This window comes from Microbacterium sp. ER1, from assembly GCF_023383675.1.
GTDB lineage: Bacteria > Actinomycetota > Actinomycetes > Actinomycetales > Microbacteriaceae > Microbacterium.
Genome location: NZ_QCXO01000133.1, coordinates 111,751 through 167,733 on the forward strand (window position 1 = coordinate 111,751; position 55,983 = coordinate 167,733).

Consider the following 55,983-nt stretch of genomic DNA (forward strand, 5'->3'; position numbering starts at 1 on the left):
ATCGTCGGGCGCCGCCTCGCCGAGTACAGCAACTTCGTCGACCGCGAGCGGCCGGACGCGGTGTCCGGGATGTACGACGGCGACGGCTACGCGCGTCTGCGGGCGGTGAAGGCGCAGTGGGACCCGCAGAACGTGTTCCGCCGCAACCACAACATCCTCGTCTGACGCACGAAGGGCCGGGCACCCTGCGGTGCCCGGCCCTTCGTAGACCCGAGGTCAGTGCGTGTCTTCGGCCTCGATCTCAGAGCGATCGCCGGACCACAGCGTGTGGAAGGTGCCCTCCTTGTCGATGCGCTTGTAGGTGTGCGCACCGAAGAAGTCGCGCTGACCCTGCACCAGAGCGGCCGGGAGGCGGTCGGCGCGGATGCCGTCGTAGTACGACAGCGACGACGAGAAGGCGGGAGCCGGGATGCCGGACTGCGCCGCCGTGACCACCACGCGGCGCCATGCCGCCTGGCCGCGGGTGAGCGCCTCGGCGAAGTACGGAGCCGTCATCAGCACCGGCAGGTCGGGGGTCTCGGCGTACGCGTCCGCGATCCGGTTCAGGAACTGTGCACGGATGATGCAGCCGCCGCGCCAGATCTTGGAGATCGCACCGAGATCGATGTTCCAGCCGTACTCGGCGGCACCGGCGCGGATCTCGTCGAAGCCCTGCGAGTAGGCGACGATCTTGGAGGCGTAGAGCGCCAGGCGGACGTCCTCGACGAAGGCGTCGACCTCGTCGGCCGGGACCGTGAACTCCTCGTCCGGGCCGGGAAGCGCCGCGGCGACCGCGCGCTGCTCGGGGTGCGAGGAGAGGGAGCGGGCGAACGTCGCCTCGGCGATACCCGAGACCGGCACGCCCAGGGAGAGCGCGGTCTGCACGGTCCAGGCGCCGGTGCCCTTCGCGCCGGCCTGGTCCAGGATGACGTCGACCAGCGGCTTGCCGGTGGACGCGTCGACCTGCCGCAGCACCTCGGCGGTGATCTCGATGAGGTACGACTCCAGCTCGCCGCGGTTCCACTCGGCGAAGATCTCGGCGATCTCCGCGGGCGTCTTGCCGGTGCCGCGCCGGATGAGGTCGTACGCCTCGGCGATGAGCTGCATGTCGGCGTACTCGATGCCGTTGTGCACCATCTTGACGAAGTGGCCGGCGCCGTCGTGGCCGACGTGCGTCACGCAGGGCTCGCCCTCGGCGACCGCGGCGATGGACTTCAGGATGGGCCCGAGCGTGACCCAGGACTCGTCGGAGCCGCCCGGCATGATCGAGGGGCCGGTGAGGGCCCCCTCCTCGCCGCCGGAGATGCCGGCGCCGACGAAGTTGATGCCGGTCTCGCGGACGGCCTTCTCGCGGCGGATGGTGTCCGGGAAGTAGGCGTTGCCGCCGTCGACGATGATGTCGCCCGGCTCGAAGACCTCGACGAGAGAGTCGATCACGGCGTCGGTCGGAGCTCCGGCCTTGACCATGATGATGGCGGTACGCGGCTTCTGCAGCGAATCGGCGAACTCCTGGTAGGTCTTCGCCGGGATGAAGCCCGCCTCGGGATGCTCGTCGAGGAGGGTCTGCGTCTTCTCGTAGCTGCGGTTGAAGATCGCCACGGTGTTGCCCTCGCGGCTCGCGAGGTTGCGGGCGAGGTTCGACCCCATGACGGCGAGTCCGACGACTCCGATGTTCGCTGATGCTTCGGGCACGGAAGGCTCCTCGATCGTGAAGAAGGGTTGAGTTCAGCGTATCGCTGTAGGGCGGATCGAGGCGCACCCGTGACGCGACCCGGTCATCGTCCGCGGTGCCGGGCGGCCGGGACGCTCGGGACCTCTACGCTGAGGAGAGCACAGGAGCTGGAGGGAGTCGGTCGTGACGGAGTCCGAGAAGAAGGTCCGCGCCGTCGTCGCGGTGCCGTTGGCGGAGGAGCTGTGCGGGCTCATCGAAGAGCTCGAGCCGCGTCTCGAGGTCGTCCACGATGCGGCGCTCGTGCCTCCTATGCGCGGCCCTGCCGACTGGTCGGGAGACCCGGAGTTCAGCCGGACCCCGGAACAGCAGCGCGCGTTCGACGATCTCGTCGACTCCGCGGACGTGCTCTTCGGCATCCCCGATGTCGACCCGCAGGCGCTGGCGCGGACGGTATCCGCCAATCCGGGACTGCGCTGGGTCATGACCACGGCGGCCGGGGGCGGCAGCACCGTCAAGGCGGCGGGACTCGACCGCGCCGACCTCGACCGCATCGTCTTCACCACCAGCGCGGGCGTCCACGGCGGAACGCTGGCCGAGTTCGCGCTCTTCGCGGTGCTCGCCGGGGCGAAGGACCTCCCGCGGCTGCTCGACGACCAGCGGAAGCGCACCTGGCCCGACCGCTGGGAGATGCGTCAGGTCGACGAGATGACCGTGCTCGTCGTCGGAATCGGCGGCATCGGCGCGGAGTGCGCCCGCCGTTTCCACGCGCTCGGCGCCCGGGTGTGGGGAACCAGCCGCTCCGGCCGCGCGGTCGAGGGTGTCGACCGTCTCATCGCGCCCGACGAGCTCGTGGACGCGGTGGGCGAAGTCGACGCGATCGTCGTCACCCTGCCGGGCACGGAGCAGACCAGGCACCTCATCGGGGAGGAGGTCCTCCGGGCCGTGAAGCCCGGGGTCATCCTCACCAACGTCGGACGCGGCAGCGTCGTCGACGAGACGGCGCTTCTCGCCGCGCTCGACGATGGCCGCGTCGGCTTCGCCGGGCTGGACGTCTTCGAGCAGGAGCCGCTGCCCGCCGACTCGCCGCTCTGGACACACCCCCGCGTCCTCGTCAGCCCGCACACGGCGGCTCTGAGCTCGAAGGAGGAGGAGCGCATCGCACGGAGGTTCGCCGAGAACGCCACCCGGCTGCTCGACGGCCGGGAGCTGCGTGCCGTGGTCGACACGGTCGAGTTCTACTGAGCCGGGAGGCGACGGGCATGAGCGTGCGCATCGTCGTGATGGGGCCCAGCGGCTCCGGGAAGTCGACGGTGGGCGCGGCGCTGGCCGAGGAGCTCGGGGCGCGCTTCGTGGACGGGGACGACCTGCATCCGCTCACCAACGTCGAGAAGATGGCGGCGGGCATCCCTCTCGACGACGACGACCGGATGCCGTGGCTCCGCGTGGTCGGACGGACGCTCGCCGCCGAGACGCGCATCGTCGTCGCCTGTTCGGCGCTGCGCCGGCACTACCGGGATGCCATCAGGGCGGAGGCACCGGACGCCGTCTTCGTCGAGCTCGGCGTGGCACGGGAGACGCTCGCACGACGGCTGGGCGATCGGCCCGATCACTTCATGCCGGCCTCGCTGCTCGGTTCCCAGCTCGACGAGTGGGAACCGCTGCGGGACGACGAGGTCGGGCTCCGCGTCGATGCCGCGCTTCCGCTGAGGCGCGAGGTGGCGGCGATCCGGAAGGCGCTCATCGCGATCACGAGAGCGCCGGGGGACGCTCAGTCCTTGCGGTAGCCCGAGCGGCCGAGGGAGAACAGGGCGGCGCCGGTCGCGACGGCGGCGCACAGCGACATGGCGCCGATCACCCAGAGGAGGACGTGAGAGAGGAACGCGGCGTCGAGCATGGAGGTACTCCGAATTTCTGCAGAGGGGACCGGTGTCCTCAGCCTATCGGGTCATCCGGTACCATGGAGTCGTACCTCGGCGAGGGACGCTTCTGCGCGTGCGCGGACGTCCGTGATCGACGCGGCGAAGCAAGCCCGGTGGCTTTCCTCACGCGTCCGCGTTCGAGTCCACAATTCCAAGACCACCGCGCGGCGCCTTCGCTGCGTGCCCGAAGGAGAACCTCATGTCTGAAGACACCACGGTCCACGCCGAGCTGCGCAGCAGCTTCGGCAAGGGCTTCGCCCGTCGTCTGCGCGCCGCCGGCAAGATCCCCGCGGTCATCTACGGCCACGGCACCGAGCCCGTGCACGTCGCGCTGCCGGGTCACCAGGTCTCCCTGATCATCCGCCGCGCCAACGCGCTGCTCGACCTCGACATCGAGGGCACCTCGCAGCTCGCCCTCGTCAAGGACGTGCAGAAGGACCCGGTGCACCAGATCATCGAGCACATCGACCTCCTGGTCGTGAAGAAGGGCGAGAAGGTCGCCATCGACGTCCCCGTCGTCGTGACCGGCGAGCCGGCCCCCGGCACCATCGTCAACCTCGACGCCACGACCATCCAGGTCGAGGCCGAGGCCACGCACATCCCCGAGAACATCGAGGTCTCGGTCGAGGGTCTCGAGGAGGGCGCGCACATCACCGCCGCCGACGTCACCCTCCCGAAGGGCTCGACGCTCCTCACCGACGCCGAGGTCCTCGTGGTCGCCATCTCCGTCCCGGCCGCTCCGGTCGAGGACGAGGAGACCGAGGGCGAGTCCGCCGAGGGTGCCGCCGAGGCGTCCGAGGAGGCCGCCGCGGAGTGATCTCCGCCTGCTTCATCACGGAGGGGACGCGATCGGATCGCGTCCCCTCCGTCGTATCCTGACCGGGGCGACGGCTCCGGCGAGAGAGGACGAGGAATGGCAGCGACCTGGCTCGTGGTCGGTCTCGGCAACCCCGGACCCCGCTATGAGGCGACCCGCCACAACATCGGCCAGATGGTCGTCGACGAGCTCGCAGCCCGCCGCGGCGAGAGCTTCCGGGAGCACAAGGGGGGCGCGCGGGTCGTGGAGACCTGGCTCCGCCCCGGCGCCGACAAGCTCGTGCTCGCGAAGCCGAACACGTTCATGAACGTCTCGGGCACGCCCGTCGCGGCGCTCGCCCGGTTCTACTCCGTCCCCCTCGATCACGTGGTCGTCGTGCACGACGAGCTGGACATCCCGTTCGACACGGTCAAGCTCAAGACCGGGGGAGGCCACGGCGGGCACAACGGCGTCCGCGACATCGCGCGAGCGCTCACGAGCCCGGACTTCCCCCGGGTGCGCGTGGGCATCGGTCGCCCGGTGGGGCGTCAGGACCCGGCCGACTGGGTGCTCTCCCCGTTCGGCAAGGACGAGCGCGCGAACCTGCCCCTGCTCGTGGGCGACGCGGCCGACGCCGTCGAGCTCCTCGTCGACGAAGGACTGCTCGCCGCACAGCAGAAGCACCACGCCCCCCGCTGAGGTTCCGGCGCGCGCGGCGCGTCAGGTGGTGAAGGTGGCGTACTCCGCCGCCCCGCCGACGGCGAAAGCGGTGAAGACGGCGACGAAGAAGATGATCGCGCCGAGGACGGCGACGATGAGCGCGGCGATGCCCGCTCCGCGCCCCCGCTTCCGGCGGATCGCGATGATGCCGAGTACGATCGCGGCGATGCCGAACACCGTGCCGGCCCAGAAGGACAGCTCCGTCCACAGCACCTGGTCCCGCGCGGGGGACAGGAACCCGAGATCGCTCGTGGAGCCGCTGACGCCCTGCGGGATGCGGCGGCCGACCTCGAAGGCGCTGACGCCGCCGATGATCGGCATGACGACGGCCGCGAGGATCGAGAGGCCGAGAGCGATCAGGCCGAGGAACCCCGAGGGCTTCGGCGCGGCATCCGGTGCGGTGTACGAGCCGGACGGTGCCGCGTAGCCGCCCACAGGCACCTGATACGCGCCGGGAGGCGCGGCAGGGGGTGCCGGCGGATACGCGGGCGGGTACGGTGCCGGAGCGGCCGGCGGTGTCGACGGATACGCGGGCGGCGGGACCGCACCGGATACCGGCTCCTGCGGGACCGAGGGAAGGGGCGGCACGGCGCCGGGCGGAAGGGGAAGCTGCGGGTCGGTCACGATGTCATCCTAGGCTCGGCCGCGGCTCACACCCGGCGCAGCAGTCCGACGCGGTCGTACACGTCGGACAGCGTGCGATCGGCCACGGCGTCGGCGCGGGCGGCGTTCTCGGCGAGGATCCGGTCCAGCTCCGCCGGGTCGTCGAGGAGCTCGAGGGCACGGCTGCGCACCGGAGCGAACTCCTCCACGACGACCTCGGCGAGGCCCTTCTTGAAGTCGCCGTATCCGCGGCCCGCGTACTCGTCCTCGATCGCGGGGATCTGGCGTCCGGTCAGCGCGGCGTAGATGGTGAGCAGGTTCGAGACGCCCGGCTTGGCCTCGCGATCGAACCGCACGGTGCCCTCGTTGTCGGTCACCGCGCGCATGATCTTCTTCGCCGACTTCGCCGGGTCGTCGAGCATCCACAGCACACCGGCGTCGCTCTCGGCCGACTTCGACATCTTGGCCGTCGGGTTCTGCAGGTCGTAGATGCGCGCCGTCTCCTTCTGGATGACCGGGACGGGCACCGTGAAGGTCTCGCCGAACCGCGAGTTGAAGCGCTCCGCGAGGTCGCGGGTGAGCTCGACGTGCTGCTTCTGGTCGTCTCCGACCGGCACGACATCGGTCTGGTACAGCAGGATGTCGGCGGCCATGAGTACCGGGTAGGTGAAGAGGCCGACGCTGGTCGCATCAGCGCCGTAGCGGGCCGACTTGTCCTTGAACTGGGTCATGCGTCCGGCCTCGCCGAAGCCGGTGATCGTGCTGAGGATCCAGGCGAGCTCGGCGTGCGCACGGACGTGCGACTGCACGTACAGCGTCGACTGCGACGGCTCGATGCCCGCGGCGATGTACTGCGCGGCGGTCCGGCGGGTCTTCTCGCGCAGCTCGGCCGGGTTCTGGGCGACCGTGAGGGCGTGCAGGTCGACGACGGAGAAGAACGCGTCATACGAGGTCTGGAGCTCCCGCCACTGCAGGAGCGCGCCGATGTAGTTGCCGATCTGGAGGGAGTCGGCGGAGGGCTGCATTCCGGAGTAGAGGCGAGGCTTGTTCACCCGTCAATCCTATGCGCCCGCGCCGCGGTGCCCGGCGCCGTCGGATCCCCTACGCTGACGTCATGACGGACGGCATGCCCCTGAGACGCGGACAGGTGTTCCTCGACGCCCTGGGCACGGAGGCGGAGCGCCTCCACCCGGAGATCCTCGCGCAGTACCGTGCTCCCGTCTCGGCGGGGCACGCGGAGGGCGTGTTCGCGGTCGCGGGGAGCCGGTTCGGCCGCTGGGCGGCCCTCGCTCGTCCGATCGTGGGACCGGGGCTGCTGGTGCCGACGTCGGGGCGGGACGTGCCGTTCGTGCTGCGCACGACGACCGGGCGCGCGGCGACGGGCCGCGCGACGCTCGACTCCACCCGCGAGTTCCTCTTCCCCGGTCGGACGGCACGGATCGTGGACCGGCTGACGGTGAGCGTGCGGCCGGGGCTGGTGCGGAATCTCCTCGGCGCCCGTGGCCGCGTGGAGCTCATCGAGGAGTGCAGTGTGACGGCGGAGGGCTTCCTGCGGATGCGTACCGTCCGGGTCGCCTTGCGGCTGTTCGGGCGGCGGTTCGCTCTGCCCGGACCGCTCGGCGTGCGCGTGGACCTCGTCGACGGCTGGGACGCCGAGCACCGCCGGCGCACGATCGACATGCGCGCCGTGAACCCCGTGCTCGGCACCGTGCTGGAGTACCGCGGATGGTACCGGGAGTCGGATCCGTCGCCCTCCGAGCGGCCGGAACCGGGTCAGTAGGTGTAGTCGACGACGACCGGCGCGTGGTCGCTCCAGCGCTGGTCGTACGCGGCCGCACGGGCCACGTGGTACGCCTGCACGCGCTCGGCGAGAGCGGGCGTGGCCAGGTGGTAGTCGATGCGCCATCCCGAGTCGTTGTCGAAGGCCTTCCCGCGCATGGACCACCAGGTGTACGGCCCGTCCACCTCGCCGTGGAAGCGACGTCCGACGTCGACCCAGCCCAGGCCCGTGCCGACCGAGCCGTCGACGCCGGTGACCGATGTCCCGGCCTCACCGAGGAAGCGATCGAAGTAGGCGCGCTCGCGCGGCAGGAAGCCGGCCTTGGTGCGGTTGCCGCGCCAGTTCTTGATGTCGAGCTCGCGGTGCCCCACGTTGAGGTCGCCGGTGACGAGGGCGAGGGCGCCGTCGGTGTTCAGGCTCGCCAGTCGAGCCTCGAACGCGTCGAGGAACTTCCACTTCTCGTCCTGCTTGGGGGTGTCGGCCTCGCCGGAGTGCACGTAGGCGCTGACGACGGTGAGCGGACGGTCGCCGATCAGGAAGTCGGCCTCGATCCAGCGCCCCTTGGAGTCGAAGTCCTCCGGGCCGAAGTCCGCCCGGGAGGCGAGCGCGGGGAGGCGGCTGGCGATCGCGACGCCCGCGCGCCCCTTGGCCGTGGCCTCGTCGTGCACGAAGGTCCAGCCGGGGAGGGCGGCCTCGATGTGCTCGTCCTGCCCGCGCACCTCCTGAAGGGTGAGGATGTCGATGTCTGCGGCGTCCAGCCACGTGCTCATCCCGTTGCGGGCGGCCGCCCGGATCCCGTTGACATTGACCGAGGCGATACGCAGGTGAGGCATTCCTCCAGCCTAACGAGCACCGCCGACATCGCGGTTCTGACGGTGATCGAGCTCGGAGAGCAGGCGCTGCGCGAGAGGGGAGGTCGGAGGCGCGGGCGGGGGAGCGGAGGCCTCCAGTCGCGCGACCTCGTCCTCCGCCGCGCGGACGGCGTGTCCGGCCGCCCAGCTCCGGTACCACGGGGCCCCGTCGCGCGCGGCGCGGGCGTCGCGCAGTCGGATCCGTGCCGCGGAGAGCAGCGTGGCGTGCTCCGCCACCCGCCGCTCGGCCTCCGTCGGCAGCAGGAGCGGGAGGTCGCGGTCCTGGGCGGCGACGGCGATCCACGAGGCGGCGACGAGCATGACCACCCCGTTCACCCGGAACCACAGCAGCAGTCCGACGAAGATCGCGAAGGTCGCCAGCAGCGGGTTCGACGGCGTGTAGCTCAGCAGGAACCCGACCCCGAACTGCAGCACCGTCATGGCCGCGCCGCCGAGGAGGGCTCCCGGCCAGATCGTGCCCCAGTGCAGCGAGGTGCCGGTGAGGAAGCGCACCATCGCCGCCAGCGCTCCCGTCAGCAGGACGAACGACACCAGGACGGTGCCGATCCGGATGCTGATGTTGACTCCGTCGGAGCCGGCATCCCAGCCCAGCAGCGACAGCACCCAGCTGAGGACCGCGGCGCTGGCGGAGCTGAGGGCAGAGCCGACGATGAGCGCGACGCCGAAGATTAGGGCGGCGAGCAGGTCGCGCGCCTTGAGGAGGAGGTAGCTGCGGCGGTCGGGCTCGAGGCCGAAGATGTCGCGCACGGCCCGCCGCGAGAAGGTCACCCACCCGATCGCGGTCCAGATCACCGTGCCGAGGGCGATGAGACCGGTGATGCCGAGGAATCCGCTGGTGTTCGAGGCGATCTCCTGCACCTGCGCGGGAGTGAAGACGCCGCCCTCGTCGAGGATGAGGTTCGGGATGTAGTTGTTGATGATGTCGATGAGGCCGTTCACCGCCTCCTCACTGCCGCCGAGCCAGAGGCCCGCGATGGCGAACGCGAGGTAGATCGCGGCGAAGATGGCGAACAGCGCCTGATAGCTCACCCCGGCGGCGAGCAGGAAGCCGTTGTGCTGCAGGAAGTGCCGCCACACCCGCACCGGGAAGAGGCCGAGGGTGCGCCGGGTCAGCGCGGTCGCGCGCTCGACCGCGGCATCGAGGCGACCGTCGGTCGCCGAACCGGGCTCGGACACGCCCCCACCCTACCCAAGCGCGGGACCCGCCTTCGCGCGCCCGGCCTGCCTCAGCGAGAACAGGCGCAGACGCGAGAACAGGCGGCCCCGTCCGGGACCGCCTGTTCTCGCGTGGTTGCCTGTGCCGGCGCGTCAGGGACGCCCGCGGAGGACTGCCTGCTTGACCTCGGCGATGGCCTTGGTGACCTCGATGCCGCGGGGGCACGCCTCGGAGCAGTTGAAGGTCGTGCGGCAGCGCCAGACGCCCTCCTTGTCGTTGAGGATGTCGAGACGCACCGCGGCGTTGTCGTCGCGCGAGTCGAAGATGAAGCGGTGCGCGTTGACGATCGCGGCCGGACCGAAGTACTGGCCGTCGGTCCAGAACACGGGGCACGACGAGGTGCACGCGGCGCAGAGGATGCACTTGGTGGTGTCGTCGAAGATCTCGCGGTCGGCGATGGACTGGGTGCGCTCCTTGCCCTTCTCCGGCACGGAGTTCGCGACGAGGAACGGCTGCACCTCGCGGTACGACGCGAAGAACGGCTCCATGTCGACGACGAGGTCCTTCTCCAGCGGCAGGCCCTTGATGGCCTCGACGTAGATCGGCTTCGAGATGTCGAGGTCCTTGATCAGCGTCTTGCAGGCCAGGCGGTTGCGGCCGTTGATGCGCATGGCGTCGGAACCGCAGATGCCGTGGGCGCAGGAGCGGCGGAAGGTCAGCGAGCCGTCGACCTCCCACTTGATCTTGTGCAGGGCGTCGAGCACGCGGTCGGTGGAGTAGAGCTCCACGTCGTAGTCGACCCAGTGCGGCTCGGCGTCGACCTCGGGGTCGAACCGGCGGATGTTGAAGGTGACGATGAAGGACTGGATCCCGGTGTCTTCGGTCGTCTCGGCCGGCGCTTCGGCGATGGCGTTCGACATGCTCAGTACTTCCTCTCCATCGGCGGGTAGTTCAACTCGCCCTTGTCGTTCTTGGTGAAGACGACCGGCTTCCAGTCGAGCTTGATGTGGTCGCTCGGGTCGGAGGAGTGCGGGTCGCCCGTGAGGTACGCCATGGTGTGCTTCATGTAGTTCTCGTCGTCACGCTTCGGGAAGTCGTCGCGCATGTGTCCGCCGCGGCTCTCCTCGCGGTTCTGTGCGGCGTAGACGACGACCTCGGCGATGTCGAGCAGGAAGCCCAGTTCGACGGCCTCGAGCAGGTCGGTGTTGAACCGGTGGCCCTTGTCGTCGACGTGCACGTTCTTGTAGCGCTCACGGAGCTCCGCGATCACGCCGAGGACGTGCTGCAGCGACTCGTGCGTGCGGAACACCTGCGCGCCCTTGTCCATCTCGTCCTGCAGCGTCTTGCGGAGGACCGCGATCCGCTCGGTGCCCTGGTTGTTGCGCAGGCCCTCGAGCATGTCGGAGACGAACCCGGCGGGGTTCTCCGGCAGCGGGACGAACTCGGCCGTCTTGACGTACTCGACGGCGTTGCGGCCGGACCGCTTGCCGAACACGTTGATGTCGAGCAGCGAGTTCGTGCCGAGGCGGTTGGCGCCGTGCACCGAGACGCAGGCGCACTCGCCGGCCGCATACAGGCCGGGGACGACGGTGTCGTTGTCCGCGAGCACCTCGCCGTTGTTGTTGGTGGGGATGCCGCCCATGGCGTAGTGCGCGGTCGGCATGACGGGGACCGGCTCGACGACCGGGTCGACGCCCAGGTAGGTGCGGGCGAACTCGGTGATGTCGGGGAGCTTGGTCTCCAGCACCTCGGCGCCCAGGTGCGTGCAGTCCAGCAGTACGTAGTCTTTGTGAGGACCGGCGCCGCGTCCCTCCGCGACCTCCTGGACCATGCAGCGCGCGACGATGTCTCGGGGCGCCAGGTCCTTGATCGTCGGGGCGTACCGCTCCATGAAGCGCTCACCCGAGGCGTTGCGCAGGATCGCACCCTCGCCGCGGGCGCCCTCGGTGAGGAGGATGCCGAGGCCGGCGAGGCCGGTCGGGTGGAACTGGAAGAACTCGAGGTCCTCGAGAGGCAGGCCCTTGCGCCACACGATGCCGACGCCGTCGCCCGTGAGGGTGTGCGCGTTGGAGGTCGTCTTGAAGATCTTGCCGAAGCCGCCGGTCGCGAAGATCACGGCCTTGGACTGGAAGACGTGCAGCTCGCCCGTGGCGAGGTCGTAGGCCACCACGCCGGCGATCTGCGTCGCGCCCGCCGCGTCCTTCACGGTGATGAGGTCGAGCACGTAGAACTCGTTGAAGAAGTTGATGCCGAGCTTGACGCAGTTCTGGAACAGCGTCTGCAGGATCATGTGGCCGGTGCGGTCGGCGGCGTAGCAGGCGCGGCGGACCGGGGTCTTGCCGTGCTCGGCCGTGTGGCCGCCGAAGCGGCGCTGGTCGATCTTGCCCTCGGGGGTGCGGTTGAAGGGGAGGCCCATGTTCTCGAGGTCGATGACCGCGTCGATGGCCTCCTTCGCGAGGATCTCCGCCGCGTCCTGGTCGACGAGGTAGTCGCCGCCCTTCACGGTGTCGAAGGTGTGCCACTCCCAGGAGTCCTCCTCGACGTTCGCGAGGGCCGCCGCCATACCGCCCTGCGCGGCACCGGTGTGCGAGCGCGTCGGGTACAGCTTGGAGATCACGGCCGTCTTCGCGCCGGGGCCGGCCTCGATGGCCGCCCGCATGCCGGCGCCGCCGGCGCCCACGATGACGATGTCGAACTGGTGGTAGTGCACGCCGTCACGGACGACGGAATCCTGCGTCTGGGTAGTCACTTCTCGTTTGCCTCTTCTTCTAGCCCTGCGCCTGGCAGGTCTCCCACAGCGTGCTCGACTCGGTCACACCCAGGCACGGGTCGAACGTGAAGACGACCAGGGTGCCGAGGAGGATGAGCAGGCCCGCGGCCAGGCCGAGGGCCCAGACGAGCGCCTTGCGCGCGGTGGGGTTGGTCACGTAGTCGTTCACGATCGTCCGCATGCCGTTGGCACCGTGGATGAGTGCGAGCCAGAGCATCAGCACGTCCCACCACTGCCAGAACGGGGTGGCGAACTTGCCGGCGATGAAGGCGAAGTCGAGGGCGTGGATGCCCTCGCCGACCATGAGGTTGACGAAGAGGTGGCCGAAGATCAGCACGACGAGCACGACGCCCGAGACGCGCATGAAGACCCAGCCCCACTTCTCGAGGTTGATCCCGCGCTGGCGACGGGCGGGGGCGGCGACGGTCTGGGCGCTCATCAGTGTCCTCCTCCGAAGCCGGCGAACGCGAGCATCAGGTGGCGCGGGACGAAGCCGGCCATGATGATGCCCCACACGAGCAGCACGCCCCAGAAGAGCTGGCGCTGATACTTGGCGCCCTTCGACCAGAAGTCGACGGCGATGATGCGCAGGCCGTTCATGGCGTGGAAGACGATGCCCGCCACGAGGACGACCTCGCCGATCGCCATGACCGGGTTCTTGTATGTGCCGATGACCGCGTCGTACGCCTCCGGCGACACCCTGATCAGCGCCGTGTCGAGCACGTGCACCAACAGGAAGAAGAAGATGGCGACTCCGGTGATGCGGTGAAGCACCCACGACCACATGCCTTCGCGACCCCGGTAGAGGGTGCCGCGGGGGGTCTTGGACGTGGTTTCCGAAATCGACGGTGTCAAGCGAGCGCTTGTGGACACGGTCGTCCTCCCTGGATCGATGTGTTTCGGTCGCGTGCGCTGCTTCGTCCACATCTGGCCTGGAGGAGGGTCAGGCACGCCCGATCGGTGTCCATCCTATTCCCGCGCGGACGCCCCGGGCGACGAAGGGGAGCCTAAGTCGGGCCCGCCGCTACGCTGGCCTGCATGAGCGAGCCGATCGAAGACTTCTACGCGGTCATCCCTGCCGGCGGCATCGGCAGTCGGCTGTGGCCGCTGTCCCGGGCGGACGCCCCGAAGTTCCTGCACGATCTCACCGGGTCCGGGCATTCGCTGCTGCGCGACACGTGGGACCGTCTGGAGCCGCTCGCCGGTCCGGACCGGATCGCGGTGGTCACCGGGCGCGCGCACCGGGCGGCGGTCGAGGCGGAGCTGCCGGGGATCGCCGACCTCAACGTCTTCCTGGAGTCCGAGCCCCGCGAGTCCGCGGCGGCGATCGGGCTGGCGGCGGCCGTGCTGCACCGGCGCAACCCGGACGTCATCATCGGCTCGTTCAGCGCCGACCACGTCATCCGGGGCACGCGGGTCTTCGAGTTCGCCGTCCGCGACGCCGTCGAGGTCGCGAGGGAGGGCTACATCTGCACGATCGGCATCGCGCCGACCGAGCCGGCGGTCGGCTTCGGCTACATCAAGAAGGGGCCGGAGCTGGTCGTCGAGCGCGCCAGGGAGGCGGCCCTCGTCGAGAGCTTCGTCGAGAAGCCGGATCTGGAGACTGCCAAGGCCTACCTCGCCGAGCGCACCTACCTGTGGAACGCGGGCATGTTCATCGCGAAGGCGAGCGTCCTGCTGGACGAGCTCGCGGCCAACGAGCCCGCTCTGCACGCCGGTCTGCTCGAGCTCGCCGAGGCCTGGGACGACCGGGAGCTCCGCGGGCCCGCCGTCGACCGCATCTGGCCGCGGCTGAAGAAGATCGCGATCGACTACGCCGTCGCGGAGCCGGCGGCGCGGCGCGGGCGCCTCGCCGTGGTCCCCGGGCACTTCGACTGGGATGACGTGGGGGACTTCGCGTCACTGACGAAGCTCATCACGAACGGCCGCAAGAACGACCTCGCCGTCCTCGGACCCCGCGCCCGGGTGCTCACCGACGCGGCCAGCGGCATCCTCGTCAGCCAGACCAGCCGCGTGATCAGCCTCGTCGGCGTGCAGGACATCGTCGTGGTCGACACCCCCGACGCGCTCCTGGTCACGACGGTCGAGAACGCGCAGCGGGTGAAGGGCGTGGTGGAGTCGTTGAAACTCAACGGACAGGGCGACGTGCTCTGATGAGCATCGGTCCGTGCTCATCGGCAGGGTTGATTTCAGCTTTGTAACCATTGGCCCGGCCGCCCGGGGCCGACGTGCACGAACGTCGAAACACTAGGTAACTTTGATCGATCCGCGATGGCCGCGGGTTCGTTGAGGGAGGCATCCGTGACCATCTCCACCACCAAGAAGCTGCTCGGCGCGACGGTCGCCGCCGGTGTCGTCTTCGCTCTTGCCGGCTGCGGTCAGGCGCCGACCGACGAGTCCGAGGGCGGATCCGCCCCCGTCGACTCCGACTTCAAGCCCTGCCTCATCTCCGACGCCGGCGGCTGGAACGACAAGTCGTTCAACCAGTCGGCCAAGGAGGGCATGGACAGCGCCGCCGACGAGCTCGGCATCAAGCCGCTGGAGTTCGAGTCCGCGAACGACAACGACTACGCGCCGAACCTCGAGACCGCCGTCTCCGAGGGCTGCTCGCTCATCGTCTCGGTCGGCTTCAAGCTGTCCGCCGCCACGGTCGAGTCCGCGCTCGCGAACCCCGACATCGACTACGCGATCATCGACGACTGGGCCGACAACGACTTCGACGGCACCACCGACGCGCCGAACATCAAGCCCCTCGTCTTCGACACCGCCCAGGCCGCCTACCTCGGTGGCTACGCGGCGGCCGCCTGGTCCGCGGAGGCCGGCGTGAACAAGGTCGGCACCTTCGGCGGCATGCAGATCCCGTCGGTCGCGGTCTTCATGGACGGCTACCAGCTCGGCGTCGAGAAGTACAACGAGGACAAGTCGGCCGACGTCCAGGTCTTCGGCTGGGACGCCGAGACCCAGAAGGGCTCCTTCACGGGTGGCTTCGACGCCAACGACACGGCCAAGCAGACCGCCCAGGGCGTGCTCGACCAGGGTGTCGACGTCATCCTCCCCGTCGGCGGCCCGGTCTACCAGAGCGCCGCAGCGGCGATCAACGACAGCGGCAAGGACACGCTGATGCTCGGTGTCGACAGCGACCTCGCCGTCGCTGACCCCAGCGTCGCCGACATCACGCTCGTCTCGATCATGAAGGCCATCGACGTGGCCGTCCGCGACGCGACGCTCGCGGCCGCCGCCGGCGAGTTCGACCCGGAGCCCTACATCGGCACGCTCGAGAACGAGGGCGTCAAGCTCTCCGGCTTCGGCGACTTCGAGGCAGACCTGCCCGAGGGCCTGACGGACGAGCTGTCCGCTCTGCAGGAGCAGATCATCTCCGGTGACATCACGGTGGAGTCCGAGAACTCTCCCACCCGCTGAGTCGGAGCCGTACCCAGCACGGGGCGAGTGGCGCAGGCTGCCACTCGCCCCGCACTGTGGGCGGCGACGATTCTCCTCGGTGACTCTTCTGGATAAGGTGCAGATATGAAGCTCGAACTTCGCGGCATCACCAAGCGATTCGGCAGCCTCGTGGCGAACGACCACATCGATCTCGTGGTCGAACCCGGTCAGATCCACGCTCTCCTCGGCGAGAACGGCGCAGGCAAGTCGACGCTGATGAACGTGCTCTACGGCCTGTATCAGGCCGACGAGGGCGAGATCCTCCTCGACGACGTCGTGCAGCACTTCCGCGGCCCTGGCGACGCGATGGCCGCCGGCATCGGCATGGTGCACCAGCACTTCATGCTCGTGCCGGTGTTCACGGTGGCCGAGAACGTCATGCTCGGGCACGAGCAGACCAAGGGCCTCGGCACGCTGGACATCGCGAAGGCCCGCGAGCACGTGCGCGCGGTCGCCGCGCGGTTCGGGTTCGACATCGATCCGGACGCCGTCGTCGGCGACCTGCCGGTGGGTGTGCAGCAGCGCGTCGAGATCATCAAGGCGCTGTCCCGCGACGCCAAGGTCCTCGTCTTCGACGAGCCGACCGCGGTGCTGACGCCGCAGGAGACCGACGAGCTCATGGCCATCATGCGCCAGCTCCGAGACGAGGGCACCGCGATCGTCTTCATCACGCACAAGCTGCGCGAGGTGCGCGAGGTCGCCGACCGCATCACGATCGTCCGGCTGGGTCGGGTGGTGGGGGAGGCCTCGCCGACCGCCACCAACGCCGAACTGGCCTCGCTGATGGTCGGCCGCGCGGTCGAGCTGACCGTGCACAAGGAGGCTCCGCGGCTGGGCGAGGGCGGCCTGGAGGTCCGCAACCTCCGCGTGCTCACCGCCACTGGAGCCATCGTCGTCGACGACGTCGACTTCACCGTGCGACCCGGCGAGGTCCTCGCCGTCGCCGGTGTGCAGGGCAACGGCCAGACCGAGCTCGTCGAGGCCATCGTGGGCCTCGCCGCACGCGTCGAGGGGAACATCATCCTCGACGGCACCGAGCTCGTGGGCAAGAGCGTCCGCGGCATCCTCGACGCCGGCGTCGGGTTCGTGCCGGAGGACCGCACCGAGGACGGCCTCGTCGCCGGGTTCTCGGTCGCCGAGAACCTCATCCTCGACCGCTCAGACGATCCCGCGTTCAGCCGGGCCGGGACGCTGCGCCGCGGGGCCCTGGAGGACTTCGCGAAGGAGCGCATCGCGGAGTACGACATCCGCACGCAGGGCCCGGACACCCCCGCGGGCACCCTCTCCGGAGGCAACCAGCAGAAGGTCGTGATCGCCCGCGAGATGAGCCGCGAACTGCGGCTCTTCGTCGCGGCGCAGCCGACCCGCGGGGTGGACGTGGGCTCGATCGAGTTCATCCACAAGCGCATCATCGAGACGCGGGACGCGGGCATCCCCGTGATCGTCGTCTCTACCGAGCTCGACGAGGTCGCCGCCCTCGCCGACCGGATCGCGGTCATGTACCGCGGCACCATCGTCGGCATCGTCCCCGGTGACACGCCCCGGGAGACACTCGGACTCATGATGGCCGGAGCGGCCGATGCGGAGGTGACCGCGTGAGCGGCGCGACACCCGGTGCAGGAGACGTCACGAAGGGGCTGCCTCCGGAGCAGCTCCCGCCCAGCACGGGCCTCGCGGACGAGGTACCCCCGCCTCCGCGCGGCAACGTCGTCCTCAAGGAGATCCTCCGCGGCAGCGCCGTCACGACGATCCTGGCGATCGTCCTCGCGCTCATCGTCGGCGGCATCCTCATCGCCGTCACCAACGAAGACGTGCAGAAGGCCTCCGGGTACTTCTTCGCCAAGCCGAGCGACACGTTCGTCGCGGCCTGGAACGCGGTCTACAACGGCTACGAGGCGCTGTTCCGGGGAGCGATCTTCAACGCCCGCGGCGCCGACTTCGCCGCCCAGATCCGTCCGTTGACGAACACGCTGGGCTTCGCGGCTCCGCTGATCGCCGCCGGTCTGGGCGTCGCGCTCGCCTTCCGCGTCGGTCTGTTCAACATCGGCGCCCGCGGTCAGATGCTCGTCGGCGTCGCGGTCGCGGCCCTGCTGACCTTCAACCTCGACCTGCCGATCTGGTTCCACCTCCCCGTCACGCTGCTGGCCGGTATCGCCGGCGGGGCGCTCTGGGGCGGCATCGCCGGTCTCATCAAGGCACGCACGGGCGCGCACGAGGTGATCCTCACGATCATGCTCAACTACATCGCGTACTACCTGCTGCTGTGGATGATCCGCACGCCCGGGCTCCTGCAGAAGCCGGGGACCAACCAGGCGCTCGGCTCGGCCACGCCGGAGAGCGCGCAGTTCCCGACCCTGCTCGGCCCGCAGTTCCCGCTGCTCGACCTCGGCTTCGTCATCGTGGTCATCGCGACGGTGTTCGTGTGGTGGCTCATCGAGCGCTCCTCGCTGGGCATGCGCATGCGCGCGGTAGGGGAGAACCCGCACGCCGCTCGCGCCGCGGGCATCAGCGTCAAGCGCGTCTACGTCTACGCGATGCTCTTCGCGGGTGCCCTCGCCGGCCTCGCCGGGATGAACCAGCTCCAGGGCGCCGTCACCACCGGCGTCACCGAGACCATCGACGCCGGCATCGGCTTCGACGCCATCACGGTCGCCCTCCTCGGGCGCAGCCGCGCCTGGGGGACCTTCGCGGCCGGAATCCTGTTCGGTGCCCTCAAAGCGGGCTCGTTCTCGATGCAGGCGCAGGACATCCCCGTCGACATCGTGCTCGTCGTGCAGTCGCTCGTCGTGCTGTTCATCGCCGCGCCGCCGCTGCTGCGCACGGTGTTCTTCCTCCCCAAGTCCGACGCAGAGAAGGCGGCCAAGGCGAGAGCCAAGGCCGCGAAGAAGGCGGTGACGGCATGATGTCGCTCGTGCAGACCGAAGCCGCCGACGGCACGGTGCAGCTCGCCACCGTCCGGGAGCGCCACCTCAAGGCGCCGATCAGCCTCGCGGTCGTCACCGCGCTGCTGGCGGTGCTCTTCCTCGCCGTGCCGCGCAGCGGCACCAGCACCTTCCGCCTCGGGGACCGCACGTCGGCCTTCGAGCTCCCCGACGTGGGGCTGCCCACCGCGCCGACCTTCTGGGTGGTCTTCGCCGTGCTCGTCGTCCTCACGGTCGGGGCCTTCCTCCGGGCATGGACGTACCGTGCGCCGTCGATCTGGCTCATCGTCGCCTATGGCGTGCTCGCCGTCTTCGCGTTCCTCGTCTGGGCCGCGGCCGGGGGCCTGGTCCCCGTCACGAGCCTCCTCTTCGGTGCGGTGTCGCTGTCGGTGCCGCTCGTGTTCGGCGCGCTCGGCGGTGTCATCGGCGAGCGGGCCGGTGTCGTCAACGTGGCCATCGAGGGGCAGCTGCTCCTCGGCGCGTTCTCGGCGGCGCTCCTGTCCAGCATCACCGGCAACGCCTTCGTGGGCCTCATCGGCGCCATGATCGGCGGCGTTCTCGTCGCGAGCGTGCTGGCGGCGTTCGCGATCAAGTACCTCGTCGAGCAGGTCATCGTCGGTGTCGTCCTCAACGTCCTCGTCACCGGCCTCACGGGCTTCCTCTACGGCGCGCTCCTCGCCCCGAACGAGGCCGAACTGAACACCCCGGTGCGCTTCTCCCGCATCGAGATCCCGGTGCTGAGCGACATCCCGATCATCGGTCCGGTGCTCTTCAACCAGACCTTCATCGTGTACCTCATGTTCATCACCGTGGCCGTCGTCGCGTGGGGCCTGTACCGCACCAAGTGGGGCCTGCGCCTCCGCGCCGTGGGCGAGCACCCGCAGGCGGCCGACACGGTCGGCATCCGGGTCAACCCGACGCGGTTCTGGAACGTGCTGCTCGCGGGCGCGATCGCCGGCATCGGCGGCGCGTACTTCACCCTCGTCTCGGTCCCGCAGTTCGGCAAGGAGATGACGGCCGGGCTCGGCTTCATCGCCCTCGCCGCGGTGATCTTCGGACGCTGGGACCCGATCCGCGCGACGCTCGCCGCCCTGCTCTTCGGATTCGCGACGAACCTGCAGAACCTGCTCTCGATCCTGAAGACGCCGATCCCCGGCGAGTTCATGCTCATGCTGCCGTACGTGGTCACGCTGCTCGCGGTCGCCGGGTTCGCCGGACAGATCCGGGGTCCTGCCGCCAGCGGCAAGCCGTACATCAAGTCGTAGAACCCGCAGGGAAGAAGGAACCATCACCATGACGGACATCGACTGGGACGAGCTGCGCCAGGTCGCCGCTGAGGCCATGACCAAGGCGTACGCGCCGTACTCGCGCTACCGCGTGGGGGCGGCGGCGCTCGTCAGCGACGGGCGGATCGTGGCCGGCTGCAACGTCGAGAACGCCTCGTACGGCGTCACGCTGTGCGCCGAGTGCGCGCTCGTGGGCGACCTGTTCATGTCCGGCGGCGGCCAGCTCGTCGCCTTCGTGTGCGTGAACAACGACGGCGAGACCATCATGCCCTGCGGCCGATGCCGGCAGCTGCTGTTCGAGCACGCCGTACCCGGCATGCTGCTGGAGACGGTCTCCGGCATCCGCACGATCGACGAGGTGCTGCCCGATGCGTTCGGGCCGCGCGACCTGGAGGAAGCACGATGACCGCTGGACAGGCTCAGGGAGCCATCGAGCCGTTCGACGCGGTCGATGTGATCCGGGCCAAGCGCGACGGGGGCGTCGTGCCCGAGCCCGCTCTGCGGTGGATGGTCGACGCCTACACGCGCGGCTATGTGTCCGACGCGCAGATGGCCTCCTTCGCGATGGCGATCTTCCAGCGCGGCATGGAGCGCGACGAGATCCGCGTGCTCACCGATGCGATGATCGCGTCCGGCGAGCGGATGAGCTTCGCGACCCTCGGCAAGAAGACCGTGGACAAGCACTCCACGGGCGGCGTCGGCGACAAGATCACCCTGCCGCTCGCGCCGCTTGTCGCCTCGTTCGGCGTGGCGGTCCCGCAGCTCAGCGGCCGCGGTCTCGGCCACACCGGCGGGACGCTCGACAAGCTGGAGTCGATCCCCGGCTGGCGCGCGGCGCTCAGCAACGAGGAGATGTTCGCGCAGATGCAGGGTGACGTCGGGGCCGTGATCTGCGCCGCGGGCTCTGGTCTCGCTCCCGCCGACAAGAAGCTCTACGCGCTCCGCGACGTGACCGGCACCGTGGAGGCCATCCCGCTGATCGCCTCCAGCATCATGTCGAAGAAGATCGCCGAGGGGACCGACGCCCTCGTCCTGGACGTGAAGTTCGGCTCCGGCGCCTTCATGCAGGACATCGACCGCGCCCGCGAGCTCGCCCGCACGATGGTCGCGCTCGGCACCGACTCCGGCGTCGCCACCACGGCGCTGCTGACCGACATGAACGTCCCGCTGGGCCGCGCGATCGGCAACGCCAACGAGGTCCGCGAGTCGGTCGAGATCCTCGCCGGCGGGGGACCCGCCGACGTGCGGGAGCTGACCATCGCGCTCGCCAGGGAGATGCTCGCCCTGGCCGGCCGGCCCGATGCGGACGTGGAGGCGGCGCTGGACGAGGGCCGCGCCATGGACACCTGGAAGGCGATGATCCGCGCCCAGGACGGCGACCCCGACGCGGCCCTCCCGGTCGCGCGGGAGACGCACGTCGTCACGGCGCCCGCGGACGGCGTCGTGACCCGGATGGACGCGCTCCCCTTCGGCATCGCCGCGTGGCGTCTCGGCGCCGGCCGCGCGCGGGCCGACGACCCGGTGATCTTCGAGGCGGGCATCGACCTGCACGCGAAGCCGGGCGACCGGGTCGCCGCCGGGCAGCCGCTGTTCACCCTGTCGGCGGCGGACGAGGCGCGCTTCCCCCGGGCCATCGAGGCACTCGAAGGGGCCTGGGAGCTCGGCGACGAGGCGCCGACCGTGGGTCCGATCGTCCGCGAGCGCATCACGGCGTGAGGCCCGGGCGCTAGCCTGGACGGACACCCCGCGACCGAGAGGATCCCCATGTCGATCGATGCGAACGGCGACGTCGCCATCCAGGGCGTCTCCCTGCGGAGTCTGCCGAAGGTGTCGCTGCACGACCACCTGGACGGCGCCGTGCGTCCGGCCACGATCATCGAGCTCGCCGACGCGATCGGTCTCGACCTCCCGGCCTCCGACCCGGCGGCGCTCGGCTCCTGGTTCGCGACGAAGAGCGACGCAGGGTCGCTGGAGGAGTACCTGAAGACCTTCGAGCTCACCACCGCGGTCATGCAGACCCGGGAGGGACTGACCCGGGTGGCGCGCGAGTTCGTGCAGGACCTCGCGGCCGACGGCGTCATCTACGGCGAGGTGCGCTGGGCACCGGAACAGCACCAGGCCGGCGGTCTCTCGCTGGAGGACGCCGTCGAGGCCGTGCAGCAGGGGATCGAGGAGGGCGAGGACGCGGCGGACCGGGACGTTCGCAGCATCCGCGTCGGACAGCTCCTGACCGCCATGCGGCACACCGACCGCGCCAGGGAGATCGCCGAGCTCGCTGTGGACTTCCGCGGACGGGGGGCCGTCGGCTTCGACATCGCCGGACCCGAGGACGGCTTCCCGCCGTCCGACCACCGCGCGGCATTCGACTACCTCGCCGAGAACTTCTTCCCGGTGACCGTGCACGCGGGCGAGGCGGCGGGCCTCGCCTCGATCCGCTCGGCCCTGCTGGACGGTCGTGCGCTCCGGCTCGGACACGGCGTCCGCATCGCGGAGGACCTCGAGGTCGTCACGCAGGAGGGCGACGAGGTGCAGGTGCGCTTCGGCGACCTCGCGCGCTGGGTGCGCGACCGGGAGATCCCGCTGGAGCTCTCCCCGTCGTCGAACCTGCAGACGGGGGCCGTCGCCGCGTGGGGCAAGACGCTCGCCGATCACCCGTTCGACCTGCTCTACCAGCTCGGCTTCGCGGTGACCGTGAACGTGGACAACCGCACCATGAGCGCCACCTCGCTCACCAGGGAGCTGGCCCTCCTCGTGCAGACCTTCGAGTACGACCTCGACGACCTCGAGGCCTTCCAGTTCAACGCCGCCGCCGCGGCCTTCCTCCCCGTCGAGGAACGGGAGGAACTCGTCGAGATGATCGCCGAGGGCTTCGACGCCTGACATGCGCTCCGGGGGGAGGTCGTCGCGTTCACGAGCCGGAGTCGTCGGCGCGCTCGTCGCCGTCGTCATCGTCGGAGGGGCCGTCGCGGCGTTCGCGGGGCTCCATCGCACGCCGGAAGAGCGGATTCCGAAGGCCCAGGGCAGCGTCACGGCGCCTCCGCTCACGCCGTCGCAGCAGATCCTGGCGGACGCGGACGATCCCCGCGCGTGCGCGGTCACCTTCCGCGGCGAGGGGGCGCCGACCGCGCCGATGCTGCAGCTCCAGGACGAGCCGTATCGGGGGCTGCCGATCCCGCGGCTCGACGGTCGGGTGTTCGCGGGCTGGTACGCCAGCGCCGACGCTGCCGCCGCCTTCACGGTGGAAGCTCGGGTGAACGGCGCGGATCCGGTCGCGTGCGAGCAGCAGCAGACGGAGCTCTTCGCCGCCTGGAAGACGCCCGAGGAGAACGCGGCCGAGGGCGTGCGCGTGCCCATCCTGATGTACCACCAGTTCACGGCCGACCCGGCGGGGGAGAAGGGGTGGCTTCGCGGCAATTACGCGTACATCGGCGACTTCGAGGCGCACATGGCGCACATCGCGACCACCGGCTTCTATCTGCCGACCTGGGACGAGCTCAGCGCGTTCATCGACGGGCGGCTCTCCCTCCCGGCGCGGAGCGTCATCATCACCGACGACGACGCCGATCAGACGTGGTTCGACCTCGCGGTGCCGGTGGTGGACGCGCACCGGCTCCTCAGCACCTCGTTCATGGTCACGGCCTATCGTCAGGACCCCGCGCCCTCGCCGTGGGTCCAGCGGCGCTCGCACACCCATGACATGCATCAGGCCGGCGAGGACGGCAGGGGACGCATGGTCAACGGGACGCCCGCGCAGATCGCCGCCGATCTCACCACGTCGGGGGACGTGCTCGGCGTCCGCGAGGTGGTGGCCTACCCGTTCGGCCACTACGACGACACGGCGAAGGAGGGCGTCCGCCAGGCGGGCTACGAGCTGGCGCGGACCATCGATCCCGGATACGTGGTGATCGGGACGGACAAGCTGGCCCTCCCCGTCGTGCGCATCGACTACGGAATGGGCCTGGATGCCCTGGTGTCGCGCATCGGGTGACCCCGCACGAGGCGCGAGGATGAGGGCATGCCCGCTTCCGTCTTCCTCGCCGGTCCCGCCTCCTGGAACCGCATGGTCCTCCTCGACCGACTCCCCGAGCCCGTGCCGCACATGCAGTTCGCGCAGGCGAGCTGGGAGACGGTCGGCGGCACGAGTGCGGGCAAGGCGCTGAGCCTGACGGCGCTCGGCCGATCCGTCGTGCTGCATGCCGTCGCCGGGGAGGACGAGGAGGGGCACCGGGTGCGTGCGGCACTGGAGGCGGCCGGGGTGGTCGCGCAGTGGACGGACGGCACCACGGAGCGGCACCTCAACCTCATGACGGCGCAGGGCGACCGGGTGTCGCTGTACCTCTCCACTCCAGCGGAGACGACAGGCGCGGACGACGCCGCGCACGCCGCCGAGATGGCCGCGGCCGACGCCGTCGTGCTCGATCTGGCCGCCGAGCCGCGGCGGCTGCTCCCGCTCGCGGCGGCCAGTGGCACGCCGCTCTGGGTCGACGTGCACGACTACGACGGCGTCGACGGGTACCACCGGCCCTTCCTGGCGGCGGCCGCGGCGGTCTTCTGCAACGCGGATCGGCTGGCCGCGCCGGTGGAGTTCCTCCGCGCCGTCGTCGCGGAGGGAGCGGCGTTCGCGGTGTGCACGCTCGGCGCGGAGGGAGCGGTCGCGGTCGGAGCGGACGGCGCCGAGCTGCGGGTGCCCGCGCTGCCGACCACCGTCGTCGACACCAATGGCGCGGGCGACGCGTTCCTGGCCGGAGTCCTCGACGCGCGGCTGGCGGGGGCGGACCTGGCGTCGGCGCTCTCGGCGGGCGCGCGGTCTGCCGCCGGGGTCCTCACCACCCGGCACCTGCATCCGCTGCTCGACCCCATCCTCGGGGATCCGCGGGCGGCCTAGGGAGCGATCTGCTCCAGGAAGCCGCCGACGACCTCGGTGACCTCGGCGTGCATCTCGTCGTCGTCGATGGTCGGGGTACCGTCACCGGACTGGGGCCCGTAGTCGCCGAAGGAGGCGTGGGAGGCGCCGTCGATCTCGACGAACTCGGCGTCCGCGGGGAGCTCGGAGCGGGCGTCCGCGATCTTCTCGGGTGTGGAGAGGCCGTCCTCACTGCCGGAGACGCTGAGCACCGGGAGGTCGGTTCCGGCGAGGTCGGTCGCGCAGTAGGAGGCGAAGAGGACGAGGGCATCGGCGTCCGTCGCGAGCTGGCAGGCGCGCACCCCGCCGAGGGAGTGGCCGCCCACGGCCCAGGTGTCCACGTCGGGCGCGGCACTCGTGAACGAGCCGAGGCCGCGGGGATCGAAGAAGGCGAGGTTGAGCCAGGGCCGCGTGATCACGACCGTGGTGCCCTCCTCCGCGATCCCTTGGAGGATCGAGGCGTAGGCCCACGGGTCGACCTTCGCCCCCGGGATGAAGACGAGTCCGCGGTCGGACGAGCCGTCCGCAGGCTCCAGGACGATCCCCTCCTCGGCATCGGTCACCGTGATCGCGGGGTTCTCCCGGACGGCGGCGAGCGGTTCGGGCTCCGCGGCCATGACGCCGACCTGGCTCCACACGAGGATCCCGCCGACGGCGAGCACGAGGACGATCGCCACACTCCACAGGACTCGTCTCAGGACGCGGCGTCGGGGCTTCTGCTGCACAACAGCAACGCTACTCCCGTCCGGACGCCGCGTCCGCTCAGCCGGCGAGTGCCGCCTGGCGGAGTGCCACGGCGTCGCGGACGGCGGCGAAGAGCGGGTGCTCCGGATCGAGCCCCGTGGTGCGGACGGTGAAGCCTGCGGGGTCTTCGGAGCGGAGCAGCGTCTGCAGCTCGACCGCCTGCTCGTCGCCAGGGTCGTCGAACTCCAGCGCGGCGGCGACGGCCGCCACGAGCGCGTCCGTCGACAGCCCGTGCTCGGCGGCCATCGCCGCGGGACCGATGAAGCGCTCGTGCCGGGAGATCTTCCGCAGCGGCTGCCGGCCGACGCGCTGCACGGTGTCCACGAGCGCGGGATTGCGGAACCGCTCGAGGATGGTCGCGCGGTACTGCGCGAGCTCCGTGGGGTCGAGACCGTGTTCGACGACCAGCACCGCCGAGGTCTCCTCCAGGGCGGCGGAGACCTGCGCGGCGATCGCCTCGTCCGCGAGGGCGTCCGAGATCCGCTCGATGCCCGCCCGTGCACCGAAGTACGCGGTGGCGGCATGACCCGTGTTCACCGTGAAGAGCTTGCGCTCGATGTACGGAGCGAGGTCGTCGACGAAGTGGGCGCCGGGGATGCGCGGCGGGGTGTCGCCGAACGGCCGGGCCTCGATCGCCCACTCGAAGTACGGCTCCACCGTGACGTCGATGCCGCCGCCCTCCGGCTGCGCGGGCACGATCCGGTCGACGGCGGTGTTCGCGAACACGGCGCGGCCGAGCAGCGTATCGGCGTCCGGCCCCGCCGCGGCGACGATCTCCTGCCGCAGTTGATCGGTGGCGCCGATGGCGTTCTCGCAGGCCATCACCTGCAGCGGCGCGGCTTCGGGGGAGCGCAGCGCGAGTCCGGCGACGATCGACGGGGCGACGAACCGCAGCACGGTGGGGCCCACGGCGGTCGTGACGACGTCGGCCGTCGCCACCTCCTCCGCGACCACGGCGGGGTCCGTGCGGCTGTTCACCGCACGGAACCCGGAGACGACGTGGTCGGTCCCTCCGGGGCCGGCTTCGTGCACGGTGTACGAATCCGCCCGGTCGATCGCCTCCACGAGCGCGTCCGCGACGTCGCTGAACACGACCTCGTAACCGCCCTCGTGCAGGAGCAGGCCGACGAAACCGCGCCCGATGTTGCCCGCCCCGAAGTGGACCGCCTTCATCCCTCGTTCACCTCCGAGAGGAGAGCGAACAGCTCGTCCGGCGTCGCCGCCGCTTCCAGCCGGGCGACGTCGTCCTCCTCGGAGAAGAGGATCGCGATGCGCGACAGGATGTCGAGGTGCTCGTCGCCGACGCCGGCGATGCCGATCACGAACCGCGCCTGCTCGCCGTCCCAGTCGACGCCGCCGTCGTAGCGGACGACGGAGAGGGCGGAGGCGAGGATGGCGTCCTTCGCCTCGTTCGTGCCGTGCGGGATGGCCAGGCCGTTGCCCATGTACGTCGACACCGTCTCCTCGCGCTGGCGCATCGCGTCGACGTACGCCGGGGTCACCGCACCGGCGGCGACGAGGATGTCCGTCGCCTCCTGGAGGGCGTCGTCGCGCGACGCGCCTCCCGGGTGGATGCGGACCTGCTCGGCAGTGAGAACGCTCATTCTTCGTCCTTTCGCTGTTCCTTGACCATCTCGACGACCTCGTCGTACTTCGGCGAGTTCATGAAGTTGTCCACCGACACGTGCAGGGAGTCCGGCGACTTCGCCGTGGCCCGGTCGGTGAGCTGCTGCTGCGTGATGACCACGTCGGCGGCGCCGTCGAGGTTGGCGATCGCGGCGTTCGTGACGGTGACGCCCTCGATGCCGGCCTTCTTCAGCTTGTTGCGGAGCACGCTGGCACCCATGGCGGACGAGCCCATGCCGGCGTCGCACGCGAACACGATGGTCTCGATCGGGGCCGCCGCGACGGCGGTGGTGGCGGGAGCCGGCGTGGTCTCCGGAGCCGTCGTCGCGGTCGAGGTGCGCAGGGCGTCCATCGCCGCGGACGACTTGCCCTTGTTCGCCTCGGTCTGTGCGATGGCCGCCCCGAACGCGTCGCCCTCGGCGGCGAGGTCGCGCTTGCGCGAGGCCCGCAGGATGACGCCGGTGATGAGGAACGTCACGGTCGCCGCGATGATGACCGAGAGGTAGACGACGAGGAGGTTGGCGACGCCTGGCCCGATGGCCGCGGCGGTCACGGCGATGATGCTGCCCGGGGCCGCCGGGAAGGCGAGCCCGCCGCCGAGGACCATGTTGGTGGTCACACCGGCCGCTCCACCCGCGATGAGCGCGAGGATCGTGGTCGGCTTGCTGAGCGCGTACGGGAAGTAGATCTCGTGGATGCCGCCGAAGAACTGGATGATGGCGGCACCGGGAGCGGAGGCCTTCGCCGCGCCGACCCCGAAGAAGGTGAAGGCGAGCAGCAGACCGAGGCCGGGGCCGGGGTTCGCCTCGATGAGGAAGAGGATCGACTTGCCCGTCTCCGCGGCCTGCTCGATCCCCAGCGGGGTGAACACGCCGTGGTTGATGGCGTTGTTGAGGAACAGCACCTTGGCCGGCTCGACGATGATCGACACGAGCGGCAGCAGGTTGAGCGAGACGAGCCAGTCGACGGCCGCCCCCAGCGCGGCGCTGATGCCGAGCATGACCGGGCCGAAGGCGAAGAACCCGACGATGGCGAGGATCATGCCGAGGATGCCGGCGGAGAAGTTGTTGACGAGCATCTCGAAGCCGGGGCGGATCTTGCCGTCCCACAGCTTGTCGACCTGCTTCATGATCCACGCGGCGATCGGGCCCATGATCATGGCGCCGAGGAACATCGGGATGTTCGTCCCGACGATCACGCCGACGGTCGCGATCGTGGCGACCACGCCGCCGCGCTCGCCGTAGACCATGCGTCCGGCCGTGTTCGCGATCAGGAGGGGCAGCAGGTAGGTGACCATCGGGCCGACCAGGCCCACGTAGGCCAGGATGTTGCCGTCCGCGCCCTCGGCGACCGCGGTCATCGCGCCCTGCCAGCCGAGGACGGCGGAGTCGCCGCCGCCGCCGATGATCTCGGCGACGCCGGCCCAGTGCCAGCCGAACGGGCTCTCGGCCCCGAAGAAACCCTTCGGGATGAAGAGCATCGTGATGAAGCCCCAGGCGATGAAGGCCGCGATGTTCGGCATGATCATGCCGGAGAGGAACGTGCCGAAACGCTGCACGCCCACGCGGAGGCCACCGGGGGCGGTGGCGGCGGGTGACGTCGTCGTCATGATGTGGTCTCTTTCTGATGAGGGGGGAGTGCCGCGGCGAGGGTCGCCGCAGCGGTGCGGGCGGAGGGGGCGTCGTCCGCGCCGAGCGCGGCTTCCGCGAGACGGAGGGCATCGTCGCGAGTCCGGGCGGCGAGCGCCTGGCGGACGTCGGCGAGGGCGGACGGTGCCATGGACAGGCTCGTCGCACCGAGGCCCACGAGGACGACGGCGAGCAGCGGATCGGCCGCGGCCTCGCCGCAGATGCCGACGGGCTTGCCGAGACGGGCACCGGCCGCACCGACCTCGCGCACCAGGCGCAGCACCGCGGGGTGCCAGGGATCCTGGAACGACGCGACGGAACCGAGCAGCCGGTCCGCGGCCATCGTGTACTGCGTGAGGTCGTTGGTGCCGATGGATGCGAAGTCGGCGTGCGCGAGCACCCGGTCGGCGAGCAAGGCGCTGGAGGGCACCTCGACCATGACGCCGGCTGTCTTCAGCCCGTACTCGCGGGCGAGACCGGTGAAGTACACGGTCTCCTCGACGGTGGCCACCATGGGTGCCATGACCCACAGGTCGGCGTCGGTCGCGGCGTCGGCCTCGGCCAGCGCGGTCAGCTGCTCGCGGAGGATGTCCTCGCTCGCGCGGAGCGCCCGCAGGCCGCGCAATCCCAGGGCCGGGTTCTCCTCGTGTGCGTCGTTGAGGAATGCCAGCGGCTTGTCGGCCCCCGCGTCGAGCATCCGCACGACGACCTTCTTGCCGGGGAAGGCCTCCAGGAGCTCGCGGTAGGCGTCCCGCTGCTGGGCGACCGTCGGCGCCTGCGACGCGGAGAGGAACAGGAACTCCGTCCGGAACAGGCCGACGCCCTCGGCCCCCCGCGCGACCGCGTCGGCGGCGTCGGCGGGCTTCCCCAGGTTCGCGAGCAGCGCGACCGGCGTGCCGTCGGCGAGGGCGCCGGGGGTGAGCGGGGCGTCGTCGGCGGCGCGGCGGGCGGCGGCGCGCTCGGCGGCGCGGGCGCGCTCGTCATCGGTCGGCTCACGGGTGATGACTCCCGCGGCCGCGTCGACGATCACGGTCTCCCCGGTCGTCAGGGCGTGCCCGTCGCCGACGCCGACCACGGCCACGATGCCCTTCTCCCTGGCGAGGATCGCCGTGTGGGAGGTCGGGCCGCCGTCGGTGGTGACGAGGGCGAGCACCTGGTCGAGGTTCAGCAGTGCGGTGTCGGCGGGCGCGAGGTCACGCGCCACGAGGACGAACGGGTGCCCAGGGTCGGGCACGCCGGGGGCCTCCACGCCGCGCAGCCGGGCGAGCACCCGCTGCGCGATGTCGTCGAGATCGGCGGCGCGCTCACCGAGGTAGCCGCCGACGGCTTCGAGCGTGGCCCGGAAACCCGCGAAGGCGTCGTGCACGGCCCACTCCGCGGTGGCGCCGGCGTCGATCCTGCTGTCGACCTCGTCCTGCAGGGTGGGGTCCTCGGCGATCATCGCCTGCGCCTCGAGCACCTCCTGCGCCGCACCACCGGCGGCCTCGCCGCGCTGGGTCAGCTCCTGCGCCACGACGGCGACGGCCTCGCGGACCCGCGCACGCTCGGTGTCCGCCCCCGCGGTGCTCGGCGTGTTCTCGGGCGCGGGCAGCGCCTCAGTCATGCGGACGACCGGTCCCTGCGCGACGCCGAGACCGATGCCCACCCCTCGCAGCGCGCTCATCCGGCGGCGTCCTGGTCGTGGTCGGTGGTCAGCAGCTCGGTGAGCGTGTCCAGGACCCCCTCTGCGCCGTCGCCGTCGGCCGTGAGCGTCACGTAGTCGCCGTGCTCGATGGCCAGGGCGATCACCCCGAGGATGCTCGCGGCGTTGACCGGCTTGCCGGAGTCCTTGGCGATCGTGACCGCGAGGCCGGAGTCCTTCGCGGCCTGCGCGAAGATCTTGGCGGGCCGGGCGTGCAGTCCATGCGAGGAGCCGATGCGTACGGTGCGGGTGGCGGTCATGGTGTTCCTTTCGGGGCCCCGCCGGCAGCGGCGAGGGTCGACTGGGCGAGGAGAAGCGTGCGGCCGCCGTCGCGATCGGCGAACACGTCATCCGGCAAGACCGCGACGGGCGCGCGGGTCAGGTCGCGGATGGCGCCGAGGCGCTCGCGGAGGTGTGGGCCCACGAGGACGAGGTCGTGCCCTCCGAGGGAGACGGTGCTCTCGACGCCGGCGTCCGCGTCCCAGTCCAGTCCCGCCGCGGCGGCGGCGGTGCGCAGGCGCTGGGCGACGAACGTGCTCGACGCCCCGGCGCCGCAGACCACGAGAATCCTCATCGATGTCACCTTCCTGAGAACAGTCTGGGAAACCAGGCCGCGGTGGCACCAACACGTTCTCTTCCGCCCCTGCGGAACCCTGCTCGCCGCGCCCCTGTCGCCGGAGGCTGTCATCATGGAGAGCAGTCGGACAGTGCCGTCAGCACGGGAACTCGGAGGGATCATGTCGCGCCAGCGTCAGGACCAGCTCCTCGCCGCCCTGCTGCGCGAGGAGGGCTGGGCGACCGCGGGCACGCTGGCCGACCTCCTCGGCGTGACGCCCCGCAGCATCCGTTCCTACGTCGCGGCCCTGAACGCCCGCACGCCCGGCGCCGCGGTCGTCGAGTCCGGCCCGGCGGGCTATCGGGCGGGCCCCGGTGCCCGCGGTGCGCTCCGGGTGCGGCAGGGCGGCGACTCCGCGCCCCGCGAACGGCTGCACGCCCTGGTCCGGCTGCTGCTGGACGCGGAGGAGGGGATCGACGTCTTCGACACCGCGGACGCCCTGCATGTGAGCGAAGCGACGCTGGAGGCGGACCTCGTGCGGGTGCGCGGCCTCCTCGACGGCACCGACCTGACGCTCGAACGCGCACGGGAGCGGGTGCGGCTCCGCGGAGACGAGGCCGCCCAGCGCCGGCTGCTCAGCCGCCTCGCGCACGACGAGATGGACGACGCCTCCTTCCACCCCGAGATCTTCCGGCGGGCCCTCTCCGGCACGGCGGTGGATGCGCGGGCGGTGGGACCCTTCAAGTCCGCCCTGGTGGGAGAGCTCGGCGAGCTCGGCTACTACGTCAACGAACTCGCGATCGCCGACGTGCTGCTGCACATCGCGATCGCCGCCGAGCGGGTGGCCGCCGGGCGCGCCCTCGACGCGCCGCCGGTGGGAGCCCGACCGGAGATCCCGCGGGTGGGCGCGGTGATCGCCCGCCTCGCGGCCGAGCACTTCACTGTGGTCCTGGGCGAGGGCGACAGCGGTCACCTCGCCTCCCTGGTCCTCACCCGGATCGTCGCCCCCGGTGGCGAGGCGGCGCAGGAGCTCGCCCGCAGCGGCGTCGCCCCGGACGTGGAGGCGGCGGTCCGCGCGGAGATCGCGCGGGCCGCGGAGGACTACCGCGTCGACCTCGTCGACGAGACCTTCGTGCTCCGTCTCGCGCTGCACGTGCAGAACCTCCTGCGCCGCGCCGAGGAGAGCGCCCTCACCCGCAATCCGCTGACCCGCTCGCTGAAGACGACCTACCCGATGATCTTCGAGGTCGCGGTGTCGATCGCGAGCGGTCTGCACGACCGGCTCGGCACGCCCATCCACGACGACGAGATCGCCTACATCGCCATGCACGTCGGGGGCCGGCTGGAACGGAGCCGCAAGGCGGAGTCCATCCTCACCGCGACCATCGTCTGCCCCGGCTACTACGAGCTCCACGAACTCCTGCGCTCGAGCGTGGACCGTTCGCTGGGCTCCGCGATCGAGGTCACCAGCGTCGTCACGAACGTCGACCCGGACTGGGCGTCGTTCGACACCGACCTGGTGCTGAGCACGATCGAGCCCGGGGCCTCGGGCGACCGGTTCGTGCGCATCCAGCCGTTCCTCACGGACGCGGACGTCGACCGCATCCAGCAGGCCGCCGGGCGTCTGCGCCGGGGGCGGCGGCTGGCCCGGCTCCGAGAGGAGCTCGCGCGCTACTTCCACCCCGACGCCTTCGTGCATCCTCTTCCGGACGACGGGGAGGAGGCCATCATCCGGCGGCTCGGCGCGCCGCTCGTGCGGGCCGGCCTGATCGGCGACGACTACGTGGAGAACACGATCGTCCGGGAGCGCATGTCCTCCACGGCGTTCACCGACGCGCTGGCCGTGCCGCATGCGCTGCAGATGACCGCGGCCCGCACGGCGATCGCACTCGGCGTGGCGGAGGGGTCGGCGGCCTGGGGCGAGGGACGCGTGCAGGTCGTCGCGCTGGCCGCCTTCAGCGAGAGCGACCGCGCCGCCTTCCAGACCGTGTTCGAGCAGCTCGTGGAGGTGTTCAGCGAGCGCGAGAGCGTGCAGCGGATCGTCCGGCGCAGCGCGACCTTCGAGGGCTTCCTCGACGAGCTCGTCGCCGTGATCGACGGCTGAGGCTCAGGCGTCGGGGGCCAGCACCAGGGCGAGCTGGTCGAGGACGCTCTCCGATGCCGGGCCGGCCGGCGTCTCCAGCGTCACGACGTCTCCGGGCGCGAGGGCGAGGTCCATCACCGCGAGGACGCTGCGCAGATCCACGGCCGCGCCGTCCGCGGTGCGCAGCGTGACCGGGAGCTCGTGCGCCTGCGCGAGGCGCACGAGCTCCGCGACCGGTCGTGCGTGCACGCCGTTGTGGGCGCTGACGACGACGTGGCGGACGGGCATGGTCAGGAGCGCTCGTCCAGGAGGACCCGGACGCCCGCCTCCAGCTCGGCGACGGCCGTTGCGGCCGCCTCGGCGGAATCACCCGTGGCGTCGATGTACACCTTGAGCTTCGGCTCCGTGCCGCTCGGCCGGACGATCACCCGCGAGCCGTCCGAGAGCCGGTACCGCAGCACGTCTCCGGAGGGCTGCCCCGGAGCGCTCTGCAGCAGGTCCTCGGCCGACGCGATCGAACGCCCCGCGATCTGCGTGGGCGGAAGCGAGCGCAGCGACAGCATCACCGTGCCGATGAGCGACAGATCCGCCACCCGGACCGACACCTGCGCGCTCGCGAAGTGCCCGTACGTGTCGCCCACCTCGCGGACGAGGTCGGCGAGGGTGAGCCCGCGCTCCTGGGCCTCGGCGGCCAGGCCGAGCACGGCGACCGCGGCGGAGATGCCGTCCTTGTCGCGCACGGTCTCGGGGTTGACGAGGTAGCCCAGGGCCTCCTCGAAGCCGAAGACGATGCCAGGGGCCCGGGAGATCCACTTGAACCCGGTGAGCGTCTCGTGGAAGTCCAGCCCGTGCTGCGCGGCGATGGCGCCGAGCCCGGGGGAGGAGACGAGCGAGCAGGCGAGCGAGGCGCCCGGGGTGCCGTCCGCGGCGCGCGCGGCGCGGGCACCGAGCAGCAGGCCGACCTCGTTGCCCGTGAGACGGCGCCAGCCGTCCGCGGAGGTCTCGTCCGGGATGGCCACGGCGAGGCGGTCGGCGTCCGGATCGTTCGCGAGGATGAAGTCCGCCTTCGCCCTCCTGGCCCTGGCGAACGCGAGATCCATGGCCCCCGGCTCCTCCGGGTTCGGGAAGGAGACCGTGCGGAACGTCGCGTCCGGATGCAGCTGCTCGTCGACCACGATCGGTCGCGGGTAGCCGGCGGCATCGAGGATGCGGGCGACCGTCTCCCAGCCGACGCCGTGCATCGCGGTGTAGACCCAGCGCAGGCGGCGGGCCCCCGCGGGCGCCGGGGCGACGGCGGCGGTGGCGGCGACGTAGGCCTGGACGAGATCCTCGCCCGCGGTCTCGTAGGCGGTGGACCGCGGCAGAGCCCGCACGTCGCCGCTGTTCGCGACCCGCTGGATGTGGGCGGCGATCTCGGCGTCGGCGGGAGCGACGATCTGCGAGCCGGCATCCGCGCCGCCGAGGTACACCTTGTAGCCGTTGTCGTCCGGCGGGTTGTGGCTCGCGGTCACCATCACGCCCGCATCGGCGCCGAGGTGCCGCACGGCGAAGGCCAGCACGGGCGTCGGCAGCAGGCGGGGGAGCAGGATCGCGCGCAGGCCGGCCCCGGCGAACAGTTCCGCGGAGTCCTGGGCGAACACCCGGGAGTTCCGGCGTCCGTCGTAGCCGATCACGACCGTCGGCGTCGCCCCGGCGGCCCGCTCGCGCAGGTACGCCGCGAAGCCCGCCGCGGCCTGGGAGACGAGCACCCGGTTCATCCGGTTGCTCCCAGCCCCGAGGGCGCCGCGCAGTCCCGCCGTCCCGAACGCGAGACGGCTGCCGAAGCGGTCGTCGAGCTCCGCCACGGCGGCCTCGTCCCCGGAGGCGGCCCGGGTGACGATGCCGGCGAGCTCGTCGCGGGTCTGCGGATCCGGGTCCTGGCGCAGCCAGGCGCGGGCCTGGGCGAGCCGCTCCTCGCTCACAGGGCCTCGACCACCCGGGCCAGCAGGGCGGAGATCACCGGCTCCGCCTCGCGTCCGGCTTCGATGACCTCGGCGTGGCTGAGCGGCGTCTGCTGGATGCCGGCGGCGAGGTTCGTGATGAGCGAGAACCCGAGGATCTCCATGCCGGCCTCGCGCGCGGCGATCGCCTCGAGCGCGGTGGACATGCCGACGATGTGCCCGCCGATGTGCTTCGCCATCTGCACCTCGGCCGGGGTCTCGTAGTGCGGGCCGCGGAACTGCGTGTAGACGCCCTCGTCGAGCGTGGGGTCGACCGTGCGGGCGATGTCGCGCAGGCGCTTCGCATACAGGTCGGTGAGGTCGATGAACGTCGCGCCCTCGAGCGGGGAGTCGGCGGTGAGGTTGATGTGGTCGCTGATGAGCACGGGCTGACCGGGCTTCCACGTCTCGCGGATGCCGCCGGCGCCGTTGGTGAGGACCATGATCTTCGCCCCGGTCGCCGCGGCGGTGCGGACGCTGTGCACGACCCGGCGCACGCCGTGGTTCTCGTAGTAGTGCGTGCGGGCGCCGATGACGAGGACGTTCTTCCCGCCCGGCGTCCGGATGCTGCGCAGGGTGCCGACGTGGCCCTCCAGAGCGGGCTTCGAGAATCCGGTGACCTCGGTCGCGGGGATGGTCGCGACGGTCTCGCCGATGAGGTCGGCCGCCTTGCCCCAGCCGCTGCCGAGCGTGAGGGCGATGTCGTGCTTCTCGACGCCGGTCAGCCGCGCGATGTCGGCGGCGGCTTCGGCTGCGACCTCGAACGGGTTCGCAGCGGGGTCGTCGAGGGGGTTGCTGTGGGTTTCAGGCATGGATCCACTCTAGGAAGTGGCAGGCTCCGGTGCCAGGATTGCGGAAGAATGGAGAGCATGTCTTCCACCACTTTCGAGCGCACTCAGCGCGTCGCCGTCCTCGGCGGCGGACCCGGCGGTTACGAGGCGGCCCTGGCGGCCGCCCAGCTCGGAGCGGAGGTCACCCTCGTCGAGCGCGTCGGTGTCGGCGGTTCGGCCGTGCTCACCGACGTCGTGCCGTCGAAGAGCCTCATCGCGACGGCGGACGCCGCTGTCGCCATCTCCGAGGCCAGCGACCTGGGCGTGAACTTCTACGCCAAGGGCGAGAACGGCAAGCCGCTCAAGCCGGAGATCGCCATCAACCTCGCCGCCGTGAACAAGCGCCTCGTGGCGCTGGCCGGTCAGCAGTCCGAGGACATGCGCACCACCCTCCTCGACGCGGGCGTGCGGATCCTCTCCGGTCACGGCCGGCTGGAGGGTCCGAACGCGATCGTCGTCTCCACGGGCGAGCGGGGCACGGACTTCGACCGCGTCGAGGCCGACACCATCGTCGTCGCGGTCGGCGCCTCGCCGCGCGAGCTCGACTCCGCCAAGCCCGACGGCAAGCGCATCCTCACATGGACCCAGCTCTACGACATGAAGGCGCTGCCCGAGCACCTCATCGTCGTCGGCTCCGGCGTGACCGGCGCGGAGTTCGCGTCCGCCTACATGAACCTCGGGGCGAAGGTCACGCTCGTCTCCAGCCGCGAGCAGGTCCTCCCCGGCGAGGACCAGGATGCGGCGCGCGTGCTGGAGAAGGTGTTCAAGCGCGGCGGCATGCAGGTGCTGTCCAAGTCGCGGGCCGAGAAGGTCGAGGTCACAGGCGACGGCGTCACCGTGACCCTGTCGGACGGTCGCACCGTCGAGGGCAGCCACTGCCTCATGGCTGTCGGCTCCATCCCGAACACCGCGGGCATCGGCCTGGAGGAGGCCGGCGTCGAGCTCGACGACTCCGGTCACGTCCGGGTGAACCGCGTCGCGCGCACCTCGGTGCCGAACGTGTACGCGGTCGGGGACTGCACGAACTTCTTCCCTCTGGCCTCGGTGGCCTCGATGCAGGGGCGGACGGCGGTGTTCCACGCGCTGGGGGACATCGTCATCCCCCTCGAGCTCATCAAGATCACCTCCAACATCTTCACGGCGCCGGAGATCGCGACCGTCGGCTACGGCGTCAAGGACGTGGAGGACGGCCTCGCCGACGGCATGGTCTACAAGCTCCCGCTCGCCGCCAACCCGCGCGCGAAGATGATGGGCATCAAGGACGGCTTCGTCAAGCTCATCGCCCGCAAGGGCTCCGGCACGGTGATCGGCGGCGTGATCGTGGCGCCGAAGGCCTCGGAGCTGATCTACCCCATCGCGATCGCGGTCGAGCGTCGCCTCACCGTGGACCAGGTCTCGCGGGTCTTCGCCGCGTACCCCTCGCTCTCGAGCAGCATCACCGACGCGAGCCGCGCGATGCACCTCGTGAACATCTCCTGACCGAGACCCCGCGCAATCGCCGAGACCCCGGGCTGCAGACATCTGCAGCCCGGGGTCTCGGCGTGAAAGCGGGGTCTCGGGGTCAGGAGATCGTGAGGAGCTGGTGGCCGGCGGAGACCGTGGTGCCCGCGGCGGCGTCGATGTTGCCCACCACGCCGTCCTTGTGCGCCTGCAGCGGCTGCTCCATCTTCATCGCCTCGAGGACGACGACGAGGTCGCCCTTGACGACCTGCTGCCCCTCCTCGACCGCGACCTTGACGACCGTGGCCTGCATCGGCGACTTCACCGCGTCACCGGACGCACCGGCGTTGGCGACCGTGGCGTGGCTGCGGCGCGACGGCGGGACGGCCGCCGGGCGGCCGGTGGTGCCGGGCGCGACCGCGACGCGATCGGGCAGGCTGACCTCGAGGCGCTTGCCGCCGACCTCGACGACCACGGTGTGCCGGGCGTTTGCCGGAGCCGGCGCCTCGAGCTCGCCGTCCCACGCGGGGATGTCGTTGTCGAACTCGGTCTCGATCCAGCGCGTGTACACCCCGAACGTCCCGTCCTCGGCCGTGAAGGCGGGGTCGCGGACGACCTTGCGGTGGAAGGGGATGACGGTGGGCAGACCGGCGACCTCGAACTCGTCGAGGGCCCGACGCGCGCGCTCCAGGGCCTCGGCGCGGTCCTTGCCGGTGACGATGATCTTGGCGAGCAGCGAGTCGAACGCGCCGGACACCGCGTCCCCGGCGGTGACGCCGGAGTCGAGGCGGATGCCGGGGCCGCCGAAGGTCTTGAAGACGTGGATGGGGCCGGGCTGGGGGAGGAACCCGCGACCCGGGTCCTCGCCGTTGATGCGGAACTCGATGGAGTGACCCTGCGGCTGGGGGTCGTCGTAGTCGATCGTGCCACCGGCGGCGATGCGGAACTGCTCGCGGACGAGGTCGATCCCGGTGACCTCCTCGGACACCGGGTGCTCGACCTGGAGGCGGGTGTTCACCTCGAGGAAGGAGACCGTGCCGTCGGCGCCGATGAGGAACTCGCACGTGCCCGCGCCGACGTAGCCGACCTCCTTGAGGATGGCCTTGGAGGCCGAGTAGAGCTTCTCGTTCTGCTCGGGCGTGAGGAACGGGGCCGGTGCCTCCTCCACGAGCTTCTGGTGCCGGCGCTGCAGCGAGCAGTCGCGGGTCGAGATGATGACGACGTTGCCCTCGGCGTCGGCGAGGCACTGGGTCTCGACGTGGCGGGGCTTGTCGAGGTACTTCTCCACGAAGCACTCGCCGCGGCCGAAGGCGGCGACGGCCTCGCGGGTGGCGGATTCGAACAGCTCCTCGACCTCGTCGAGCTCGCGGGCGACCTTGAGGCCGCGTCCGCCGCCGCCGTAGGCCGCCTTGATCGCGATCGGCAGACCGTACTCCTGGGCGAAGGCGACGACCTCGTCGGCACCGGAAACCGGGCCGGGGGTGCCGGGCGCGAGGGGCGCGCCGACCTTCTCGGCCACGTGGCGGGCGGTGACCTTGTCGCCGAGCGCCTCGATCGCCTCCGGGGAGGGGCCGATCCAGATCATCCCGGCGTCGATCACCGCGCGCGCGAATTCGGCGTTCTCTGCGAGGAAGCCATAGCCGGGGTGCACGGCGTCGGCACCGGCGCGGCGGGCGACGGAGAGGATCTTCTCGATCTGGAGGTACGTCTCGGCGCTGGTCGCGCCACCGAGCGCATACGCCTCGTCGGCCAGGCGCACATGCAGCGCGTCCCTGTCCTGGTCGGCGTAGACGGCGACCGAGGCGATCCCGGAGTCACGAGCGGCACGGACGATGCGGACGGCGATCTCGCCGCGGTTGGCGACGAGCACCTTCGCGATTTCAGGCATGGTTGCCAGCCTAGCGAGTAGCATCCCGATACTTTTGACGACTCTCGACAAGAAAGAGGGAAAAACGTGGAGGGGAGTCTACGACCACAGATCCGTCCACCGGACCCCGAGGTCGGCGGTGAGGCGGCGCACGGTGGACAGCGACATGCCCACCACGGTGGAGGGATCGCCCTCGACCCGGGTGATGAAGGCGCCGCCGAGGCTGTCCACGGTGAAGGCCCCGGCGACGTGCAGCGGTTCCCCCGATGCCACGTACGCGGCGATCTCCTCATCGCTGATGTCCTCGGCGAACGTCACGGCGGCCTCCGCGACCGCGGCCGCCTCGACGAGAGCCGCGCCGGGGGAGACACGGAACACGGAGTGCCCGGAGTGCAGCACCCCCGTGGCGCCGCGCATCTCCTGCCACCGGCGCGTGGCTTCCTCCGGCGTGTAGGGCTTGCCGTACACCCGCTCCCCGAGCGCGAACATCGAGTCCCCGCCGATGACGATGCCGTCGAACGCGCCCTCGGCGGCTAGCCGCTCGGCGACGGCCGCGGCCTTGGCGCGGGCGAGCAGCAGCACCAGGTCGGCGGGTGCGACGGGACCCATGCGCTCCTCGGCCGCGGCGGCGAGGGCGTCCTCGTCCACCTCCGGCGACAGCGTGAGGGGTTCGATGCCGGCCTGACGCAGCAGCATGAGCCGGGCGGGGGAGGTGGAGGCGAGGCAGACGCGCATGGAGACCACCGTATCCTCGAAGGATGACTTCCTCCGCAGCCGACGTGCTCGATCTCGACATCACCGGCATCGCCCACGGAGGCACGTTCATCGCCCGTCACGAAGGCCGTGTGATCTTCGTCTCGGACGCGATCCCGGGCGAGCGCGTCCGTGCCCGCCTGCTGGATCCGTCCCCCGCCGCCGGGGAGCCGGACACCCGGAGCTTCTGGCGCGCCGAGACGCTCGAGGTCCTCGACGCCTCCCCGCATCGCCGGCCGCACATCTGGCCGGAGGCGGACGTCGCGCACGACCCCGCCCAGCGACCCGGCGGCGCCGACCTCGGGCACATCGAGCTCGACCACCAGCGCGCGCTCAAGCGACAGGTGCTGGCGGAGGCGTTCGACCGCTTCGCCGGTCCCGGACTCGACGCCCCGGAGATCGAGGCCGTGGAGTCCGGCGACGGGACGGGGTGGCGCACGCGGGTGACCCTGCACGTCGACGATGCCGGGCGGATCGGTCCCTTCGCCGCCCGCAGCCACCGCGTCGTGCCGGTGTCGACCTACCCGCTCGCCCGCCCCGCGATCGCCGAGGCCGCCCTGGCCCTGCAGGGCGAGAAGCCGGGGCGCATCGAGCTCGTGGAGCCCGCGGACGGTCGCGTGCGCATCCTCCGGCACCCCGAGGCCGAGCGCCGGGCGCCCAGGGACCGCCGCCCCCGGCCGAAGCCCGAGGTGGTGCAGGAGCGCGTCGGCGACCGCACGTTCGACGTCGACGCCGGCGGGTTCTGGCAGGTGCACCCCCGCGCCGCCTCCGTCCTCGACGGCGCCGTGTACGGGCTGCTCGACGGACACGTGGAGCCGGACGCGACGCACTACGACCTGTACGGCGGAGTGGGCCTGTTCGCGCGGACTCTCGCGGATCTCGGCGGCACCGACGTCGTGACCGTCGAATCCAGCCGCCGCGCGACGCAGCACGCCGCCGCGAACCTCGCCCCGCTCGACGTGACCGCCGTCACGGCCCGGGTCGACCGCTTCCTGCAGCAGCCGCGGCGCGGGGGCGCGACGGGGGCGGTGGTGCTCGACCCGCCCCGGTCCGGCGCCGGGCGCGCGGTCGTGGAGGGCGTGCATGCGCTGGCTCCGTCCGCGATCGCCTACGTCGCCTGCGACCCTGTCGCCCTCGCGCGCGACCTCGGTACCTTCCGGGGCCTGGGGTGGCAGGTCGACGCGCTCCGCGGGTTCGACCTCTTCCCGCATTCGCATCACTTCGAGGTCGTCGCCCTGCTCACCCGGTGAGCGCATTCCCGGCCCCCGGTCCGCGACTCACTAGGCTGTGGGCATGAGCACCGTCGCCCTCATCGACGACCACGAGTCCGTCCGCCTCGGCCTCGAGGCCGCGTGCGCCAGGGACGGGCAGACCGTCGTGTTCACCGGGAGCACGGTCGGCTCCTACCTCGTGTGGCGGTCCTCCACGGGTGCCCCGCCGGCCGACGTCGTCGTGCTCGACCTGACGCTGGGGGACGGGACGACGGTGACGGAGAACGTCGTGTCCCTCGTCGCCGACGGCGCCAGCGTCGTGATCCACAGCGTCGCCGACCGGCCCGCAGCGGTACGGGAGGCGCTGGCGGCGGGGGCGGCCGGTGTCGTCAGCAAGTCGTCGGCCCTCGACGACGTGCTGGACGCGATCCGCACCGTGGCGCAGGGCGAGGCGCTGAACAACGTCGAGTGGGCGAGTGCGGTCGACGGCGACCGCGCGTTCGCCGATGCCCAGCTGTCCAGCCGCGAGCGGGAGGTGCTGCGTCTGTACGCGACGGGCCTGCCGCTGAAGGCCGTGGCCGAGCGTCTCGGCGTCGCGTACTCCACGGCGAAGGAGAACATCACCCGGATCCGGGTGAAGTACGTCGAGGTCGGTCGGCCGGCGCCCACCAAGGTCGATCTGCTGCGGCGCGCGATGGAGGACGGCATCGTGACGGCCGACGGGGCGCCGAGTGCCCGCTGAGCCGCTGAGCGTCCGCGACGCCTGGAGCAAGATCCCTTCTCCCGGCAGCGCGGAGAACGGCTTCGAGCGGTTCACCGGCAAGCGGATGGAGCGCATCCTCGCGATCGTCGTCGCCCTGGGGTCGGCCGTGCTCGGAGCGCAGGCGCTGATCGCGGCCGTGCAGACGATGTCCCGCGCGGACGCGCCGCACATCTCGATGCTCGTCGCCGTCTTCCTACCGCTGACCGCGATGCTCGTCGCCTGTCTGGTCGGACGCGGCGTGCGCCTGGCCGCGGGGGTGTTCGCCGTCGTGTACGTGCTCGCGCTCGCAGCGTGGCCCGTCGTCGTCGACCCCACGGACAAGGTGGCGGGCGACCAGCCGTGGATCTTCTTCCTCGTGAACGTGGGCGTGGTGGCGGCGATGCTGGCCTTCCCCGTGCGGTTGCAGTTCGCATGGGCCGTCGGCGTGCCCTTCGTCTACGGGTACGTGCGTCTGGTGCAGGGGGAGTTCTCCCGGGAGTTCTGGGTGACGACGGCGTTCGACGTCTCCTTCACGCTGATCCTCGGCGTCGTGATCGTGTCGCTCGGCTGGATGTTCCGTTCGGTCGCCGCGGGCGTGGACGAAGCGCGGGGGACGGCCGTGGCCTCGTATGCCACGGCGGCCGCGGCCGCGGCTGCGGAGGAGGAGAGGGTCGCGATGTCGGCCCTCATGCACGACAGCGTCCTCGCGGCTCTCATCGCCGCCGAGCGCGCGGAGGGCGAGCGGGCACGGGAGCTCGCCGTGGCGATGGCCAGGGAGGCCCTCACGCGGCTCGCGAACACCGAGGCGGCGGTCGCGGAGGAGGGCAGCGACGAGCCGGTGGGGGCCGCGCAGATCGTCGTGGAACTGCGACGAGCACTCTCCGAGCTGGGCGCGGACGCCATCGTGGAGGAGCGCGGCGGCAGCGGCCTCGTCCCGGGGCGGGCCGCGCGGGCCCTCGTGCTCGCCGCCCGCCAGGCGATCGGGAACGCCGTCGCGCACGCCCACGGTCGTGGTCTGCACATCCTCGTCGTCGGTCACGGTGACGAGGGCATCGCCGTGACGATCTCGGACACCGGCGGCGGCTTCGACGTTGACGCCATCGGTCCCGACCGGCTCGGCATCCGCGCCTCGATCCTCGCCCGCATGGCCGGTGTGGCCGGGACCGCGCACATCTCCTCGGATGCGGAAGGCACCGTCGTGACCCTGGGGTGGGAGCGCTCATGAACCGGACCGTCCGCAGCGTCGCCACCTCGCTCGCCGTCGGCTTCGCGCTGTACTTCGTCGCCCGCGGGATCTGGTGGATCGAGCAGCCGACGGCTCCGCTGCTCATGGTCCTCGCCATCGCCGTGTACCTCGTGGTGGTGAACATCGCGATCCTCGGGAGTCCGGTCACGGTGCGCATGCCGTTGTGGTCGGCGCTCCTCGCCCTCGGAGCGAGCGCGGTCATCCCGGTGCTGGTCACCCTCTCGCTGGATCCCGACGATCGGACGGCGCCCTTCGCCACCTGGTACATCGGAGCCCTGGGGTTGCTCGGCATCGTCTGCGTGGTCCGTCGCCGCGCGTGGGCGGGCTGGGCGACGCTGGTCGTGCTCGTCGTCGCCGCCTCCGCCGCCCTCGGGTTCGGAGTGGCGTTGAACCTCGGCGTCGTGGGGTCGATCATGTGGGTCGCGGTCGCCCAGCTCCTGGTGATGTTCTGGGACCGCGCCGTGAGCGACACGGAGCGCCTGTCGGAGATCCAGCAGGCGGTGTCGGCCTGGCACGCGACGCAACGGGTGCGCCAGCGCGAGCGCCGCCTCCGTACCCAGTTCGCCCTCGCGGTCGCCGGCCCCGTCCTCAGCCGGGTGGTGGCGTCACGCGGCCAGCTCGACGAGGACGAGCGGCTGGAGGCGCGGCTCGCCGAGGGGCGCCTCCGGGACGAGCTGCGCGGGGCGGACCTGCTGAACGACGACGTCCGCAACGCGATCGATGCCGCCCGACGTCGCGGCGCCTCGGTGACCGTGTTCGACGAGGGCGGACTCGACGGCGTCGACGAGGGCCGCCGCATGGAGATCCGCGACGAGCTCGCGTCGGTGCTCCGCAGCGCCGGGACGGGGCGCATCATCATCCGCTCCGCACGAGACCCGCTCGTCGCCGTCACCGTCGTCGGTCGCGCGGGTCTGCGGGCATCGGACGACGATTCCGTGGACCTGTGGCACGAGATCACGAGGGAGCGGCGCGGGACGACGTCGGACGCGCGGAGATGAGAGTGGGCGAGGGGCGGCGAATCCGCCTGCCCCTCGCCGTGCGGACAGTTACCCGAAAACCGTCCGCTGGTGGCCGATCAGCGTCTGTCTACCCTGGGACAGAGAGACCAGCCGAACGCGAAGCGTCTCCTCTAGTCTGCGGTCCCGAGCAACGGTTGTCTGTAGGTATTTTGGGGGACAAGATCCGGGCCGGAACTCAGCCGGCGAAACGTCCCCAGGGGATGTCCCGGCGCAGGGGCCGGCGCAGCGGACGCTGCGTACGGGTCCACGCGGAGACCCGCGGCTCCTCGACCGTTGCCTCCGCCTGCTCGTTCGTATAGGCGTCCCCCAGCACCGCGATGAGGGCAGCGAGCTCCTCCTCGGTCGCGGTGCCGCGGGTGACCTCCAGCATCACGGGCGCAGGCGCCGCCCCGTCGACGGCGGGTTCCTGGCCGCTCACAGCGGGATGTTCCCGTGCTTCTTCGGGGGCAGCTCGGCACGCTTGCCCCGCAACGCCCGGAGAGCCTTCGCGATGGCCACCCGCGTGTTCGCCGGCTCGATGATCCCGTCGAGCTCGCCGCGCTCGGCCGCGAGGAAGGGCGAGGCCACGTTGTACGTGTACTCGTTCGCGAGGCGCGTGCGGACCGCCGCCACGTCCTCGCCCGCTTCCTCCGCCTTGCGGATCTCCCCGCGGTAGAGGATGTTGACGGCGCCCTGTCCGCCCATCACGGCGATCTCGGCGGTCGGCCAGGCGAGGTTCACGTCGGCGCCGAGCTGCTTCGACCCCATGACGATGTACGCGCCGCCGTACGCCTTGCGGAGGATGACGGTCACGAGCGGCACGGTGGCCTCCGCGTACGCGTAGAGGAGCTTGGCGCCGCGGCGGATGACGCCGGTCCACTCCTGGTCGGTGCCCGGGAGGTAGCCGGGGACGTCGACGAGGGTCACGATGGGGACCGAGAACGCGTCGCAGAAGCGCACGAACCGGCTCGCCTTCTCGCCGGCCTCGATGTTGAGCGTTCCGGCCATCTGGGACGGCTGATTGGCGATGATGCCGACCGAGCGGCCCTCGATGCGTCCGAAGCCGATGACGATGTTCGGCGCGAACAGCGGCTGCACCTCGAGGAAGTCGCCGTCGTCCACGACGTGCTCGATCACGGTGTGGATGTCGTACGGCTGGTTCGGGGAGTCCGGGATGAGCGTATTGAGCGTGCGGTCCGCGTCGGTGGTCTCGAACTCGAACGCGCTCTCGTAGGAGGGCAGCTCCGCCATGTTGTTGTCCGGCAGGAAGCCGAGGAGCGTGCGGGCGTAGTCGATCGCGTCGTCCTCGTCCTCGGCCAGGTAGTGCGCGACACCGGAGCGGGTGTTGTGCGTGTAGGCGCCGCCGAGCTCCTCCATGCCGACGTCCTCGCCGGTGACGGTCTTGATCACGTCGGGTCCGGTGACGAACATCTGGCTGGTCTTGTCGACCATGATGACGAAGTCGGTGAGGGCGGGGGAGTAGACCGCGCCGCCGGCCGCCGGGCCCATGATGATCGAGATCTGCGGGATCACGCCCGAGGCGCGGGTGTTGAGGCGGAAGATCTCGCCGTACTTGCCGAGGGCGACGACGCCCTCCTGGATCCGCGCGCCGCCCGAGTCGAGGATGCCGATGCAGGGCATGCCGCCCGCCAGGGCGAACTCCATGATCTTGACGATCTTCTCCCCGGCGACCTCGCCCAGCGAGCCGCCGAAAGTCGAGAAGTCCTGCGAGTACACGGCGACCGTGCGGCCGTGGATGGTGCCGACGCCGGTCACCACGGAGTCGCCGTACGGACGCGAGCGATCCATGCCGAACGCGGTGGTGCGGTGCCGCACGTACTCGTCGAACTCGACGAAGCTGCCGGGATCGACGAGGAGTTCGATGCGCTCGCGGGCGGTCATCTTGCCCTTGGCGTGCTGCTTCTCCTTCGCCTTGGCCTCGGCGTCGACGACGGCCTCGGTGTAGCGAGCGCGCAGGTCCGCGATCTTTCCGGCGGTGGTAAAGGGGTCGGGCTTGTCCGTCACGGATTCCACCCTAGCGTCGGCTCCGCGCCGTCCGTTGGATGATCGGCACAACGGGGCGGCGGATCCTTTGGCGAGGTGCGCGCTCGCTCACCCCGCGGTCGTGTCGGAACCCGGTCGCGGCGGCAACCCGTGATCGCCATCGGCGGGACCGGCGTCGAGTTCTTCCGTGGGGTGCTCGCGTCGGCGACCGGCGATCTCGCCGACCCGGTGCCCGACCCATTCCGCGCCGCGCGCCACGGTGCCCGCGGCTCCCGCGACCGCGTTGCCGGCGTAGCGCGCTCCGCGCAGCATCCGCAGCTCGACCTTCTCGGCGCCGGGCACGGGCTCCAGCTCCGCGGGGAGGGTGAGCGGTGCGGCTCCGAAGGCCCGGTGCGAGGTGGTGAGGACCCGGCGTCCGAGGATGTGGTTGCCCGCGCCGCCGATCGCCGCACCGATCCCGAACGGCATCGCCTTGCCGAGGAACGATGCCCCGCCCTTGGCCGCGAACTGCTTCACGAACATCCCCTTGAGCTGGTCCACGAGCGGTCCCACGGCGGCGCGGGGGAGCGACTTCGTCACCAGCTCGCCCCAGTACGCGGATCGGCTGCTGCCGCGGCCGGTGACCTGCCGGGCGAGCTGTCCGACGAGGTCGACGCCCTCCTTGCCGAGCATGAGGGTCATGACGAGAGCGCGTGCGCGGTCGGGGTTGCCGACGGCGATGCCGTGCACCTCGGCGACCGACTGCGCGAAGAGGGCGGTGGATTCCACGAATCCCACCGTTTCGACGCCGGAGAGGGCGAGCGTGATGCCCGTGCCGATACCGGGGACCACGGCGGTCGCCCCCACCGCGGCCCCGCCCGTCGTGACGGCTGCGAGATAGCGGCGCTCCAGGATCCGGATGATCTCGTCGGGGGTCGCGTGCGGGTTGCGCAGCCGGATGCTGCGGATGTGGGCGAGGACCAGCGGGCGCTGGATCGAGAGCACCCGATCGAGCCCGCGGACCATCATCGGGTGCTCGGGGGAGCCGACCGGGGGCACGCCCTTGTCCCACGGGGCGTCGTCCGGCAGGGAGTGGATCTTGTGCACCTTGGGGGCCATGTGCCGATCCTATGAAGCGCGACCGCGAAAACACCGAGAGCCCCGGTCCGTGGCGGACCGGGGCTCTCGGAGGGGAGCGTCACACGAAGAGGTTCGCTCGCTCCAGGTCTTCCGCGAAGTCGACCTCGACCGCGTACAGGTCGGAGACGTCCATCGGCTCGAGCAGCAGGCCGTCCTCGGCGATCGCCAGCTCGAGACCGCGCTCAAAGTAGTCCTGATCCTCGACCCGCTGCAGCTGGCGCATGAACGCCTTCTTGAAGCCGGAGGAGATGTAGTTGATGCCGACCGCCTCGCCGAGGCCGCCCGTGACGGACTTCGACAGCTCCTTGATGAAGCCCTCCGCGGTGACGGTGTACTTCACCTCTTCGTCGCTGACCTTGGCGGTGTTGACGGTGACGAACGACTGGTCCCGCTCGATGTACGCGGCCGCGCGGCCGAGGATCATCGGGTCGAAGACGACATCGCCGTTCATCCACAGCACACCGCTCCTGCCGGTGGCGCTCAGGGCGCGCAGGAGGCTCTTCGAGGTGTTCGTCTCGTCGTAGCGGTCGTTGTGGACGTAGTTCACGGAGGGGAAGGCCTCGATGATCGTCTCCGCGCGGTAGCCCACCACCGTGGTGATGCGGGCGTCGGAGCCGAAGGCGGCGCGGATGTTGTCGTGCTGCTGGCCCATGATCGTGCGGCCGTCGCTGAGCTCGGTCAGCGGCTTGGGCAGCGCGCGGCCGAGGCGGGAGCCCATGCCCGCGGCGAGGATGACGGTCTGAAGAGTCACGAATACTCCTAAAGGAAGTTGTGTTCACGGCCGGTTCACCGACCAGACACTTCGTCGTGCCGGGAATCATGGTAGCGATTCCCCCTGGAAAGCCCGGGGCCAGGTGGGCCCCGTTGCCATTTCGTGACCGAGTACACACGCAACGCACAGGGACGACAACCCCCTTGCAAAACCGGCGGAGAAGGGGTTCGGGCGGCGGAATCGCGCGTGGGGCCTTGGCTCTCAGCCACCCGTTGATACCGTAGGACGGTGACTTCCTCCCCTGATGACCCCACCCCCCAGGCAGAGGGAGCCGAGACTCCGGCCGAGGCCCCCGTGCCCGTTCGGAAGCCGGCCGCCAAGAGGCCTGCCTCGTCCTCTGCCGCCGCGAAGAAGGCGGCCGCGACCTCGACCGCCGGCACGTCCGCCGCGGACGCGTCGACGGCGAAGAAGAAGACCGCAACGAAGACTTCCGCGGCGAAGACCCCTGCGGCGAAGACCACGAACACGAAGACGACGAGCGCGAAGACCGCGGCCTCGACGTCCACCGCTGCGAAGTCCCCGGCGGCGAAGTCCCCGGCGGCGAAGACCACGGCGGCGAAGACCGCGAGCGCGAAGTCGCCTGCGGCGAAGGCCACCGGTGCGACGTCGACCTCAGGCAAGACCGCGGGTGCGAAGGCCGCTTCGGCGAAGACCACCACGACGAAGTCCTCCACGACGAAGTCGTCCACGACGAAGTCGTCCACGACGAAGTCTTCCGCGGCGAAGAAGCCGGCCGCCGCGCCGACCAAGGCCGCGGCCGAGAAGGCAGCCCCCTCGTCCGAGGTCGTGGTGGAGCCCACGCCCGCAGCGAGCGTGGATCCCGCCGCTGCGCGCACGGCCTCCGCAGCCCGAACGGCCGCGATGAAGAACACCGCGGCGCGCACCACCGGCTCGAAGCGTCCGTCCGCGACGACCACGAAGCCGAGCACGGCTGCCGCCAGGACGACGGCCGCCAAGACGGCTGCGGCCAAGGCCGCGGCGGCGAAGACGGCCGCCGCGAAGGCATCGGCGGCCAAGACGACGGCCAAGACCACCGCCGCCAAGACCGCGGCGGCGAAGGCGGCCGCGGCCAAGGCGGCTGCCGCGAAAGCCGCGGAAGCACAGGTCGCGGACGCCGAGGCCGCTGCGGAGACGCAGCCGGAGGACTCCGGCGCCGTGTCGTCGCCGACCGCGTCCGCAGAGGCCACCGACAACGACACCGACACCGCCTCAGCCGAGACGGCGTCGGACGACGGAACCGCCGAAGCTGCGACGCGCGTCGAGGACCCCGCGGTCACCGAGGACCGTGCCACGGAGCCCGCCGTCGAGGTGTCCGACACCGCTCTGCCGGTGACGACGGAGCCTGCACCGGAAGACGGCCGCGTCGCGGAGGTCGAGATCGTCGAGGTGGTCGACGCGGTGATCGCCGAGGAGCCGCCGGCAGAAGCCGATGACGACGCGGCGGCGGAGCCCGGCACCGAGGCCATCCGCATCCGCGGCCTCGTGAAGCAGTTCGGCGAGAACCGCGCGGTCGACGGTATCGACCTCACGGTGCCCGCGGCCTCCTTCTACGGCATCGTCGGGCCGAACGGCGCCGGCAAGACGACGACCCTGTCGATCGTCGCCGGCCTTCTGCGCGCCGACGAGGGCAGCGTCCTCATCTGCGGCATCGACCAGGCGACCGACCCGCTCGCCGCGAAGCGCGTGATGGGCGTGCTGCCCGACCGGCTGCGCACCTTCGACCGCCTCACCGGGCGTCAGCTGCTCTACTACTACGGACTGCTCCGCGGGCTCGCCGCCGACGTCATCGAGAAGCGCACCGGCGACCTCGCCAGGGCCTTCGACCTCGGCGACGCCCTGAACCGGGTGGTGTCCGACTACTCGGCCGGCATGACGAAGAAGATCATGCTCGCGGGCGCGATGATCCACTCGCCCCGCGTGCTCGTCCTCGACGAGCCGTTCGAGTCCGTCGACCCCGTGTCGTCCGCCGTGATCCTCGACATCCTGCGGGCGTACGTGTCGCACGGTGGCACGGTGATCCTGTCGAGCCACGGCATGGACCTCGTGGAGCGCGTGTGCTCCCGGGTGGCGATCATCGTGAACGGCGAGGTGCTCGCCGAGGGCACGATCGACGAGGTGCGCGCGGGTCAGACGCTCGAGTCCCGATTCGTGGAGCTCGCGGGCTCCAGCGGCGAGGTGGAGGGGCTCGAGTGGCTGCACACATTCTCCGACTGAGGTTCGCGCTCCTCCTGGGCGCCCTGCGCGGGGAACACCGGGTGCGCACCCTGCTCTCCTTCGGCGCGGTGATCGCGGTCACCGTGGTGGTGTGCGTGGCGGTGTTCAGCCTCGGCGGCGCCCCCGTCCCGGTATCCAAGGCGGTGACCGTGCTCGGCGGGGCGGCCGTCCTGCTCGGCTTCCTCGTGGGGCCCCTGCTCGTGGGGGCCGTCGACCAGCTCGATCCGCGGCGCTTCGCGGTGTTCGGCGTCGACGAGCGGAAGATGCCCTGGGTGCTCGCGATCGCGTCGCTCGTCAGCGTCCCGAGCCTCGCACTCCTCGCGGTCTACATCAGCGTGACCGTCGTGGCGATCAGGGCCGGCGCGCCGTGGCTCCCGGCCGTCCTCCTGGCGCTGATGGGGCTGCTGTCGACCATCCTCCTCTCGCGGGTCGGGATGGCGCTCAACGCGCTCCTGCTTCCGGAGCGCCGCTCCCGGGAGCTGACCGCGCTGTTCGCCCTCGCCCTGATCGTCATCGCGTTCCCCGTCGCGGTGTTCCTCGGCTCCCTCCGCTGGGACGGCGAGGTGCCGGCATCACTGGCGACCCTGACCTCCGTGATCGGCTTCACCCCGCTCGCGGCCTCGCCGGCGGCGATGTTCGCGGCGGCGGAAGGGGAGACGGCCGCGGCCTGGGTCAGCGGCCTGGTGGCCGTCGTCACCCTGGCGCTGCTGTGGCTCGCCTGGACGTGGTTCGTGCGTCGCCTGCTCACCACGACCGAGCGTCCGGTGGCGGCACGGGAACGGAGCGGACTCGGCTGGTTCGGTCTCCTGCCCTCGAACGCCTTCGGCGCCATCGCGGCCCGGAGCCTGGTGTACTGGCTGCGCGACCGCCGGTACATCATGAACATCATCGTGGTGCCGGTGGCGGGCGTGCTCACCGTGTTCCCCCTCATCGTCGCGGGTGTGCCGGTCGAGATCGCCGCCCTCGTGCCCGTGCCCGTCATGGCCCTGTTCTTCGGCTGGCTGCCCCACAACGACGTCGCCTACGATTCCACGGCTCTGTGGACCCACGTCGCGAGCGGCGTCCGCGGTCTTCCCGACCGTCTCGGGCGCCTCGTGCCGGTGCTGCTCGTCGCCGTCCCCGTGCTGGCGATCGCGGTGCCGCTCTCGCTGCTCCTCGCCGGTCGGTGGAGCCTCCTCCTGCCGCTCGTCGGTCTCGGAGCGAGCCTGCTGTTCAGCGCCCTCGGGATCTCCAGCGTGGTGTCCGTGGTCGCGCCCTACGCGGTCTCCCGCCCGGGGGACAGCCCGTTCCAGCAGCCGCAGCGGCCGACGTCCCGCGGCGTGTACGGCCCCGCGGCGGCGTTCCTCGGCGCGATCGCGCTGAGTGTGCCGACGATGTGGCTGTTCGCGGCGAGCATCGTCGCCGATTCCGGCTACGCGCCCGCCGCGTTCTGGGTCGGCATCCTCACCGGGATCGCGGTGTTCCTCGGGGGAGCCGTGCTGGGCGGCCGCATCTTCGAGCGCAGCGGCGAACGTCTGATGGAGTTCGTCGAGACCGCGTGAGACCGCCCCGCCGAGGGGGAGACGCGGCTAGAATCGCGGGATGAGTACTCCGCTGGACAGCCCCGATCAGGGCGGCGTGGCAACGCTTGATCGCGAACTGGAAGAACTCCTCCGCGAGGAGAACATCGAACCGGGCGATCACGAGCGCTTCTCGCACTACGTCAAGAAGGACAAGATCCTCGAGTCGGCGATCACGGGCAAGCCCGTCCGCGCCCTCTGCGGCAAGAAGTGGACGCCGGGCCGCGACCCCGAGAAGTTCCCGATCTGCCCGACGTGCAAGGAGATCTACGAGTCGATGGTCCGCTGACCCCGGTCAGTCGGCCTCGACGTAGACCGTCGGGATCGCGGGGTCGGACTTGCTGAGCGCGAGGGCGCGCACCGGCAGCTCTTCGCGGACGCGCAGGTGGTGCGCGCGGGCAGCGGCGGTCCCTGCAGCACCCTCGAAGGCGCTATCGATCTCCCCGCCGTCGACGAGGGTCACCTGGAGCGGGCGTCCGTCCGGGTGCTCGGCAGGCGTGTCGAGTGCTTCGAACCCGTCGGAGACGACGACCGTCTCCGCCGCGGCGACTCCGTCGCTGAGCGTGCGGAACGCCGCCTTGCGGCCGCCGAACGAGGCCTTGTCGGCGGATCCCTTGGCGACCCCGATCCACGAGCCGTCGGCATCCTGCCGGGCCACGAGCTTGTAGACCATGCTCGCGGTGGGATAGCCGGAACCCGTCACGACGGACGTGCCCACGCCGTACGCGTCCACGGGCGACGCGGCGAGAGCGGCGATCGCGTACTCGTCGAGATCGCTCGTGACCGTGATGCGGGTCTCGGTGGCGCCGAGCTCGTCGAGCTGTGCGCGCACCTCTGCGGCGACGATCGGGAGGTCACCGGAGTCGATGCGGACGCCGCCCAGCCCGGTCCCGGCCACCCGGATCGCGGTCTCGACGCCGGTGCGGATGTCATAGGTGTCCACGAGGAGGGTGGTGTCCACGCCCATGCTCTCGACCTGCGCGCGGAAGGCGTCCTCCTCGCTGTCATGCAGCAGGGTCCACGAGTGGGCGGCGGTGCCCATGGTCGGGATGCCCCAGGAGCGACCGGCCTCGAGGTTGCTCGTGGCGCCGAAGCCGGCGATGTAGGCCGCCCGCGCCGCGGCCACGGCGGAGCGCTCCGCCGCGCGGCGCGAGCCCATCTCGGCGAGCGGTCGCTCCCCGGCAGCGATGCTCATGCGCGCGGCGGCGGTGGCGACGGCGGAGTCGTGGTTGAGCACACTCAGCGCCAGCGTCTCCAGGACCACCGCGTCCGCGAACGAACCCTCGACCGTGAGGATGGGCGACCCGGGGAAGTAGAGCTCGCCCTCGCGGTAGCCGCGGATGGTCCCGGTGAAGCGGTAGCGCTCCAGGGAGGCGAGGGTCTCGGCGTCGACGACGTGCTCGTCGCGGAGGAAGCGCAGCTCGTCGTCCCCGAAGCGGAAGTCACGAAGCAACCCGAGCAGCCGCCCGGTGCCGGCCACGACGCCGAAACGGCGTCCGCCGGAGAGACGCCGGGAGAAGAGCTCGAAGACGCTCGGTCGGGACGCGGTGCCGTCCCGGAGCGAGGCGGCGAGCATCGTGAGCTCGTAACGGTCGGTGAGCAGCGCCGTCGACGTGGTCATGCGCTCAGCTTAGTGAGCGCCGCGATGCACGCGGCGCCGCGCACGCGGGTAGGCTTGGGGGTCATGAACGACGCGCCGATCGGGATCTTCGACTCCGGTGTCGGCGGGCTCACGGTGGCCAGGGCCATCCGGGCCCAGCTGCCCCGCGAATCGTTCGTCTACATCGGCGACACCGCCCACTCGCCGTACGGCCCCAAGCCCATCGCCGACGTGCGCCGCTACGCGCTCGAGGTGCTGGACACGCTGGTCGACCAGGGCGTGAAGATGCTCGTGATCGCCTGCAACACCGCGTCCGCGGCCATGCTGCGCGATGCGCGCGAGCGCTACGACGTGCCCGTCGTCGAGGTGATCGGTCCGGCCGTGCGACGCGCGGTGTCCACGACGAGGAACGGCCGGGTCGGCGTGATCGGCACCGTCGGCACCATCGGCTCGCGGGCCTACCAGGACATGCTCGAGGTGAACGAGCGCCTGCAGGTGTTCACGGCGGCCTGCCCCCGGTTCGTCGAGTTCGTCGAGGCCGGCGTGACCGGGACCCCCGAGGTGCTCGCCGTGGCCGAGGAGTACCTCGCGCCGCTGCGGGAGGCCGACGTGGACACGCTCGTCCTCGGCTGCACGCACTACCCGTTCCTCCGTGGCGCCATCAGCTACGTCATGGGGGAGGGCGTGACCCTGGTCTCCAGCGACGACGAGACCGCGGGCGACGTGTACCGCCAGCTCGTGCGCGGCGATCTGCTGGCGCCGCCCGACGCCACCGCGACCTACGTGTACGAGGCCACGGGCGACTCCGCCGACGACTTCACGGCGCTCGCGAACCGGCTCATGGGCCGCGAGGTGCGCGACGTGCAGCTCGTCCAGACCGGCGTCATCACGCTTCCCGATTCCGCCCTCGACGCGCGCTGAGCCCGTCGCTCCATCCCCGACCGAGAGAAGCACATGACCGACATCGTCCGCGCCGACGGCCGTTCCACCTCGCAGCTCCGCGAGATCACCATCGAGCGCGGCTGGAGCGCGCAGGCCGAGGGCTCGGCTCTCATCAGCTTCGGCGGGACGAAGGTGCTGTGCACCGCCTCGTTCACGAACGGCGTGCCCCGGTGGCTCACCGGCAAGGGCAAGGGCTGGGTCACGGCGGAGTACGCGATGCTCCCGCGCGCGACGAACAGCCGCAACGACCGGGAGAGCGTGAAGGGGCGCATCGGCGGCCGCACGCACGAGATCTCCCGCCTCATCGGACGCGCTCTCCGCGCCGTCGTCGACACCAAGGCGCTGGGCGAGAACACCATCGTCATCGACTGCGATGTGCTCCAGGCCGACGGCGGCACTCGCACGGCGGCGATCACCGGCGCCTACGTCGCCCTGGCCGATGCCATCGAATGGGGCCGGGACAAGAAGTTCATCGGCAAGAACTCGACGCCGCTGCTCGACTCGGTCTCCGCGGTGTCGGTCGGCATCGTCGACGGGGAGCCGATGCTCGACCTCGCCTACGTCGAGGACGTGCGGGCCGAGACCGACATGAACGTCGTCGTGACCGGCCGCGGCCTGTTCGTCGAGGTGCAGGGCACGGCCGAGGGAGCGCCGTTCGACAAGCGCGAGCTCGACGCGCTCCTCGACCTCGGGGTCGCCGGCTGCGCGGAGCTGAAGGACCGGCAGCTCGCCGCTCTGGCGGGAGCCTGAGCATGCGCGTCGTCCTCGCGACCCACAACCCGCACAAGGTCGCGGAGTTCCAGCAGATCGTCCAGCAGACGCGGCCCGACCTGGAGGTCGTCGGCTATGACGGTCCCGAGCCGGTCGAGGACGGGGTGACGTTCGCCGAGAACGCGCTCCTCAAGGCGCGAGCGGCCGCCGCGCACACCGGCCTCGCGGCGCTCGCCGACGACTCCGGCATCTGCGTGGACGTGCTCGGCGGGTCGCCCGGGGTGTTCTCGGCGTACTGGGCAGGACAGAAGAAGGACGCCACGGCGAACCTGGAGCTGCTGCTCGACCAGCTGCGTGACATCGCCGACCCGCATCGCTCGGCGCACTTCACCTCGACCATCGCCCTCGTCCTCCCGGACGGTCGTGAGCACGTCGTCGAGGGGATCTGGCCCGGACGCCTCGCCCACGAAGCCTCCGGGGGCGGCGGTTTCGGCTACGACCCGATCTTCATCCCGGACGGCCAGCCCGACGGCGCGGAGCGCACCGTGGGGGAGTTCACGGCGGAGGAGAAGCAGTCGCAGTCGCATCGCGCCCGCGCCTTCACGGCGCTCGTGCCGCTGCTCGCCGCGCTCTGAGGATCCCGCAGAAGAACCCCTGCTGACGGTGAGAATCGTTACTGTTCCCGACTAGGCGGAAACGGCCTCTCCGCACCCGATGCCGGGCTAGCCTGGGGGCATGCACGATCACGCGCCCGCGCCCGGCGGTCTCCGTTCGGCGAGCAGCCGTCGCCTGCTCGCGATCTCGCTGACCCTCACGGCGACCGTGATGATCGTGCAGGTCGTCGGAGCCCTTCTCACGGG

At 71.1% G+C, this 55,983-nt stretch carries 57 protein-coding genes (2 of these 57 cut by a window edge); 29 read left to right on the plus strand and 28 right to left on the minus strand.

The window, feature by feature from the left end:
- Window positions 1-165 carry the end of an FAD-binding oxidoreductase gene (locus tag BV453_RS08315; protein WP_249521355.1) on the plus strand. It extends 1,086 nt beyond the left edge of the window, so 165 of the gene's 1,251 nt are visible here — the last part of the coding sequence; its start codon lies beyond the left edge, outside the window; its stop codon occupies window positions 163-165.
- Window positions 166-216: 51 nt separating this feature from the next.
- Here BV453_RS08315 and gndA read toward each other — a convergent pair whose 3' ends face one another.
- Entirely contained in the window at window positions 217-1,671 is a 1,455-nt protein-coding gene (gndA, locus tag BV453_RS08320; RefSeq protein ID WP_025105645.1) for an NADP-dependent phosphogluconate dehydrogenase, read from the minus strand.
- Between the two features lie 163 nt (window positions 1,672-1,834).
- On the opposite strand from gndA, the gene BV453_RS08325 reads away from it, so the two are divergent.
- Both BV453_RS08325 and BV453_RS08330 read left to right on the plus strand, forming a co-directional pair.
- On the plus strand, window positions 1,835-2,893 hold the full coding sequence (locus BV453_RS08325) for a D-2-hydroxyacid dehydrogenase (protein WP_249521356.1): 1,059 nt from the start codon (window positions 1,835-1,837) through the stop codon (window positions 2,891-2,893).
- Window positions 2,894-2,910: 17 nt separating this feature from the next.
- The gene (locus BV453_RS08330) at window positions 2,911-3,435 is read left to right on the plus strand and encodes a gluconokinase (RefSeq protein WP_025105647.1); all 525 of its coding nucleotides are present in this window, start codon (window positions 2,911-2,913) and stop codon (window positions 3,433-3,435) included.
- Here BV453_RS08330 and BV453_RS16605 read toward each other — a convergent pair.
- Window positions 3,420-3,545 (minus strand): hypothetical protein, encoded by a 126-nt coding sequence (locus tag BV453_RS16605; RefSeq protein WP_255218687.1) that lies wholly within the window; start codon window positions 3,543-3,545, stop codon window positions 3,420-3,422. The genes BV453_RS08330 and BV453_RS16605 overlap by 16 nt on opposite strands.
- A 224-nt stretch (window positions 3,546-3,769) precedes the next feature.
- Between BV453_RS16605 and BV453_RS08335 the strand changes: the two genes are divergently transcribed.
- Entirely contained in the window at window positions 3,770-4,387 is a 618-nt protein-coding gene (locus BV453_RS08335) for a 50S ribosomal protein L25/general stress protein Ctc (protein ID WP_025105648.1), read from the plus strand.
- Window positions 4,388-4,483: 96 nt separating this feature from the next.
- A complete protein-coding gene (gene pth, locus BV453_RS08340; protein ID WP_025105649.1) occupies window positions 4,484-5,065 on the plus strand; it encodes an aminoacyl-tRNA hydrolase in 582 nt (193 codons plus the stop codon).
- A 21-nt stretch (window positions 5,066-5,086) separates the two neighbouring features.
- Here the strand turns inward: pth and BV453_RS08345 are convergent, their stop codons facing one another.
- The gene (locus tag BV453_RS08345) at window positions 5,087-5,710 is read right to left on the minus strand and encodes a hypothetical protein (protein WP_249521357.1); all 624 of its coding nucleotides are present in this window, start codon (window positions 5,708-5,710) and stop codon (window positions 5,087-5,089) included.
- Between the two features lie 26 nt (window positions 5,711-5,736).
- Window positions 5,737-6,741, minus strand: a complete 1,005-nt coding sequence (trpS, locus tag BV453_RS08350) for a tryptophan--tRNA ligase (RefSeq protein ID WP_025105651.1) — start codon at window positions 6,739-6,741, stop codon at window positions 5,737-5,739.
- 62 nt (window positions 6,742-6,803) lie between these two features.
- Here trpS and BV453_RS08355 point away from each other — a divergent pair, with 62 nt between their 5' ends.
- Complete coding sequence (locus tag BV453_RS08355) at window positions 6,804-7,469, plus strand: DUF4166 domain-containing protein (RefSeq protein WP_231729471.1); 666 nt, start codon at window positions 6,804-6,806, stop codon at window positions 7,467-7,469.
- On the opposite strand, the gene BV453_RS08360 is transcribed toward BV453_RS08355, so the two are convergent.
- The 6 genes from BV453_RS08360 to sdhC all read right to left on the minus strand — a co-directional run bounded on the left by BV453_RS08360 (window position 7,463) and on the right by sdhC (window position 13,140).
- Window positions 7,463-8,302, minus strand: coding sequence for an exodeoxyribonuclease III (locus BV453_RS08360; protein ID WP_025105653.1), 840 nt, complete (start codon window positions 8,300-8,302; stop codon window positions 7,463-7,465). The genes BV453_RS08355 and BV453_RS08360 overlap by 7 nt on opposite strands.
- Before the next feature lie 9 nt (window positions 8,303-8,311).
- Entirely contained in the window at window positions 8,312-9,517 is a 1,206-nt protein-coding gene (locus BV453_RS08365) for a YihY/virulence factor BrkB family protein (RefSeq protein ID WP_249521358.1), read from the minus strand.
- Window positions 9,518-9,649: 132 nt separating this feature from the next.
- Window positions 9,650-10,417 (minus strand): succinate dehydrogenase iron-sulfur subunit, encoded by a 768-nt coding sequence (locus BV453_RS08370; protein WP_025105655.1) that lies wholly within the window; start codon window positions 10,415-10,417, stop codon window positions 9,650-9,652.
- A 2-nt stretch (window positions 10,418-10,419) separates the two neighbouring features.
- Window positions 10,420-12,246: a succinate dehydrogenase flavoprotein subunit gene (gene sdhA / locus BV453_RS08375; RefSeq protein WP_025105656.1), complete on the minus strand. Its 1,827-nt coding sequence runs from the start codon at window positions 12,244-12,246 to the stop codon at window positions 10,420-10,422.
- 19 nt (window positions 12,247-12,265) lie between these two features.
- Window positions 12,266-12,706 (minus strand): succinate dehydrogenase hydrophobic membrane anchor subunit, encoded by a 441-nt coding sequence (locus BV453_RS08380; protein ID WP_149085820.1) that lies wholly within the window; start codon window positions 12,704-12,706, stop codon window positions 12,266-12,268.
- Window positions 12,706-13,140: a succinate dehydrogenase, cytochrome b556 subunit gene (gene sdhC, locus BV453_RS08385; protein WP_082758508.1), complete on the minus strand. Its 435-nt coding sequence runs from the start codon at window positions 13,138-13,140 to the stop codon at window positions 12,706-12,708. Before sdhC ends, BV453_RS08380 begins: the two co-directional genes overlap by 1 nt.
- Window positions 13,141-13,305: 165 nt before the next feature.
- Between sdhC and BV453_RS08390 the strand changes: the two genes are divergently transcribed.
- From BV453_RS08390 to BV453_RS08435, 10 genes are all read left to right on the plus strand, one after another.
- Window positions 13,306-14,421, plus strand: a complete 1,116-nt coding sequence (locus tag BV453_RS08390; RefSeq protein WP_025105659.1) for a mannose-1-phosphate guanylyltransferase — start codon at window positions 13,306-13,308, stop codon at window positions 14,419-14,421.
- A gap of 147 nt (window positions 14,422-14,568) precedes the next feature.
- Window positions 14,569-15,687, plus strand: coding sequence for a BMP family protein (locus tag BV453_RS08395; RefSeq protein ID WP_025105660.1), 1,119 nt, complete (start codon window positions 14,569-14,571; stop codon window positions 15,685-15,687).
- A 105-nt stretch (window positions 15,688-15,792) separates the two neighbouring features.
- Complete coding sequence (locus tag BV453_RS08400) at window positions 15,793-17,307, plus strand: ABC transporter ATP-binding protein (protein ID WP_025105661.1); 1,515 nt, start codon at window positions 15,793-15,795, stop codon at window positions 17,305-17,307.
- Window positions 17,304-18,611 (plus strand): ABC transporter permease, encoded by a 1,308-nt coding sequence (locus BV453_RS08405; protein WP_085606038.1) that lies wholly within the window; start codon window positions 17,304-17,306, stop codon window positions 18,609-18,611. Before BV453_RS08400 ends, BV453_RS08405 begins: the two co-directional genes overlap by 4 nt.
- Complete coding sequence (locus BV453_RS08410; protein ID WP_082758340.1) at window positions 18,611-19,894, plus strand: ABC transporter permease; 1,284 nt, start codon at window positions 18,611-18,613, stop codon at window positions 19,892-19,894. Before BV453_RS08405 ends, BV453_RS08410 begins: the two co-directional genes overlap by 1 nt.
- A 28-nt stretch (window positions 19,895-19,922) precedes the next feature.
- A complete protein-coding gene (locus BV453_RS08415) occupies window positions 19,923-20,321 on the plus strand; it encodes a cytidine deaminase (RefSeq protein WP_025105664.1) in 399 nt (132 codons plus the stop codon).
- The gene (locus BV453_RS08420) at window positions 20,318-21,631 is read left to right on the plus strand and encodes a thymidine phosphorylase (protein ID WP_025105665.1); all 1,314 of its coding nucleotides are present in this window, start codon (window positions 20,318-20,320) and stop codon (window positions 21,629-21,631) included. Before BV453_RS08415 ends, BV453_RS08420 begins: the two co-directional genes overlap by 4 nt.
- 48 nt (window positions 21,632-21,679) lie before the next feature.
- The gene (locus BV453_RS08425; protein WP_249521359.1) at window positions 21,680-22,795 is read left to right on the plus strand and encodes an adenosine deaminase; all 1,116 of its coding nucleotides are present in this window, start codon (window positions 21,680-21,682) and stop codon (window positions 22,793-22,795) included.
- Between the two features lies 1 nt (window position 22,796).
- Entirely contained in the window at window positions 22,797-23,903 is a 1,107-nt protein-coding gene (locus BV453_RS08430; RefSeq protein ID WP_249521360.1) for a polysaccharide deacetylase family protein, read from the plus strand.
- A gap of 27 nt (window positions 23,904-23,930) precedes the next feature.
- The gene (locus tag BV453_RS08435; RefSeq protein ID WP_025105668.1) at window positions 23,931-24,800 is read left to right on the plus strand and encodes a carbohydrate kinase family protein; all 870 of its coding nucleotides are present in this window, start codon (window positions 23,931-23,933) and stop codon (window positions 24,798-24,800) included.
- Here BV453_RS08435 and BV453_RS08440 read toward each other — a convergent pair.
- The 7 genes from BV453_RS08440 to BV453_RS08470 are packed head-to-tail and all read right to left on the minus strand — an operon-like array spanning window position 24,797 to window position 31,071.
- A complete protein-coding gene (locus BV453_RS08440; RefSeq protein WP_249521361.1) occupies window positions 24,797-25,543 on the minus strand; it encodes an alpha/beta hydrolase in 747 nt (248 codons plus the stop codon). The genes BV453_RS08435 and BV453_RS08440 overlap by 4 nt on opposite strands.
- 37 nt (window positions 25,544-25,580) lie before the next feature.
- Window positions 25,581-26,735, minus strand: coding sequence for a mannitol-1-phosphate 5-dehydrogenase (locus BV453_RS08445; RefSeq protein WP_249521362.1), 1,155 nt, complete (start codon window positions 26,733-26,735; stop codon window positions 25,581-25,583).
- On the minus strand, window positions 26,732-27,166 hold the full coding sequence (locus BV453_RS08450) for a PTS sugar transporter subunit IIA (RefSeq protein WP_025105671.1): 435 nt from the start codon (window positions 27,164-27,166) through the stop codon (window positions 26,732-26,734). The genes BV453_RS08445 and BV453_RS08450 overlap by 4 nt, the downstream gene beginning before the upstream one ends.
- A complete protein-coding gene (locus BV453_RS08455; RefSeq protein WP_025105672.1) occupies window positions 27,163-28,797 on the minus strand; it encodes a PTS mannitol transporter subunit IICB in 1,635 nt (544 codons plus the stop codon). Before BV453_RS08455 ends, BV453_RS08450 begins: the two co-directional genes overlap by 4 nt.
- Entirely contained in the window at window positions 28,794-30,479 is a 1,686-nt protein-coding gene (gene ptsP / locus BV453_RS08460) for a phosphoenolpyruvate--protein phosphotransferase (RefSeq protein WP_082758338.1), read from the minus strand. Before ptsP ends, BV453_RS08455 begins: the two co-directional genes overlap by 4 nt.
- Complete coding sequence (locus BV453_RS08465; RefSeq protein WP_062636567.1) at window positions 30,476-30,757, minus strand: HPr family phosphocarrier protein; 282 nt, start codon at window positions 30,755-30,757, stop codon at window positions 30,476-30,478. The genes ptsP and BV453_RS08465 overlap by 4 nt, the downstream gene beginning before the upstream one ends.
- Window positions 30,754-31,071, minus strand: a complete 318-nt coding sequence (locus BV453_RS08470; RefSeq protein ID WP_025105675.1) for a PTS sugar transporter subunit IIB — start codon at window positions 31,069-31,071, stop codon at window positions 30,754-30,756. The genes BV453_RS08465 and BV453_RS08470 overlap by 4 nt, the downstream gene beginning before the upstream one ends.
- 163 nt (window positions 31,072-31,234) lie before the next feature.
- On the opposite strand from BV453_RS08470, the gene BV453_RS08475 reads away from it, so the two are divergent.
- Entirely contained in the window at window positions 31,235-33,157 is a 1,923-nt protein-coding gene (locus tag BV453_RS08475) for a PRD domain-containing protein (protein ID WP_249521363.1), read from the plus strand.
- Between the two features lie 3 nt (window positions 33,158-33,160).
- Here BV453_RS08475 and BV453_RS08480 read toward each other — a convergent pair whose 3' ends face one another.
- The 3 genes from BV453_RS08480 to BV453_RS08490 are packed head-to-tail and all read right to left on the minus strand — an operon-like array spanning window position 33,161 to window position 35,927.
- A complete protein-coding gene (locus BV453_RS08480) occupies window positions 33,161-33,424 on the minus strand; it encodes an HPr family phosphocarrier protein (protein ID WP_025105677.1) in 264 nt (87 codons plus the stop codon).
- A gap of 2 nt (window positions 33,425-33,426) precedes the next feature.
- Entirely contained in the window at window positions 33,427-35,097 is a 1,671-nt protein-coding gene (locus BV453_RS08485; protein ID WP_085606017.1) for a phospho-sugar mutase, read from the minus strand.
- Window positions 35,094-35,927 carry a purine-nucleoside phosphorylase gene (locus BV453_RS08490; RefSeq protein WP_025105679.1) on the minus strand — a complete coding sequence of 278 codons (834 nt, stop codon included), beginning with the start codon at window positions 35,925-35,927 and terminating at the stop codon, window positions 35,094-35,096. The genes BV453_RS08485 and BV453_RS08490 overlap by 4 nt, the downstream gene beginning before the upstream one ends.
- A gap of 48 nt (window positions 35,928-35,975) precedes the next feature.
- Between BV453_RS08490 and BV453_RS08495 the strand changes: the two genes are divergently transcribed.
- Window positions 35,976-37,424 carry an NAD(P)H-quinone dehydrogenase gene (locus BV453_RS08495; RefSeq protein ID WP_025105680.1) on the plus strand — a complete coding sequence of 483 codons (1,449 nt, stop codon included), beginning with the start codon at window positions 35,976-35,978 and terminating at the stop codon, window positions 37,422-37,424.
- Window positions 37,425-37,506: 82 nt separating this feature from the next.
- Here BV453_RS08495 and BV453_RS08500 read toward each other — a convergent pair whose 3' ends face one another.
- Both BV453_RS08500 and BV453_RS08505 read right to left on the minus strand, forming a co-directional pair.
- Window positions 37,507-39,273: a biotin carboxylase N-terminal domain-containing protein gene (locus tag BV453_RS08500; RefSeq protein WP_083370892.1), complete on the minus strand. Its 1,767-nt coding sequence runs from the start codon at window positions 39,271-39,273 to the stop codon at window positions 37,507-37,509.
- A gap of 78 nt (window positions 39,274-39,351) precedes the next feature.
- Window positions 39,352-39,987, minus strand: coding sequence for a nucleoside triphosphate pyrophosphatase (locus BV453_RS08505; protein ID WP_249521364.1), 636 nt, complete (start codon window positions 39,985-39,987; stop codon window positions 39,352-39,354).
- 23 nt (window positions 39,988-40,010) lie between these two features.
- Here BV453_RS08505 and BV453_RS08510 point away from each other — a divergent pair, with 23 nt between their 5' ends.
- From BV453_RS08510 to BV453_RS08525, 4 genes are read left to right on the plus strand one after another with little or no spacing between them, the layout of a single operon-like run.
- Window positions 40,011-41,255, plus strand: a complete 1,245-nt coding sequence (locus BV453_RS08510) for a class I SAM-dependent RNA methyltransferase (protein WP_025105331.1) — start codon at window positions 40,011-40,013, stop codon at window positions 41,253-41,255.
- Window positions 41,256-41,298: 43 nt separating this feature from the next.
- The gene (locus BV453_RS08515) at window positions 41,299-41,958 is read left to right on the plus strand and encodes a response regulator transcription factor (protein ID WP_060923517.1); all 660 of its coding nucleotides are present in this window, start codon (window positions 41,299-41,301) and stop codon (window positions 41,956-41,958) included.
- Complete coding sequence (locus BV453_RS08520; protein WP_025105329.1) at window positions 41,948-43,183, plus strand: ATP-binding protein; 1,236 nt, start codon at window positions 41,948-41,950, stop codon at window positions 43,181-43,183. Before BV453_RS08515 ends, BV453_RS08520 begins: the two co-directional genes overlap by 11 nt.
- The gene (locus BV453_RS08525; protein ID WP_025105328.1) at window positions 43,180-44,202 is read left to right on the plus strand and encodes a hypothetical protein; all 1,023 of its coding nucleotides are present in this window, start codon (window positions 43,180-43,182) and stop codon (window positions 44,200-44,202) included. Before BV453_RS08520 ends, BV453_RS08525 begins: the two co-directional genes overlap by 4 nt.
- 196 nt (window positions 44,203-44,398) lie before the next feature.
- Here BV453_RS08525 and BV453_RS08530 read toward each other — a convergent pair whose 3' ends face one another.
- The 5 genes from BV453_RS08530 to BV453_RS08550 all read right to left on the minus strand — a co-directional run bounded on the left by BV453_RS08530 (window position 44,399) and on the right by BV453_RS08550 (window position 49,026).
- Window positions 44,399-44,641 carry an acyl-CoA carboxylase subunit epsilon gene (locus BV453_RS08530; protein WP_308195714.1) on the minus strand — a complete coding sequence of 81 codons (243 nt, stop codon included), beginning with the start codon at window positions 44,639-44,641 and terminating at the stop codon, window positions 44,399-44,401.
- Window positions 44,638-46,227 (minus strand): acyl-CoA carboxylase subunit beta, encoded by a 1,590-nt coding sequence (locus BV453_RS08535; RefSeq protein ID WP_374209026.1) that lies wholly within the window; start codon window positions 46,225-46,227, stop codon window positions 44,638-44,640. Before BV453_RS08535 ends, BV453_RS08530 begins: the two co-directional genes overlap by 4 nt.
- Window positions 46,228-46,314: 87 nt before the next feature.
- The gene (locus BV453_RS08540) at window positions 46,315-47,304 is read right to left on the minus strand and encodes a hypothetical protein (RefSeq protein ID WP_249521365.1); all 990 of its coding nucleotides are present in this window, start codon (window positions 47,302-47,304) and stop codon (window positions 46,315-46,317) included.
- Between the two features lie 79 nt (window positions 47,305-47,383).
- On the minus strand, window positions 47,384-48,076 hold the full coding sequence (locus tag BV453_RS08545) for an NTP transferase domain-containing protein (protein ID WP_249521366.1): 693 nt from the start codon (window positions 48,074-48,076) through the stop codon (window positions 47,384-47,386).
- Between the two features lie 35 nt (window positions 48,077-48,111).
- Complete coding sequence (locus BV453_RS08550; protein ID WP_249521367.1) at window positions 48,112-49,026, minus strand: hypothetical protein; 915 nt, start codon at window positions 49,024-49,026, stop codon at window positions 48,112-48,114.
- On the opposite strand from BV453_RS08550, the gene BV453_RS08555 reads away from it, so the two are divergent.
- The 3 genes from BV453_RS08555 to BV453_RS08565 are packed head-to-tail and all read left to right on the plus strand — an operon-like array spanning window position 48,959 to window position 52,159.
- On the plus strand, window positions 48,959-50,311 hold the full coding sequence (locus tag BV453_RS08555; RefSeq protein WP_249521368.1) for an ABC transporter ATP-binding protein: 1,353 nt from the start codon (window positions 48,959-48,961) through the stop codon (window positions 50,309-50,311). The genes BV453_RS08550 and BV453_RS08555 overlap by 68 nt on opposite strands.
- Window positions 50,287-51,852: a hypothetical protein gene (locus BV453_RS08560; RefSeq protein WP_249521369.1), complete on the plus strand. Its 1,566-nt coding sequence runs from the start codon at window positions 50,287-50,289 to the stop codon at window positions 51,850-51,852. Before BV453_RS08555 ends, BV453_RS08560 begins: the two co-directional genes overlap by 25 nt.
- 40 nt (window positions 51,853-51,892) lie before the next feature.
- On the plus strand, window positions 51,893-52,159 hold the full coding sequence (locus BV453_RS08565) for a DUF3039 domain-containing protein (RefSeq protein ID WP_025105320.1): 267 nt from the start codon (window positions 51,893-51,895) through the stop codon (window positions 52,157-52,159).
- Between the two features lie 6 nt (window positions 52,160-52,165).
- On the opposite strand, the gene BV453_RS08570 is transcribed toward BV453_RS08565, so the two are convergent.
- Window positions 52,166-53,491 (minus strand): nicotinate phosphoribosyltransferase, encoded by a 1,326-nt coding sequence (locus BV453_RS08570; RefSeq protein WP_249521370.1) that lies wholly within the window; start codon window positions 53,489-53,491, stop codon window positions 52,166-52,168.
- A 63-nt stretch (window positions 53,492-53,554) separates the two neighbouring features.
- Here BV453_RS08570 and murI point away from each other — a divergent pair, with 63 nt between their 5' ends.
- The 4 genes from murI to BV453_RS08590 form a co-directional block, all read left to right on the plus strand.
- On the plus strand, window positions 53,555-54,391 hold the full coding sequence (murI, locus tag BV453_RS08575) for a glutamate racemase (protein WP_060923537.1): 837 nt from the start codon (window positions 53,555-53,557) through the stop codon (window positions 54,389-54,391).
- Window positions 54,392-54,424: 33 nt separating this feature from the next.
- On the plus strand, window positions 54,425-55,162 hold the full coding sequence (rph, locus tag BV453_RS08580; protein ID WP_025105317.1) for a ribonuclease PH: 738 nt from the start codon (window positions 54,425-54,427) through the stop codon (window positions 55,160-55,162).
- A 2-nt stretch (window positions 55,163-55,164) separates the two neighbouring features.
- Window positions 55,165-55,758 (plus strand): RdgB/HAM1 family non-canonical purine NTP pyrophosphatase, encoded by a 594-nt coding sequence (gene rdgB, locus BV453_RS08585; protein ID WP_085605999.1) that lies wholly within the window; start codon window positions 55,165-55,167, stop codon window positions 55,756-55,758.
- A gap of 100 nt (window positions 55,759-55,858) precedes the next feature.
- A protein-coding gene (locus tag BV453_RS08590) for a cation diffusion facilitator family transporter (protein WP_249521371.1) crosses the window boundary here: on the plus strand, window positions 55,859-55,983 show its 5' portion. 796 nt of this gene lie beyond the right edge of the window; only the first 125 of its 921 coding nucleotides appear in the window; its start codon is at window positions 55,859-55,861; its stop codon lies off the right edge, out of view.

Coding starts and splice junctions, on each gene's coding strand:
- BV453_RS08330 (WP_025105647.1), top strand. CDS start 2,911: ATGAGCGTGCGCATCGTCGTGATGGGGCCCAGCGGCTCCGGGAAGTCG.
- BV453_RS16605 (WP_255218687.1), bottom strand. CDS start 3,545: ATGCTCGACGCCGCGTTCCTCTCTCACGTCCTCCTCTGGGTGATCGGC.
- BV453_RS08335 (WP_025105648.1), top strand. CDS start 3,770: ATGTCTGAAGACACCACGGTCCACGCCGAGCTGCGCAGCAGCTTCGGC.
- pth (WP_025105649.1), top strand. CDS start 4,484: ATGGCAGCGACCTGGCTCGTGGTCGGTCTCGGCAACCCCGGACCCCGC.
- BV453_RS08355 (WP_231729471.1), top strand. CDS start 6,804: ATGACGGACGGCATGCCCCTGAGACGCGGACAGGTGTTCCTCGACGCC.
- BV453_RS08360 (WP_025105653.1), bottom strand. CDS start 8,302: ATGCCTCACCTGCGTATCGCCTCGGTCAATGTCAACGGGATCCGGGCG.
- BV453_RS08370 (WP_025105655.1), bottom strand. CDS start 10,417: ATGTCGAACGCCATCGCCGAAGCGCCGGCCGAGACGACCGAAGACACC.
- BV453_RS08380 (WP_149085820.1), bottom strand. CDS start 12,706: ATGAGCGCCCAGACCGTCGCCGCCCCCGCCCGTCGCCAGCGCGGGATC.
- BV453_RS08390 (WP_025105659.1), top strand. CDS start 13,306: ATGAGCGAGCCGATCGAAGACTTCTACGCGGTCATCCCTGCCGGCGGC.
- BV453_RS08400 (WP_025105661.1), top strand. CDS start 15,793: ATGAAGCTCGAACTTCGCGGCATCACCAAGCGATTCGGCAGCCTCGTG.
- BV453_RS08410 (WP_082758340.1), top strand. CDS start 18,611: ATGTCGCTCGTGCAGACCGAAGCCGCCGACGGCACGGTGCAGCTCGCC.
- BV453_RS08415 (WP_025105664.1), top strand. CDS start 19,923: ATGACGGACATCGACTGGGACGAGCTGCGCCAGGTCGCCGCTGAGGCC.
- BV453_RS08420 (WP_025105665.1), top strand. CDS start 20,318: ATGACCGCTGGACAGGCTCAGGGAGCCATCGAGCCGTTCGACGCGGTC.
- BV453_RS08425 (WP_249521359.1), top strand. CDS start 21,680: ATGTCGATCGATGCGAACGGCGACGTCGCCATCCAGGGCGTCTCCCTG.
- BV453_RS08430 (WP_249521360.1), top strand. CDS start 22,797: ATGCGCTCCGGGGGGAGGTCGTCGCGTTCACGAGCCGGAGTCGTCGGC.
- BV453_RS08435 (WP_025105668.1), top strand. CDS start 23,931: ATGCCCGCTTCCGTCTTCCTCGCCGGTCCCGCCTCCTGGAACCGCATG.
- BV453_RS08445 (WP_249521362.1), bottom strand. CDS start 26,735: ATGAAGGCGGTCCACTTCGGGGCGGGCAACATCGGGCGCGGTTTCGTC.
- BV453_RS08450 (WP_025105671.1), bottom strand. CDS start 27,166: ATGAGCGTTCTCACTGCCGAGCAGGTCCGCATCCACCCGGGAGGCGCG.
- BV453_RS08455 (WP_025105672.1), bottom strand. CDS start 28,797: ATGACGACGACGTCACCCGCCGCCACCGCCCCCGGTGGCCTCCGCGTG.
- ptsP (WP_082758338.1), bottom strand. CDS start 30,479: ATGAGCGCGCTGCGAGGGGTGGGCATCGGTCTCGGCGTCGCGCAGGGA.
- BV453_RS08465 (WP_062636567.1), bottom strand. CDS start 30,757: ATGACCGCCACCCGCACCGTACGCATCGGCTCCTCGCATGGACTGCAC.
- BV453_RS08470 (WP_025105675.1), bottom strand. CDS start 31,071: ATGAGGATTCTCGTGGTCTGCGGCGCCGGGGCGTCGAGCACGTTCGTC.
- BV453_RS08475 (WP_249521363.1), top strand. CDS start 31,235: ATGTCGCGCCAGCGTCAGGACCAGCTCCTCGCCGCCCTGCTGCGCGAG.
- BV453_RS08480 (WP_025105677.1), bottom strand. CDS start 33,424: ATGCCCGTCCGCCACGTCGTCGTCAGCGCCCACAACGGCGTGCACGCA.
- BV453_RS08490 (WP_025105679.1), bottom strand. CDS start 35,927: ATGCCTGAAACCCACAGCAACCCCCTCGACGACCCCGCTGCGAACCCG.
- BV453_RS08495 (WP_025105680.1), top strand. CDS start 35,976: ATGGAGAGCATGTCTTCCACCACTTTCGAGCGCACTCAGCGCGTCGCC.
- BV453_RS08500 (WP_083370892.1), bottom strand. CDS start 39,273: ATGCCTGAAATCGCGAAGGTGCTCGTCGCCAACCGCGGCGAGATCGCC.
- BV453_RS08505 (WP_249521364.1), bottom strand. CDS start 39,987: ATGCGCGTCTGCCTCGCCTCCACCTCCCCCGCCCGGCTCATGCTGCTG.
- BV453_RS08510 (WP_025105331.1), top strand. CDS start 40,011: ATGACTTCCTCCGCAGCCGACGTGCTCGATCTCGACATCACCGGCATC.
- BV453_RS08515 (WP_060923517.1), top strand. CDS start 41,299: ATGAGCACCGTCGCCCTCATCGACGACCACGAGTCCGTCCGCCTCGGC.
- BV453_RS08525 (WP_025105328.1), top strand. CDS start 43,180: ATGAACCGGACCGTCCGCAGCGTCGCCACCTCGCTCGCCGTCGGCTTC.
- BV453_RS08540 (WP_249521365.1), bottom strand. CDS start 47,304: ATGGCCCCCAAGGTGCACAAGATCCACTCCCTGCCGGACGACGCCCCG.
- BV453_RS08555 (WP_249521368.1), top strand. CDS start 48,959: ATGAAGAACACCGCGGCGCGCACCACCGGCTCGAAGCGTCCGTCCGCG.
- BV453_RS08565 (WP_025105320.1), top strand. CDS start 51,893: ATGAGTACTCCGCTGGACAGCCCCGATCAGGGCGGCGTGGCAACGCTT.
- BV453_RS08570 (WP_249521370.1), bottom strand. CDS start 53,491: ATGACCACGTCGACGGCGCTGCTCACCGACCGTTACGAGCTCACGATG.
- murI (WP_060923537.1), top strand. CDS start 53,555: ATGAACGACGCGCCGATCGGGATCTTCGACTCCGGTGTCGGCGGGCTC.
- rph (WP_025105317.1), top strand. CDS start 54,425: ATGACCGACATCGTCCGCGCCGACGGCCGTTCCACCTCGCAGCTCCGC.
- rdgB (WP_085605999.1), top strand. CDS start 55,165: ATGCGCGTCGTCCTCGCGACCCACAACCCGCACAAGGTCGCGGAGTTC.